The organism is Streptomyces sp. TLI_185 (assembly GCF_003814765.1).
Classification (GTDB): domain Bacteria; phylum Actinomycetota; class Actinomycetes; order Streptomycetales; family Streptomycetaceae; genus Streptomyces.
The window spans coordinates 9,358,762-9,414,194 of sequence record NZ_RKRB01000001.1 but is presented as its reverse complement, the minus strand read 5'-3'; the positions used below and the strand labels follow the sequence as shown (position 1 = coordinate 9,414,194).

At 71.0% G+C, this 55,433-nt stretch carries 55 protein-coding genes and 5 pseudogenes (2 of these 60 only partly in view); 29 read left to right on the top strand and 31 right to left on the bottom strand.

All coding sequences use genetic code 11. The annotated features are described in order from the left end of the window. The 5 genes and pseudogenes from EDD92_RS43260 to EDD92_RS43240 all read left to right on the top strand — a co-directional run. On the top strand, positions 1–882 hold the 3' portion of the coding sequence (locus EDD92_RS43260) for a CaiB/BaiF CoA-transferase family protein (protein ID WP_123969324.1). Its footprint begins 309 nt before the window's first position; 882 of the gene's 1,191 nt are visible here — the last part of the coding sequence; its start codon lies beyond the left edge, outside the window; its stop codon occupies positions 880–882. Between the two features lie 26 nt (positions 883–908). Continuing rightward, positions 909–2,075, top strand: coding sequence for an acyl-CoA dehydrogenase family protein (locus EDD92_RS43255; RefSeq protein ID WP_123969323.1), 1,167 nt, complete (start codon positions 909–911; stop codon positions 2,073–2,075). Beyond that, positions 2,068–2,814, top strand: coding sequence for a GntR family transcriptional regulator (locus EDD92_RS43250; protein ID WP_123969322.1), 747 nt, complete (start codon positions 2,068–2,070; stop codon positions 2,812–2,814). Before EDD92_RS43255 ends, EDD92_RS43250 begins: the two co-directional genes overlap by 8 nt. Positions 2,815–2,972: 158 nt before the next feature. Beyond that, positions 2,973–3,163, top strand: a pseudogene (locus EDD92_RS51710) (allantoin permease); the annotation flags it as partial. Continuing rightward, positions 3,162–3,588 (top strand): annotated as a pseudogene (locus EDD92_RS43240) (aldehyde oxidase); the annotation flags it as partial. The pseudogenes EDD92_RS51710 and EDD92_RS43240, both read left to right, overlap by 2 nt. 414 nt (positions 3,589–4,002) lie before the next feature. On the opposite strand, the gene EDD92_RS43230 reads toward EDD92_RS43240, so the two are convergent. Continuing rightward, entirely contained in the window at positions 4,003–4,485 is a 483-nt protein-coding gene (locus EDD92_RS43230; RefSeq protein WP_123969321.1) for a molybdopterin-dependent oxidoreductase, read from the bottom strand. A gap of 138 nt (positions 4,486–4,623) precedes the next feature. Here EDD92_RS43230 and EDD92_RS43225 point away from each other — a divergent pair, with 138 nt between their 5' ends. From EDD92_RS43225 to EDD92_RS43210, 4 genes are read left to right on the top strand one after another with little or no spacing between them, the layout of a single operon-like run. Then, entirely contained in the window at positions 4,624–5,034 is a 411-nt protein-coding gene (locus EDD92_RS43225; RefSeq protein WP_185124317.1) for a molybdopterin-binding protein, read from the top strand. A 31-nt stretch (positions 5,035–5,065) separates the two neighbouring features. Then, positions 5,066–5,890 carry a molybdate ABC transporter substrate-binding protein gene (modA, locus tag EDD92_RS43220; protein WP_123969320.1) on the top strand — a complete coding sequence of 275 codons (825 nt, stop codon included), beginning with the start codon at positions 5,066–5,068 and terminating at the stop codon, positions 5,888–5,890. Further along, a complete protein-coding gene (gene modB / locus EDD92_RS43215) occupies positions 5,887–6,750 on the top strand; it encodes a molybdate ABC transporter permease subunit (protein ID WP_123969319.1) in 864 nt (287 codons plus the stop codon). Before modA ends, modB begins: the two co-directional genes overlap by 4 nt. Next, positions 6,747–7,832, top strand: a complete 1,086-nt coding sequence (locus EDD92_RS43210) for an ABC transporter ATP-binding protein (protein WP_123969318.1) — start codon at positions 6,747–6,749, stop codon at positions 7,830–7,832. Before modB ends, EDD92_RS43210 begins: the two co-directional genes overlap by 4 nt. On the opposite strand, the gene EDD92_RS43205 is transcribed toward EDD92_RS43210, so the two are convergent. The 3 genes from EDD92_RS43205 to EDD92_RS43195 all read right to left on the bottom strand — a co-directional run bounded on the left by EDD92_RS43205 (position 7,808) and on the right by EDD92_RS43195 (position 9,969). Next, positions 7,808–8,416: an ABC transporter ATP-binding protein gene (locus tag EDD92_RS43205; RefSeq protein WP_399185146.1), complete on the bottom strand. Its 609-nt coding sequence runs from the start codon at positions 8,414–8,416 to the stop codon at positions 7,808–7,810. The genes EDD92_RS43210 and EDD92_RS43205 overlap by 25 nt on opposite strands. A gap of 166 nt (positions 8,417–8,582) precedes the next feature. Then, positions 8,583–9,200, bottom strand: coding sequence for a sigma-70 family RNA polymerase sigma factor (locus tag EDD92_RS43200; protein WP_123969317.1), 618 nt, complete (start codon positions 9,198–9,200; stop codon positions 8,583–8,585). Between the two features lie 166 nt (positions 9,201–9,366). Next, the gene (locus EDD92_RS43195; protein WP_311736800.1) at positions 9,367–9,969 is read right to left on the bottom strand and encodes a hypothetical protein; all 603 of its coding nucleotides are present in this window, start codon (positions 9,967–9,969) and stop codon (positions 9,367–9,369) included. A 273-nt stretch (positions 9,970–10,242) separates the two neighbouring features. On the opposite strand from EDD92_RS43195, the pseudogene EDD92_RS43190 reads away from it, so the two are divergent. Continuing rightward, positions 10,243–10,474: pseudogene (locus EDD92_RS43190) on the top strand (epoxide hydrolase); the annotation flags it as partial. A gap of 82 nt (positions 10,475–10,556) precedes the next feature. Here the strand turns inward: EDD92_RS43190 and EDD92_RS43185 are convergent. Continuing rightward, a complete protein-coding gene (locus EDD92_RS43185; protein WP_123969316.1) occupies positions 10,557–11,510 on the bottom strand; it encodes an aminoglycoside phosphotransferase family protein in 954 nt (317 codons plus the stop codon). Positions 11,511–11,647: 137 nt separating this feature from the next. After that, a complete protein-coding gene (locus EDD92_RS43180) occupies positions 11,648–12,355 on the bottom strand; it encodes an SDR family oxidoreductase (RefSeq protein WP_123969315.1) in 708 nt (235 codons plus the stop codon). A gap of 101 nt (positions 12,356–12,456) precedes the next feature. On the opposite strand from EDD92_RS43180, the gene EDD92_RS43175 reads away from it, so the two are divergent. Further along, positions 12,457–13,302, top strand: coding sequence for a helix-turn-helix transcriptional regulator (locus EDD92_RS43175; protein WP_123969314.1), 846 nt, complete (start codon positions 12,457–12,459; stop codon positions 13,300–13,302). Positions 13,303–13,740: 438 nt separating this feature from the next. Here EDD92_RS43175 and EDD92_RS43170 read toward each other — a convergent pair whose 3' ends face one another. The 3 genes from EDD92_RS43170 to EDD92_RS43160 all read right to left on the bottom strand — a co-directional run bounded on the left by EDD92_RS43170 (position 13,741) and on the right by EDD92_RS43160 (position 16,642). Beyond that, positions 13,741–14,700, bottom strand: a complete 960-nt coding sequence (locus EDD92_RS43170; RefSeq protein ID WP_123969313.1) for a class I SAM-dependent methyltransferase — start codon at positions 14,698–14,700, stop codon at positions 13,741–13,743. A 76-nt stretch (positions 14,701–14,776) separates the two neighbouring features. After that, positions 14,777–15,565, bottom strand: coding sequence for a hypothetical protein (locus EDD92_RS43165; RefSeq protein ID WP_260327165.1), 789 nt, complete (start codon positions 15,563–15,565; stop codon positions 14,777–14,779). Positions 15,566–15,619: 54 nt separating this feature from the next. Beyond that, positions 15,620–16,642, bottom strand: a complete 1,023-nt coding sequence (locus EDD92_RS43160) for a LacI family DNA-binding transcriptional regulator (protein WP_123969311.1) — start codon at positions 16,640–16,642, stop codon at positions 15,620–15,622. Positions 16,643–16,885: 243 nt separating this feature from the next. Here EDD92_RS43160 and EDD92_RS43155 point away from each other — a divergent pair, with 243 nt between their 5' ends. From EDD92_RS43155 to EDD92_RS43135, 5 genes are all read left to right on the top strand, one after another. Beyond that, the gene (locus EDD92_RS43155) at positions 16,886–18,838 is read left to right on the top strand and encodes a glycoside hydrolase family 127 protein (RefSeq protein ID WP_123969310.1); all 1,953 of its coding nucleotides are present in this window, start codon (positions 16,886–16,888) and stop codon (positions 18,836–18,838) included. A 39-nt stretch (positions 18,839–18,877) separates the two neighbouring features. Continuing rightward, positions 18,878–20,125, top strand: a complete 1,248-nt coding sequence (locus EDD92_RS43150) for an extracellular solute-binding protein (protein WP_123969309.1) — start codon at positions 18,878–18,880, stop codon at positions 20,123–20,125. 7 nt (positions 20,126–20,132) lie between these two features. Next, the gene (locus EDD92_RS43145) at positions 20,133–21,104 is read left to right on the top strand and encodes a carbohydrate ABC transporter permease (RefSeq protein WP_123969308.1); all 972 of its coding nucleotides are present in this window, start codon (positions 20,133–20,135) and stop codon (positions 21,102–21,104) included. A 56-nt stretch (positions 21,105–21,160) separates the two neighbouring features. Next, positions 21,161–21,922 (top strand): carbohydrate ABC transporter permease, encoded by a 762-nt coding sequence (locus EDD92_RS43140; RefSeq protein ID WP_399185544.1) that lies wholly within the window; start codon positions 21,161–21,163, stop codon positions 21,920–21,922. Between the two features lie 192 nt (positions 21,923–22,114). Beyond that, positions 22,115–23,866 carry an RICIN domain-containing protein gene (locus EDD92_RS43135; RefSeq protein WP_123969306.1) on the top strand — a complete coding sequence of 584 codons (1,752 nt, stop codon included), beginning with the start codon at positions 22,115–22,117 and terminating at the stop codon, positions 23,864–23,866. A gap of 264 nt (positions 23,867–24,130) precedes the next feature. Here the strand turns inward: EDD92_RS43135 and EDD92_RS43125 are convergent, their stop codons facing one another. Together EDD92_RS43125 and EDD92_RS43120 are read right to left on the bottom strand one after the other, a co-directional pair. Beyond that, the gene (locus EDD92_RS43125; RefSeq protein WP_123969305.1) at positions 24,131–24,532 is read right to left on the bottom strand and encodes an SseB family protein; all 402 of its coding nucleotides are present in this window, start codon (positions 24,530–24,532) and stop codon (positions 24,131–24,133) included. Positions 24,533–24,632: 100 nt separating this feature from the next. Beyond that, positions 24,633–25,325 (bottom strand): type 1 glutamine amidotransferase domain-containing protein, encoded by a 693-nt coding sequence (locus EDD92_RS43120; RefSeq protein WP_123969304.1) that lies wholly within the window; start codon positions 25,323–25,325, stop codon positions 24,633–24,635. 83 nt (positions 25,326–25,408) lie between these two features. Here EDD92_RS43120 and EDD92_RS43115 point away from each other — a divergent pair, with 83 nt between their 5' ends. Further along, positions 25,409–26,362: a LysR family transcriptional regulator gene (locus EDD92_RS43115; RefSeq protein WP_123969303.1), complete on the top strand. Its 954-nt coding sequence runs from the start codon at positions 25,409–25,411 to the stop codon at positions 26,360–26,362. Between the two features lie 111 nt (positions 26,363–26,473). Here EDD92_RS43115 and EDD92_RS43110 read toward each other — a convergent pair whose 3' ends face one another. The 4 genes from EDD92_RS43110 to EDD92_RS43095 form a co-directional block, all read right to left on the bottom strand. After that, positions 26,474–26,950 (bottom strand): (2Fe-2S)-binding protein, encoded by a 477-nt coding sequence (locus tag EDD92_RS43110; protein ID WP_099933195.1) that lies wholly within the window; start codon positions 26,948–26,950, stop codon positions 26,474–26,476. 18 nt (positions 26,951–26,968) lie between these two features. Then, complete coding sequence (locus EDD92_RS43105) at positions 26,969–29,305, bottom strand: molybdopterin cofactor-binding domain-containing protein (RefSeq protein ID WP_123969302.1); 2,337 nt, start codon at positions 29,303–29,305, stop codon at positions 26,969–26,971. Between the two features lie 303 nt (positions 29,306–29,608). Further along, a complete protein-coding gene (locus tag EDD92_RS43100) occupies positions 29,609–30,499 on the bottom strand; it encodes a fructosamine kinase family protein (RefSeq protein WP_123970809.1) in 891 nt (296 codons plus the stop codon). Between the two features lie 57 nt (positions 30,500–30,556). After that, entirely contained in the window at positions 30,557–31,648 is a 1,092-nt protein-coding gene (locus EDD92_RS43095; RefSeq protein WP_123969301.1) for a hypothetical protein, read from the bottom strand. A gap of 130 nt (positions 31,649–31,778) precedes the next feature. Between EDD92_RS43095 and argG the strand changes: the two genes are divergently transcribed. Continuing rightward, positions 31,779–33,233 (top strand): argininosuccinate synthase, encoded by a 1,455-nt coding sequence (gene argG / locus EDD92_RS43090; RefSeq protein WP_030937256.1) that lies wholly within the window; start codon positions 31,779–31,781, stop codon positions 33,231–33,233. 102 nt (positions 33,234–33,335) lie between these two features. Here argG and EDD92_RS43085 read toward each other — a convergent pair whose 3' ends face one another. Both EDD92_RS43085 and EDD92_RS43080 read right to left on the bottom strand, forming a co-directional pair. Beyond that, positions 33,336–33,983 (bottom strand): phosphoribosyltransferase, encoded by a 648-nt coding sequence (locus tag EDD92_RS43085; RefSeq protein WP_123969300.1) that lies wholly within the window; start codon positions 33,981–33,983, stop codon positions 33,336–33,338. Positions 33,984–34,106: 123 nt separating this feature from the next. Further along, the gene (locus tag EDD92_RS43080) at positions 34,107–34,778 is read right to left on the bottom strand and encodes a dienelactone hydrolase family protein (protein WP_123969299.1); all 672 of its coding nucleotides are present in this window, start codon (positions 34,776–34,778) and stop codon (positions 34,107–34,109) included. A 105-nt stretch (positions 34,779–34,883) separates the two neighbouring features. On the opposite strand from EDD92_RS43080, the gene EDD92_RS43075 reads away from it, so the two are divergent. After that, complete coding sequence (locus tag EDD92_RS43075; protein ID WP_123969298.1) at positions 34,884–35,192, top strand: hypothetical protein; 309 nt, start codon at positions 34,884–34,886, stop codon at positions 35,190–35,192. 6 nt (positions 35,193–35,198) lie between these two features. On the opposite strand, the gene EDD92_RS43070 is transcribed toward EDD92_RS43075, so the two are convergent. Then, positions 35,199–35,960: a hypothetical protein gene (locus EDD92_RS43070; protein ID WP_123969297.1), complete on the bottom strand. Its 762-nt coding sequence runs from the start codon at positions 35,958–35,960 to the stop codon at positions 35,199–35,201. Between the two features lie 105 nt (positions 35,961–36,065). On the opposite strand from EDD92_RS43070, the gene EDD92_RS43065 reads away from it, so the two are divergent. Further along, a complete protein-coding gene (locus EDD92_RS43065) occupies positions 36,066–37,184 on the top strand; it encodes a CapA family protein (RefSeq protein WP_123969296.1) in 1,119 nt (372 codons plus the stop codon). Beyond that, entirely contained in the window at positions 37,181–37,645 is a 465-nt protein-coding gene (locus tag EDD92_RS43060) for a hypothetical protein (protein ID WP_123969295.1), read from the top strand. Before EDD92_RS43065 ends, EDD92_RS43060 begins: the two co-directional genes overlap by 4 nt. 180 nt (positions 37,646–37,825) lie before the next feature. Here the strand turns inward: EDD92_RS43060 and EDD92_RS43055 are convergent, their stop codons facing one another. Both EDD92_RS43055 and murJ read right to left on the bottom strand, forming a co-directional pair. After that, a complete protein-coding gene (locus EDD92_RS43055; RefSeq protein WP_123969294.1) occupies positions 37,826–38,251 on the bottom strand; it encodes a CBS domain-containing protein in 426 nt (141 codons plus the stop codon). Between the two features lie 103 nt (positions 38,252–38,354). Beyond that, positions 38,355–40,043 carry a murein biosynthesis integral membrane protein MurJ gene (gene murJ, locus EDD92_RS43050; protein ID WP_123969293.1) on the bottom strand — a complete coding sequence of 563 codons (1,689 nt, stop codon included), beginning with the start codon at positions 40,041–40,043 and terminating at the stop codon, positions 38,355–38,357. A 222-nt stretch (positions 40,044–40,265) separates the two neighbouring features. Between murJ and EDD92_RS43045 the strand changes: the two genes are divergently transcribed. Next, the gene (locus EDD92_RS43045) at positions 40,266–41,927 is read left to right on the top strand and encodes a DapH/DapD/GlmU-related protein (RefSeq protein WP_123969292.1); all 1,662 of its coding nucleotides are present in this window, start codon (positions 40,266–40,268) and stop codon (positions 41,925–41,927) included. A 44-nt stretch (positions 41,928–41,971) separates the two neighbouring features. Here the strand turns inward: EDD92_RS43045 and EDD92_RS52585 are convergent. From EDD92_RS52585 to EDD92_RS43035, 3 genes and pseudogenes are all read right to left on the bottom strand, one after another. Continuing rightward, positions 41,972–42,271: pseudogene (locus tag EDD92_RS52585) on the bottom strand (AMP-binding protein); the annotation flags it as partial. Next, positions 42,260–42,795, bottom strand: a pseudogene (locus tag EDD92_RS43040) (fumarylacetoacetate hydrolase family protein); the annotation flags it as partial. The pseudogenes EDD92_RS43040 and EDD92_RS52585, both read right to left, overlap by 12 nt. Positions 42,796–42,819: 24 nt before the next feature. Further along, positions 42,820–43,938 carry a VOC family protein gene (locus EDD92_RS43035; RefSeq protein WP_123969291.1) on the bottom strand — a complete coding sequence of 373 codons (1,119 nt, stop codon included), beginning with the start codon at positions 43,936–43,938 and terminating at the stop codon, positions 42,820–42,822. A gap of 136 nt (positions 43,939–44,074) precedes the next feature. On the opposite strand from EDD92_RS43035, the gene EDD92_RS43030 reads away from it, so the two are divergent. Next, the gene (locus EDD92_RS43030; RefSeq protein ID WP_123969290.1) at positions 44,075–44,710 is read left to right on the top strand and encodes a TetR/AcrR family transcriptional regulator; all 636 of its coding nucleotides are present in this window, start codon (positions 44,075–44,077) and stop codon (positions 44,708–44,710) included. Between the two features lie 18 nt (positions 44,711–44,728). Here EDD92_RS43030 and EDD92_RS43025 read toward each other — a convergent pair whose 3' ends face one another. Further along, positions 44,729–46,339, bottom strand: coding sequence for an MFS transporter (locus EDD92_RS43025; RefSeq protein WP_123969289.1), 1,611 nt, complete (start codon positions 46,337–46,339; stop codon positions 44,729–44,731). Between the two features lie 122 nt (positions 46,340–46,461). Between EDD92_RS43025 and EDD92_RS43020 the strand changes: the two genes are divergently transcribed. After that, a complete protein-coding gene (locus EDD92_RS43020; protein ID WP_260327164.1) occupies positions 46,462–47,106 on the top strand; it encodes a TetR/AcrR family transcriptional regulator in 645 nt (214 codons plus the stop codon). A gap of 10 nt (positions 47,107–47,116) precedes the next feature. Continuing rightward, complete coding sequence (locus EDD92_RS43015; RefSeq protein ID WP_123969287.1) at positions 47,117–47,932, top strand: DUF2993 domain-containing protein; 816 nt, start codon at positions 47,117–47,119, stop codon at positions 47,930–47,932. Between the two features lie 64 nt (positions 47,933–47,996). Here the strand turns inward: EDD92_RS43015 and EDD92_RS43010 are convergent, their stop codons facing one another. Next, positions 47,997–49,331: an acyltransferase gene (locus tag EDD92_RS43010; RefSeq protein ID WP_123969286.1), complete on the bottom strand. Its 1,335-nt coding sequence runs from the start codon at positions 49,329–49,331 to the stop codon at positions 47,997–47,999. A gap of 95 nt (positions 49,332–49,426) precedes the next feature. After that, positions 49,427–50,077: a TetR/AcrR family transcriptional regulator gene (locus EDD92_RS43005; protein WP_123969285.1), complete on the bottom strand. Its 651-nt coding sequence runs from the start codon at positions 50,075–50,077 to the stop codon at positions 49,427–49,429. Between the two features lie 225 nt (positions 50,078–50,302). Here EDD92_RS43005 and EDD92_RS43000 point away from each other — a divergent pair, with 225 nt between their 5' ends. Next, the gene (locus EDD92_RS43000; protein ID WP_123969284.1) at positions 50,303–50,743 is read left to right on the top strand and encodes an ATP-binding protein; all 441 of its coding nucleotides are present in this window, start codon (positions 50,303–50,305) and stop codon (positions 50,741–50,743) included. Positions 50,744–50,756: 13 nt separating this feature from the next. On the opposite strand, the gene EDD92_RS42995 is transcribed toward EDD92_RS43000, so the two are convergent. Continuing rightward, on the bottom strand, positions 50,757–51,347 hold the full coding sequence (locus EDD92_RS42995) for a PadR family transcriptional regulator (RefSeq protein ID WP_123969283.1): 591 nt from the start codon (positions 51,345–51,347) through the stop codon (positions 50,757–50,759). Between the two features lie 43 nt (positions 51,348–51,390). Beyond that, positions 51,391–52,035 (bottom strand): TetR/AcrR family transcriptional regulator, encoded by a 645-nt coding sequence (locus EDD92_RS42990; RefSeq protein ID WP_123969282.1) that lies wholly within the window; start codon positions 52,033–52,035, stop codon positions 51,391–51,393. A gap of 71 nt (positions 52,036–52,106) precedes the next feature. On the opposite strand from EDD92_RS42990, the gene EDD92_RS42985 reads away from it, so the two are divergent. Next, entirely contained in the window at positions 52,107–52,343 is a 237-nt protein-coding gene (locus EDD92_RS42985) for a hypothetical protein (protein ID WP_123969281.1), read from the top strand. After that, positions 52,340–52,501: a hypothetical protein gene (locus tag EDD92_RS50220; RefSeq protein ID WP_185124316.1), complete on the top strand. Its 162-nt coding sequence runs from the start codon at positions 52,340–52,342 to the stop codon at positions 52,499–52,501. The genes EDD92_RS42985 and EDD92_RS50220 overlap by 4 nt, the downstream gene beginning before the upstream one ends. Positions 52,502–52,534: 33 nt before the next feature. Here EDD92_RS50220 and EDD92_RS42980 read toward each other — a convergent pair whose 3' ends face one another. After that, the gene (locus EDD92_RS42980; protein WP_123969280.1) at positions 52,535–53,332 is read right to left on the bottom strand and encodes an SGNH/GDSL hydrolase family protein; all 798 of its coding nucleotides are present in this window, start codon (positions 53,330–53,332) and stop codon (positions 52,535–52,537) included. Between the two features lie 118 nt (positions 53,333–53,450). Here EDD92_RS42980 and EDD92_RS42975 point away from each other — a divergent pair, with 118 nt between their 5' ends. Further along, complete coding sequence (locus EDD92_RS42975) at positions 53,451–54,413, top strand: alpha/beta fold hydrolase (protein ID WP_123969279.1); 963 nt, start codon at positions 53,451–53,453, stop codon at positions 54,411–54,413. Between the two features lie 12 nt (positions 54,414–54,425). On the opposite strand, the gene EDD92_RS42970 is transcribed toward EDD92_RS42975, so the two are convergent. Together EDD92_RS42970 and EDD92_RS42965 are read right to left on the bottom strand one after the other, a co-directional pair. After that, positions 54,426–55,205, bottom strand: a complete 780-nt coding sequence (locus EDD92_RS42970; protein ID WP_123969278.1) for an SDR family NAD(P)-dependent oxidoreductase — start codon at positions 55,203–55,205, stop codon at positions 54,426–54,428. A gap of 136 nt (positions 55,206–55,341) precedes the next feature. Further along, positions 55,342–55,433, bottom strand: partial view of an NAD(P)/FAD-dependent oxidoreductase gene (locus EDD92_RS42965; RefSeq protein ID WP_123969277.1) — the 3' portion only. The gene runs 1,015 nt beyond the window's last position; the window shows 92 of its 1,107 coding nt (coding positions 1,016–1,107); the start codon falls outside the window, past its right edge; the stop codon is at positions 55,342–55,344.

The following is a 55,433-nucleotide window of genomic DNA, read 5'->3' as shown; positions in this document are numbered from 1 at the left end:
ACCGACCGCCTGGGCCTCGGCGTCGATGCGCTCGCCGACCGCTACCCGCGGCTGATCCCGTGCACGATCTCCGGCTACGGCACGAGCGGGCCGTGGGCCGACCGCAAGTCGTACGACCTGCTGGTGCAGTGCCAGACGGGCCTGGTCTCGCTCACCGGAACCGCGGACGAGACGGCGCGCGTCGGGATCTCCGTCGCCGACATCGCCGCCGGGATGTACGCCTACACGGGCGTCCTCACCGCCCTGTACACACGGGCCACCACCGGCCGGACGCACCCGGTGGAGGTGTCCCTGTTCGAGGCGCTGGCGGAGTGGATGGGCCAGCCCGCGAACTACACGCGGTACGGCGGCAGTCAGCCCGCCCGGCTCGGCACCCAGCACGCCACCATCGCACCGTACGGCGCCTTCACGACGGCCGACGGCAAGCAGGTGCTGTTCTCCATCCAGAACGAGCGCGAGTGGGCCGCCCTGTGCTCGGACTTCCTCGGAGAGCCGGCGTTGACGAACGATCCGCGCTTCGTGACGGGCTCCGACCGCGTCGCGCACCGCGACGAGCTCAACGCGATCGTCGCCGAGCGCTGCGCCCGCTCCGACGCCGAGGAGATCCTGAAGAACCTGGAGGAGATCGGCATCGCCGGCGCCGGGGTCAACGACGTCGCCGCGTTCCTGGACCATCCGGTGCTGGCCGCGCGCGAGCGCTGGCGCGAGGTGGCCGTGCCCGGCGCGACGGTGCAGGCGCTGCTCCCACCGGCCGACCTCGCGGGCATCCCCGCACGCATGGATCCCGTGCCGGCGGTGGGCGAGCACACGGACGCGATCCTCACCGGCCTCGGCCTCGCCCCCGACGACATCCGGGCGCTGCGCGCCGACGCCGTCATCTGACCCCCGACGATGTGGAGTTGCGCCCCATGAGCGTCCTGGACATCCTCACCGACGACGAACGCCTCGTCGTCCGGACCGTGCGGGAGTTCGTCGACAGGGACGTCAAGCCCGTCGTCCAGCAGCTGGAGCACACCGACACCTATCCCGAGAACCTCATCGAGCGGATGAAGGAACTCGGCATCTACGGCCTGGCAATCCCGGAGGAGTACGGCGGCAACCCGGTTTCCACACCGTGCTTCGTACTCGTCACCGAGGAACTCGCACGCGGCTGGATGAGCCTGGCCGGAGCGATGGGCGGGCACACCGTCGTCTCCAGGCTCCTGCTGCTGTACGGCACACAGGAGCAGAAGCAGCGGTATCTGCCGAGGCTGGCAACCGGAGCGGTGCGCGCCACGATGGCGCTCACCGAGCCGGGCGGCGGTTCGGACCTGCAGGCGATGACCACCGTCGCGCGCCGCGAGGGCGGAGAGTACGTCGTCAACGGGGCGAAGACCTGGATCACCAACTCCCGCCGCGCCGGCCTGATCGCGCTGCTGTGCAAGACCGACCCGGCCGCCACTCCCCGCCATGCGGGCATCTCGGTCCTGCTCGCCGAGCATGGACCGGGCCTCGTCGTCTCCCGCGACCTGCCCAAACTCGGCTACAAGGGCGTCGAGAGCTGCGAGTTGTCCTTCGAGGACCACCGCGTACCGGCCGACGCGCTGCTGGGCGGCGAGGAGGGCCACGGCTTCACCCAGATGATGAAGGGGCTGGAGACCGGGCGGCTGCAGGTCGCCGCCCGGGCCCTCGGCGTGGGGCGGGCGGCCCTGGAGGACTCGCTGCGCTACGCCCAGGAACGGGAGTCGTTCGGCAAGCCGATCTGGCGCCACCAGTCCATCGGCAACTACCTCGCCGACATGGCGACCAAGCTCATGGCCGCCCGCCAGCTGACGCTGTACGCGGCCCGGGAGGCCGACGCCGGGCGCCGGGTCGACATGGAGGCGGGCATGGCGAAGCTGTTCGCGTCGGAGACAGCGATGGAGATCGCGCTCAACGCCGTGCGGATCCACGGCGGTTACGGCTACTCCACGGAGTTCGACGTGGAGCGGTACTTCCGCGACGCGCCCCTGATGATCGTCGGCGAGGGCACGAACGAGATCCAACGGAACGTGATCGCCGCGCAGTTGGTGGCAAGGGGCGGTCTCGATGGCTGAGCAACCGCAGCGGGAGAGCACGTACTCGCGGCTCGGGAGAGAGTTGCGGGCGGCGATCCTGCGGCACGACTACCCCGACGGGGTCCGGCTGCCCACCGAGGCGGAGCTGGCCGAGACCTACGGGGTGAGTCGGCAGACCGTGCGCCGCGCGTTCCAGGACCTCGTGGCCGAGGGACTGGTCTACCGGGTGCCGGGGCGCGGGACGTTCGCCACGTCTCGCGAGGAGCAGTACCTGCGGCAGTTCGACTCGGTGGACGACCTGATGGGGCTGTCCATCGACACCCGTATGGACGTCGTCACACCCCTGCACCGACGGGTCGACGTCGACGCGGCCGGACGACTGGGCCTGAACACGGACCGGGTGCACAAGCTGGCCTTTCTACGGCTGCACGAGGACGCCGCGTTCTGCCACACGTCGGTCTGGCTGCCGCCCGCCGTCGGCCAACTGCTGGAGTCCGTTGATGAGTTGACGCTGCCGGGCAGGCCGAACGCCTTCACCGTCATCGGCCTGCTCGACCAGCGGCTGCCCGAACCGATCGCGGAGGCCGAGCAGAGCATCACCATCGCCGAAGCCACGCCGGAGATCGCCGAACACCTGGGCTGCGAACCGGGCCGCGCCCTGCTGCGCATCGACCGCGTCTACCAGACGGTCGCCGGTCAGCTCGTCGAACTGGCCATCAGCCACTTCCTGCCCGAGCACTACTCGTACCGGGTGCGGCTGCGGCGCAGCGGTCAGTGATGTCCACGGACACCCACCGACGGCTCTCGCCGCCCTCCCGATCCAAGAGGCCCGGACCTGCGGAAACATCGTGTCCACGTCAACGGAACCGTCGGCAACAAGCGCTTTCTGGCGTGATCGGCCGTGGGGTCGATGTCGTATACAGGTCCGCCGCAACGACTCATGACGGCATCAACGAGCCGCTGCTCGACGCCGAAGGCAACCCGAGCGCGACGACGTACGACTGCCATGTCTGCCACCAGCCGAGCGCCCCGAACTCACCGCCTGCGCCACCCACGACGCGGTCGTCTGCTCCCTGTGCCTGAGCACGGACAAGGTCGGCGACCACGCACTGCCGGCCACCGCGTAGACCCTCCCGCGCCCTCGCCGACATGCTCTTCGACTTCGCCACCGCCCACCTGCGCGTCCCGTGCGCCGACTGCCGACTCGCGGAAGAGGCGGTACTGCACCCCGGCGGCCGTCTCACGTTGAAGGATCTGTACGCCGCCGCCCGCGCCGTCGGCGTCGAGTTCAGCGCCGACGGCCACTTCAGCGGCACCCCGCGCACGGTCGCCTTCAACGCCCAGTGGTTCAGGAACCACGGACGCCATCGGCCCCGTCGGCGCGAAGTCGATGAGCGAGAGCCCCTTCAACCCGGTCGCTCCCGCCTTCGTCAACGCCCTGTGCGACGCGTCCGGCGTCCGCCTGACCGAAGTGCCGCTGACACGCGACCGGGTATGGCTGAGGTTGCGTGATGCGGGTGTGACGGAAGGGAGCGTGAGCAGGGCCTCGTGATCAGAGGGTGGGCAGCTCCTCGTAGAACCCGCCGAACTCCCGTCCCCGGTCGACGAGTTGGACCTCCAGGATCAAGTGGAAGGTGCGCCCGGCCTTGTCGGTGGTTGCGCGCCCAGGCACACGGCTGTACTGCGGGCCGCCTTGGAGGCCGAGGTGCCGGTGCTCGGGGGTTTCTCCGCACGGCCGGAGAAGGGCTCATGAGCGGCAGAGGCCCCGCCCCTCACCACCAGGGCGGCGATGCGGTCCAGGGTGTCGGGGACTGGGTCGCCCGCCCAGATGCGGCACGTGCGCAGGCGCAGGCCGGCCGCCTTCAGCGCCGTACCGATGGCGTACGGGCCCTCGTGCGGCGCGTGTTCCAGGGCCAGGACGTCGTTCGCCGCTGGATCGGGCTTGACCGTGCTCCTCTGGTCGCCGTCAGGCCCATGCGGTGTATCCGCCGTCCACGCGTATGGCGTCGATGCCGCTGACATAGCGGGCGCCGCAGCGGTCCTGGGGCAGGACGAGCTGGGCGCCGGCACGGTCGAGCGGGGTGTCGTCGAGGGTGACCGCGAGGAGTACGGGGGCGCGGCCGAAGTCGGGGTCGATCTCGGCCCAGGAGAGCAGCGTGTGGTGGCCGTCCATGCCGTGCACGGCGATGAGGAAGCGGAGGCGGTCCTTGCGGCGGGCGGGATCGAAGACAGGGCCCGCGTCCATGAGGACGTCGTGCAGAAGCGGGCCGGTGAAGGTGTGGTGCTGGACGCCGCTGGTGGCGCACTCGAAGGCGACGTCGGCACGGTGCTGGGACCAGGCGCGCAGCTCGGGCACCGTCAGCCGGGCCGGTCGGTCCAGGTCGCCGGTGAGGACGAGTTCCGCCGCGGGTCCGGCGGCCGTACGGGCAGCTGCGAGGGTTTGACTCACGGGCTACCACCTCCCGCATGACCGTACCCGGCCCACCCTCCCGTAGAAACGCACATGCCATGTCATCAGATCACAGGCCCGGCTCATGCGATGTGACAGCAGACTTTCGCCTTGCATCTGCGGCAGTATGATCGGCGCATGCACACCTACCGGATCGGGGACGCGGCCGCCTTACTCGGCGTGAGCCCCGACACCGTGCGGCGTCTGGTCGACGCAGGGAAGCTGACCGCCGAACGCGACGAGCTCGGCCACCGGATCATCCCCGGGCCGGCTCTTGCGGCCCACGCCCGCGAGACACATCGGGCGGAACGGGAGTCCACCGGCTCCTCGGCACGCAACCGGTTGTCCGGCATCGTCACCGACGTGATTCTCGGGGACGTCTCCGCGCAGGTGGAGATCCAGGCCGGACCGTTCCGGGTGGTGGCCATGGTCAGCCGAGTGTCGGCTGAGGAGCTGAAGCTGGAGCCCGGTGTTCCGGCGGTAGCCGTGATCAAGTCGACCAACGTGGTCGTCGAGAGACCGTGGAAAAGGTCGCAAGACCGTGGCTGAGTCCGTCAGGACCAGAGGGAGTGGACCCGTGATGACCCGTTCCGTGCGTCGGAACCGCCGGATGCTGCAGGTGACCGGCGTGAGCACCGCCGCGCTGCTGGCCCTGAGCGCCTGTTCGTCCTCCGACTCGAACTCCACCAAGTCCGGCCCTTCGGCGTCGGCGTCCTCGTCGCCGAAGCTGTCGGGCACGGTGACCGTCTTCGCCGCCGCCTCGCTCAAGGAGAGCTTCACAACACTGGGCCAGGAGTTCGAGAAGGCCCACCCGGGCACCAAGGTGACCTTCAGCTTCGGTGGCAGTGACACCCTCGCCGCACAGATCACCGGCGGCGCCCCGGCCGACGTGTTCGCCGCCGCGAGCCCCAAGACGATGAAGATCGTGACGGACAAGAAGGACGCGGTCGGCACGCCCGCCACCTTCGTCCGCAACCAGCTGGAGATCGCCACCCTGCCGGGCAACCCGGACAAGGTCGCCTCCCTCAAGGACCTCACCAAGTCCTCGCTGAAGGTCGTGCTGTGCGACAAGACGGTGCCCTGCGGCGCCGCCGCGCAGAAGGCGCTGGACGCGAGCAAGCTCAAGCTGACCCCGGTCTCCTACGAGGAGGACGTCAAGTCCGCCTTGAACAAGGTGGTGTTGAAGGAGGCCGACGCCGCGGTCGTCTACAAGACCGATGTGAAGGCGGCGGGCAGCAAGGTGCGGGGCGTGGAGTTCCCCGAGTCCGCCCACGCCGTCAACGACTATCCGATCACCCTCCTCAAGGACGCGCCCAACGCGGAGGCCGCCAAGGCGTTCATCGCCCTGGTGCAGTCCGCCGAGGGCCAGAAGGTCCTGACCGAGGCCGGATTCCTCAAGCCGTGACCTCTTCCTCCCCGGACAGGACCGACGCCGCGGACACCGTCACGGGTGGCCCGCGGCGCCGGCGTGTCCTCAAGGGTGTGCACGGGGGCGCCCCGTTGCCTCTCCTGCTGCCCGCGCTGATCGGCCTGGCCTTCCTGATCCTGCCGCTCGTCGCCCTGCTGATCCGGGCCCCGTGGCGGAGCATGCCCGACCTGCTCACCAGTACCGAGGTGTGGCAGGCGCTACAGCTGTCCCTGGTCTGCGCGACGGCGGCGACCGCGGTGAGCCTGGTGATCGGGGTGCCGCTGGCCTGGCTACTGGCCCGGGTCGAGTTCCCGGGACGGGGTGTCGTACGGGCCCTGGTCACCCTGCCGCTCGTCCTGCCGCCCGTGGTGGGCGGCGTGGCGCTGCTCATGGCGCTCGGGCGCAATGGGGTCGTCGGGAAGTGGCTGGACTCCTGGTTCGGCGTCACCCTGCCGTTCACCACTGCGGGAGTCGTGGTCGCCGAAGCATTCGTGGCAATGCCGTTCCTGGTCATCAGCGTCGAGGGCACCCTGCGGGCGGCCGACCCGCGCTACGAGGAGGCGGCCACCACGCTCGGCGCCTCCCGCTTCACCGCCTTCCGCCGGGTCACCCTGCCGCTGATCGCCCCCGGTGTCGCGGCGGGCGCCGTGCTGGCCTGGGCGCGGGCGCTGGGCGAGTTCGGTGCGACGATCACCTTCGCCGGCAACTTCCCCGGCCGTACCCAGACCATGCCCCTCGCCGTCTACCTCGCCCTCCAGAACGACCCGGAGGCGGCGATCGCCCTCAGCCTGGTCCTGCTCGCCGTGTCGATCGCGGTGCTGGCAGGGCTGCGAGACCGCTGGATGACCGCCTCATGACCGACATCGACAAGGCCGCCGTGGGCGCTCCCACCCTCACCGGCGAGGGGCTTGATGCGCGGCTGCTGGTCGAGCGCGGCTCCTTCCGCCTCGACGTGACACTGAGCGCGGCGCCCGGTGACGTCGTCGCCCTCCTGGGCCCCAACGGCGCCGGCAAGACCACCGCCCTGCGCGCCCTGGCCGGACTCGTCCCGCTCACCGGCGGCCATCTGCGGCTGGACGGCGTCGAGTTGGACCGTACGCCGCCCGAGTCCCGCCCGGTCGGCGTCGTGTTCCAGGACTACCTGCTCTTCCCGCACCTCACCGCACTGGACAACGTGGCCTTCGGGCCGCGCTGCCACGGCGCCACCAAGGCCGAGGCCCGCGCCGGGGCTGCCGTATGGCTGGAGCGCATGGGCCTCACCGGCCACGCCGGGGCAAAACCCCGCCACCTCTCCGGCGGCCAGGCCCAGCGCGTCGCCCTCGCCCGGGCCCTCGCCACCAACCCGCGCCTGCTGCTCCTCGACGAACCGCTCGCCGCCCTCGACGCCCGCACCCGCCTCGACATCCGGGCCCAGCTCCGCCACCACCTGGCCGACTTCGAGGCCGTCGCCGTACTCGTCACGCACGACCCACTGGACGCGATGGTCCTGGCCGACCACCTGGTCGTCATCGAGGACGGCCGTATCGTCCAGGAGGGCACCCCCGCACACATCGCCCGCCACCCCCGCACCGACTACATCGCCCACCTGGTCGGCCTGAACCTCTACCGGGGGGAGGCCGAAGGCCACATGGTGCGCCTCGAAGGCGGACCCGGCATCACGACCGAGGAGGACCTCACCGGCCCGGTCTTCGTGGCCTTCCCGCCCAGCGCGGTCACCCTGTACCGGGACCGTCCCACCGGCGCCAGCGCCCGCAACCTCTGGCAGTGCGAGGTGGCCGGCCTGGAGACCCACGGCGACCAGATCCGCGCCGCTCTCACCGGCGAACTCCCCCTCGCCGCCGACCTCACCACGGTCGCCGCCGCGGAACTCGACCTGCACCCCGGCGCCACGGTCTGGGCGGCGGTGAAGGCGGCTCAGACGCACGCGTACCCCGCCTGAGGTGACCCGCCGAACCCGTCGGGCGGGATCTGTGAGCTGTGGCTCGGCCTCTGCCTCGCCGTTGCGACGACGCGCGCGAGGCGCGCCTCCGCAGGGCTACGGTGGGCGCACAGCACCCCCAAAGGTGAACAAATCACCCGACGCCTGCCATGCTGTTCGGTTCTCGCGCGGACGCCGAAGACGGCGGCGAGGAGGTCGGGGGTGAGCACCTCCAGGACCGGGCCCGCCGCCGCGACGCCTCCGTCCCGCAGGACAACCAGGTGGTCGCAGAGGCGGGCGGCGAGGTCGAGGTCGTGGAGCACGGCGAGGGTGGTGACGCCGGTGGCGCGGATCAGGTCCAGGAGTTCGAACCAGGCCCGGATGTCGAGGTGGTTGGTGAGCTCGTCCAGCACGAGGAGCTCTGGCTCCTGCGCCAACGCCCGTGCGTGCAGCACGCGTTGGCGTTCGCCGCCGGTGGGGGAGGCGTAGTCGCGGTCCGCGAAGGGCCGTACGCCGCAGCGGTCGATGGCGTCCGACAAGGCTCCGTGATCCTCGGGTCCGTCACGGCCGAGCAGCCCGTGGTGAGGTGCGCGGCCGAGGGCCACGATCTCGGCGACGTCTGGCCGGTGGTGTCGCCGCCGCGTCCTGAAGGACGGCCGCTGTACGGCGCGTCGCGGCGCGCGGCTGGTCTGACGTGCGTGGTCGGGCTTCTGAATGAGTGCCGCCGAGGGTGCCGGGGCGACCGCCCCGACACCCTCCTGCGAGCGCGGCTCAGCCCGCCGTCAGCCCGGCGGGCTCCTCCGATTCCTCCAGCAGATCCATCAGGCTCGCCCGGGCGCGGGCCACGCGGGAGCGGACCGTGCCGATCGGGCAGTCGCTGACCTCGGCGGCCTCCGCGTACGGGAGACCGACCAGCTGGGTGAGGACGAACGCCTCTCGGCGCTCCTCGGGCAGGGCAGCCAGCAGGTCCAGCAGGGCGATGCCGTCGTCGAAGCCGGGCAGGTCGCGCGGCTGGGACAGTTCGACGGCCAGCTGCCAGTCCGGCACGTCGGACAGGCGGGGCCGGGCGGCGGCGTAGCGGTAGCTGTCGATGACGGCCCGGCGGGCGATGGACAGCAGCCACGCACGCGCCGAGGAGCGGCCCTCGAAGCGGTGCAGGCTGCCGAGTGCGCGCAGGAACGTGTCCTGCGCGAGGTCGTCCACGGCCTGCGGGTCGGCGCACAAGTGCGCGACGTAGCGCTGGACATCGCGCTGCAGGGCGCGCACGAACTGCTCGACGGCGTCCGCATCGCCGCCCCGGGCGGCGAGCGCCCAGGCCGTGATCGACTCGTCGAGCGCCGCCGCTCTGTCCTGTGTGGCGCGCGAGGTCGGCGAGGCAGAGGTGATCACCTGGTGTCCTTCTCGGGTCGACCGTGATCCGGACCGGGGCGCGCGAGGGCGCGAGCGGTCCGGTGAGTGGGGGTTCGGCCTACGGCACAAGGGCGCTACGGCGCCGGTGCGGCCGTACGGCCGTGGCCCGAGGCGCGCACGGGCAGCCTCGGGAAGCCAGCTGTCGTCAGGCGACAGCCGTCCCCATGGGAGGCCCCCGAGAGGTGATCGCGTGGACGAGCAGGAGAAGACGCGGCGCTCGGTGCGAGCGGCGGCGCCGCAGGTCCGGGCGTGGGCGCTCCGGGGTGTCCGGCAGGGCGAGCAGCAGCCGTAGCGGTGCGGCCAGCCATCCGGCGACGGCCCGGAGGATACGGAAGGCGGCCTTCTCGCCGTACGCCAACCACAGCCCGCACAGCAGCGCGGCCACAAGATGGGCGAGGAGCATCCCGGCCGACGGCGAAGTGCCGGTCGCTGCATGACCCATGTGATCCATGTGGGTCATGTCCATGGAGTCCATGTGCATCGAGCCCAAGCCGCTCATGTCCATGGAGGCCGACGAGCCGACTGCCTCGGTCGTCGACTGGGCGAACGAGAACGCTTCGTGCAGCACCGTCTGCGCGGCGACCACGACCGCCACGATCAACGGCAGCCCGCGCTCACGGCCCGCCAGACACCAACCCACGCCGCTGGTTCCGGCCGCTCCGGCGGCCAGCGTCCAGGCAGGCACATCGCTGCCGGACATCAGGGTGTGGCCCAGGGCGGCGAGCAGCACACAGACGGCCGCGAACACCGCGGCCCGTATCGTGCGAGAACATCACCCTGCTGTCATGGCGCCTCATCCTTGCATCCGGGCGTCACACGTCATGCAGGGGTACGGAATCCCACAGGTGCCCCCGCTCAATTCACAGGGTGTGATCCAGACCACGGAAATCGGCGGGAACTCGGCGGGACTTCGGCCCGACATCTCCCCAGGAAGGCGCATGTGCAGGAGCCGATGCGCTCCGGGTGGATGGTCTCGCGCGGCCACAGCGTCAGGGCGAACAGCGCGAGGGGAGGGCCAGTGACGATTTCCATGGACCGCGTTCTGGACGACGTCGCCCTGTACTGGCTGACGCGAACCGGCGCATCGGGGGCCCGCATCCACTACGAAAGTCACACACTCGCTCGATCCAGAACTTCGGGTCGGCGTCCCGTCAGCCAACAGTATGTATCCCCCGCGACATCGAGAAGTGTCCGCGCCCCTGGGCACGGAGCGGTACCGGCGGATCGACCGATGGAAATCGCCCGAAGCCGGGGACATTTCCCGTGGCGCGCGGGGCATCGTTTGCAGCGCTGCGAGGTGCCGGCCCAGTGGAGCAATCGTCCGGGACGTTCGCTTCAGGCGTTGAACACAGCGTTGCGCCGTAGCTGTTCTGCGCACCACCGGAAGTGCCCGTCGCTGTCGTCCATGCCGAAAAGGTCGTATGTGGTCAGAGCGTATGCGGCCTGATACGTGGTGAGGGTTTCTGGCGCGTACCCGAGCTCGTCGGCGAAGAGCCGGGTGAGTTCCGCGGTGTGCTCCTCGGCGTGCGGCCCGTACATGTCCCAGATGGCAGCGGTGACGGCGGCCTCGAAGGACGGGTCGCCTGCGGTTGTGTAGAAGCCGAAGTCCAGCACCGCCACGGGCCGGCCGGCCGCGTCGACGTGGATGTTGGGCGGGACGAGGTCGCCGTGGATCGCTGTCACCGGGGCGTCAGGGAGTGAGCGCAGTGCCTTTTGCGTGCGTTCAACTCCTGCGTAGAAATCGGACACGTAGGCAGTCAGGGCAGTACCGTGCCGGGCTGTGGCCCGGGCGACCAGAGCCGCGAGCGCGTTGCGGAAGCAGTCGTGACCGCGCCACAGTGGACGATCGTCACCCTGGACAGTCAACTGGCGCATGGCCTCGGTGCCGGGCACGGAGGCCAGACCACGCAGAACGGCAAGTAGCGCATCGGTGTGCTGGGTGGACAGCTCGCGCTCATAGTCCGCGTGTGCGGAGTCGACCCGCATCGCGAGCCCGGGCAGCTCACGCTCGTACGTCACCAGGACGCCCTCGTGGTCCTCAACGTCCAGGATCTCCGGGGTGGAGAACGGCAACGGGTGCCGCGCAATCTCCGCGTACACCTGGCGGGCGAGCTCGAAGTCGGCCGGCGGCCTGCCGCTCCACACCTTGGCGACTCGGCCCTCGCCCAGTCCGTAGACGACGCCCTCAACACCAGCGCCGATACGGCGGACGCCCATGTGCCCGCACTCGGCGAAGTACGCGAGCCATCGGTCGGAGAGTGAGGTTTCCGCGTTCGGAATGTTCTCCATCCGCGTATTGGACCAGCAGCCACACCGGCCTCACTGGGCATTTTCGGGCTGTACCTCGCCCGCACGCACCGGGAGCGGGCGCGCCTCACCGTTCAGGCCGTCGTCGCCCGACTGCCCGGCGTCCGCGGTCCGACAGGTCACCAGGGCAGCGGGCCGTTGACGTCGAAGAAGCCGCCGGTGGGTCCGTCGGGCGCGACCTGCGCCATGCGCACGATGACCCGGGCGGCCTGCTCGACGGTCTGGGTGCCGGTGTTGCCGTTGAGGTCCGTCTTGGTGAAACCGGGCTCGACGGAGTTGATCCGCATGTTCGGGAACGCCTTCGCGAACTGCACGGTGAGCATGTTGACCGCCGTCTTGGACGTCGGGTAGGCGACGCCCGGGTAGAAGTGCGCGGGGTGGTCGGGGTCGGAGAGATAGGTCAGCGAGGCCAGGCCGCTGCTGACGTTGACCACGACCGGCGCGGCCGAGCGCTGCAGCAGGGGCAGGAAGGCGTGGGTGACGCGGACGACGCCGAAGACGTTCGTCTCGAAGGTGTTCCGCATCTGGTCGGCGGTCACGGTCTCGGCGGTGGGCACGCTGTTTCCCTCGCCGCGGGTCTCGATCCCGGCGTTGTTGATCAGTACATCGAGTCCGCCGTCGGCCGCGATGGTCTTGGCCGCGGCCTCGACCGTGGCGTCGTCGGTGACGTCGAGCAGGACGAAGCGTGCGCCCAGCTGTTCGGCGGCCCGGCGTCCGCGCTCGGCATCGCGGGCCCCCACGTACACGGTGTGACCTGCGGCGATGAGCTGGCGGGCGGCCTCGTGGCCGATGCCCTTGTTGGCTCCGGTGATCAGTGTTGTCGTCATGCGTCCAGACTGCGGCGCGCCACCCCGATCAGCCAGGAGACCCTTCTTCCTGGGACTCGGAGTACCAGGCACATGTGCGGCCCGCGGTGTTCACTGGGGGCATGACGGCGACGGAACTCGGACGGGCGCTGCGGCGCTGGCGCGACCGGGTCGCCCCGGAGGCGGCGGGGCTGCCCTCCGGCGGCCACCGGCGGGCGGCCGGTCTGCGGCGCGAGGAGCTGGCCCTGCTCGCCGGGATCTCGGCCGACTACATCACGCGTCTCGAGCAGGGGCGGGCGGCCAATCCCTCCGGGCAGGTCGTCGAGGCGCTGGCCCGGGCGCTGCGGCTGTCCGGGGACGAGCGCGCGTATCTGTACGGCCTTGCCGAGCTGGTGCCGCCGGGTCCCGACATGGTGCCCGGGTTCATCACGCCCAGCGTCCAGCGGCTGCTGGACCGGCTGGTGGACACGCCTGTCGCGGTCTCCGACGCGGCCATGACGCTGCTGCTGGCCAACCCGATGTACGCGGCGCTGATGGGCGACCCGTCGGGCCTGCGCGGGTTCGAACGCAACGGCGTGTGGCGCAACTTCCTCGGCTTGCCGAGCCGAGTGCGGCACACGCCGGAGGAGTGGAATGCCTTCCAGGTCGGCATGGTCTCCGAGCTGCGGACGACCGCCGCGCGTTATCCGACCGACCGTCAACTGCGGCGTCTGATAGCGGAGTTGCGCGTGAAGAGCGAGCGGTTCGCCCAGCTGTGGGACGCGGGTGTCGTCGGCCGGCTGGCGGCCTCGCGCAAGACGGTCGAGCATCCGCAGGTGGGCGTGCTCACGCTGGACTGCGACCTGCTCCGGGTGGAGGAGAACGACCTGCACATCCTCGTCTACTCCGCCGAACCGGGCACCGAGGCCGCCGAGAAGCTGGATCTCATCTCCGTGATCGGCACGCAGAACCTGGCCGGGAAGGTCTAGCGGAGCTTCGGCCAGGGGGTTCCCCGGACGGGCCAGGACGCGAGCTCTCGACGCTTGGCGGCCCGGGTGGAACGCTCGACCGCACGCAGCGTCCGCTGTGCACGGACTTCGCGCTGCGCCTGCCGGTCTCGCGCCCGGCCGAGACGCGGGTCGCGAACGCGCCGCTGCTCGCACTGTTCACCGAGCTGATGGAGGAGCTCGAGGACGTCCATCTGCTGCGTTCGGGCTTCACGGCGCGCCGGATGGCCGCCATCACCCTGCAGACGGTCACGTTCAAACGCCCGGTCGAGCGGGCAGGAGGGGACCCACCCGCTCACCGCGGACGAGATCTGGGACTACTGCACCAACGGCCTCACGCGCGGCTGACAGCCTGCGAACCGGCGCCACAACGCAGGCGGGGCTTGTTCGCAGGCCGCGACGCCCACCGCGCGCCGCCGCTCAACGTGCCACACGCCGCGGGGCGCCCTGAGCTCCGGGCGCGAGAGCCCTGCGTATCGCCCGGGTGACGATCGGGGGCAGCAGGTCCACGCCGATGCGACGGACCCGGGAGCGGGGGCGGCGGGTCGCGGAAGCCGGAGGGGCGGCGGGAGCGGGGGCAGCGGCCCGCGCCGGGGATTTGGGCGACTCGGGCGCCGTGTAGTGCCGGGAGCGCGGGAAGGGCGGCGGCTGCATTCCCTTCTGGGCGCGGGTGCGGACCAGACAGTGCCCCGCGGCCTCCTGGACGCTCAGTCCGACGTCCGTACGGTCCCTGAGCATCGCCAGCAGCTCCTCCTGCACCGGTTCGGGATCACCCCAAGTGCCGTACAGCTTCTGGGTGCTGAGACAGATGGGGCGCAGTCCGCGGTTGAGCACGGCCTCCCAGGTGGCGACCGAGACGCCGGGGGTGTGCTCGGAGCGGAAGTCGTCGAGGACGACGATGCCGTCGGGCACCAGGAGGTCGCGGGCGGCGCCGATGTCGTCGTGGACGTGCTCGTACAGGTGCGAGGCGTCGATGTGGACGAAGCGGCAGCTGCCCGGGGCCACTTCCTTCGAGATCACGGAGGTGGGGGCCTCGATCACCCTGGGCAGGGTGTCGTGGAAGGAGAGGTAGTTGCGCTCGAAGGCCTGTCGGGTGAGTGAGGAGTACGACTTCGCCGTCTCGGCTCGGTTGGCTCCGTCCGGGGCGTCGCCGCCGAAGAGGTCGCAGACGGTGAACTCCTCGCCGTCCTGGCGGTGTTGGCCGAGCAGGATCGCGCTCTTGCCCATGTAGGCGCCGAGTTCGAGCAAGTCGCCCCGGAAACCACGCGTCTCCTGCCGCTCGAGGAACCAGGTGAACAGGGCCTGGTCCAAGGGCGGAAACCAGCCCGGGACGTCTTTGAGCTCGCCGGGATTGTTGTCAGTTGCTTGTGCAGTCGCCATGAAAGGGAACCTACTCACTGGGGACCGAACAAACTGTCGCCCGCCTGAACGTCCAGTGAACAGCTCGCCGCCCCCGTCACCCGGCGCCGGGAAAGCCGTCCCCGGCACCGGCCGGGCGGCCGGATTCCCACACGCGCTCGAACTCGGCCTGGAAGTGTTCGTACCAGTGGCCGTCGCGCCCCGGCTTCACCGTGAAGACGGCGTCGCCGCTGGCTGAGCTGTGGGAGTAGACGTCGACGTGGATGATTCCGTTCGACCGTCCGGGATCGAGGAGCATCAGCCCGTGGGCGGGCACGAAGGGCAGGAACCTGACCTCGACCCTGCCGTCCACGCCCGGTCTCTCCACGAGTTCCTTGAGGAGGTCGATCGAGGGGCGCAACCGGTTCTCGTAGACCTCGGGCCGGTTGGCGATGATGCTGCGCCGGGCGGCCTCCGCGGGTGCCGTGGACGTGGGGTCGATGAGTGCCACCTTGACGACTGCGCCGGCTGTGGCGCGGTGCTCCAGTTCGTCGACGAGGTTGCGCAGGGTGCGGGCGAGGGTGATGCCGACGATCCTGATGTCCCGTGCGGCGCGGACCTGTTCGACGGCCTCGGGCTTGTCGCTGGTGAAGAAGTCCACCGCGGAGACCTCACCGGAACGGCCGGCCCGGACCTCCGCGGCCAGGTCGGCGATCTGGCGTCGGCTGCCCAGCAGACTCCCGGCCAGCAGGGCGAGCGTCGCCAGGGTGGCGGCGGCGAGGACCTTGCCGCCGGCCACGTCGAACACGCCGAGTACGGCGAGGGTCAGGGAGAGGAGCGCCGTGACGTAGAGCTCAAGGTTCTCTCCTGCGGAGAGGTCGCCGCGCAGTCGCCGTAGGAAACGCATGCCGATCATCGTCCGGACCCCGGCGGGCATCCGTCAACGCCGCGACAGGTGCCCTCAGGTGGACTCGCGCACCACCAGGCGGCACGGCACGGTGTGCACCCCGGGGACCGCCTCGGAGTCGATGGCCTCCAGCAGTTTCAGGGCGGCGATGCGGCCGATCTCGGTGAGGTCCATGTCGATCGTGGTCAGCGGCGGGCGGCAGGCCAGGGCCATGGTGTCCCAGTTGTCGTAGCCGACGACGGCGATCTGGCCGGGTACGTCCACGCCCCGCTCGCGCAGTGCGTCGGCCACGCCTCGCGCGATCTGGTCGTTGCCGCAGAAGACGGCGTCCGTGTCGGGGGCCGTGCGCAGGACGGCGTCGGCGGCCCGGCGGCCCCAGGCCTCGCTCCACTCCCCGAAGTGGACGCGTCCGGTGGCGAGTTGGAGGGAGGAGCGGGCGAGCAGGTCGACTGCGTGGCGGGCGCGGTCGCGGGCGGCCGCGTGGTGTTCGGGGCCGGTGACGTGGGCGATTTTCGTGCGTCCGGTGGCGAGCAGGTGCTCGACGGCGAGGTGGGCGCCGCCCCGGTCGTCCGAGACCACCGAGGTGTCGCAGGGGTCGGTGGACGGGGAGAGCGCGTAGACGACCGGGATGCCGTCGAGGCCCTTCAGGGGCGGGCGGGGATCCGTGCGGCGGCCGGTGACGATGATGCCGTCGACCCGGCGGTCCATGAGGTTGCGCAGATGGTGCTGCTCGCGGATGGTGTCGCCCCGGGTGTCGCACAGCAGCACCGAGATCTTCCCGGCGCCCAGCGCGTCTTCTGCGCCCAGCAGCACGGGGGTGCTGAAGCGGCCGATGCCGTCCGTCGTCATCAGCCCGACCGTCCAGCTGCGCCCGGTGTGCAGGCTCTGCGCATGCTGGTTGGGGCGGAAGCCGAGCGTCTCCACGGCGTCCAGCACCCGCTGCCGGGTCTCCGGGCGCATCCGGCCGCTGCCGCTCAGCGCCTTGGAGGCCGTGCCGACGCTGACGCCGGCGAGGGCGGCGACGTCGGCGAGCTTCGCCCGGCCGGCGAAGGTGGATCGCGGAGCGGCTTCGGTCACGGGCAATCCTTTTCTCAGCGGTCGTTCTTCGTCGATCAATGGTCGTTCATCGTCAGGTGGGGCGCGGCCCATGGTGCCAGGCGGCCAGATGGCGTACCAGTCCTTGAGCAACAAGAGAAAACTCGTGCAGAAGTATTGACCGCGAATCCCTCGCTCCACTCTACTCGTCGGCGAGGAAAACGGTTGCTCACAGTTTTGTTCAGCTGCTGCCCCACCGCCCCGCCCTTCACCTCCCGGAGAGCCATGCCCCGCGCCCGCTCCACCCAGCCCTCCCGCACCGGACCGGTCCGCCTCGGCCCCGAGGCCCGTGCCGTCCTGCGCCCGGCCGCCGCCGAGGTGGCCGACGGCTTCTGGCACACCCGCCGCCAGGTCAACGCACACACCTCCGTCCCACAGGGCCCCGGCCTGCTGGAGTCCGCGGGCAACCTGCACAACCTGCGGCTGGCGGCGGGCGCGGCCGAGGGCGAGTTCGAGGGCGCGTACCCGTTCGTGGACACGGATGTCTACAAGTGGCTGGAGGCCGCGGCCTGGCAACTGGCCCAACAGCCGCCTGCGGAGCCGCAATCCGCGTCCCCTTCGGAGCTCGAATCCGAGGTGGAGCGGATCATCTCGCTGGTCGCCGCCGCCCAGCAGCCGGACGGCTATCTCAACACCTGGTTCCAGCTGGTCAAGGGCGGCGAGCGGTACCAGGACCTGCGCTGGGGCCACGAGCTGTACTGCGCGGGCCATCTCATCCAGGCGGCGGTCGCCCACCACCGGGCCACCGGACGCGGTGAACTCCTCGACGTGGCCCGCAGGTTCGCCGACCACATCGACTCGGTGTTCGGCCCGCCCGGCAGCGGCAAGGAGATCGACGGCATCGACGGCCACCCCGAAGTCGAGACGGCCCTGGTCGAGCTGTACCGGGAGACCGGCGAGCGCCGCTACCTGGACCTCGCCGGCTACTTCGTCGACCGGCACGGCCACGGTCTGCTCGGCGGCGAGGCCTACTGCCAGGACCGTGTGCCGCTGCGCGAGGCGACGAACGTCGAGGGCCACGCCGTACGGCAGTTGTACCTGCTGGCCGCCGCCACCGACCTCGCCACCGAGACCGGGGACGGCGAACTCCGCGCCGCCGCCGAGCGGTTGTGGCACGCCATGACCACCACCAAGACCCACCTCACCGGCGGTCTCGGCGCCCACCACGACTGGGAGGACTTCGGCGACCCGTACGAACTGCCCAACGAGCGCGCCTACTGCGAGACCTGCGCCGCCATCGCCTCCGTCCAGTGGAGCTGGCGCATGGCCCTGCTCACCGGTGAGGCCCGCTACGGCGACCTGATCGAGCGCACCCTCTTCAACGGCTTCCTCGCCGGGGTGTCGCTGGACGGCGAACGCTGGCTGTACGTCAACCCGCTGCAGGTCCGCGACGGCCACACCGACCCCGGCGGCGACCAGTCGGCCCGTCGCACCCGCTGGTTCCGCTGTGCCTGCTGCCCGCCGAACGTGATGCGGCTGCTGGCCGGCCTTGAGCACTACCTCGCCACCGGCGACGACGACGGTCTGCAGATCCACCAGTACGTCACCGGCCGCTACGGCGCCGGACCGATCGCCGTGCGCGCCGAGACCGACTACCCCTGGCACGGCACGGTCGCCCTCACCGTCGAGGACACCCCGGCCGACCGGCTCTGGTCGCTGTCGCTGCGCATCCCGCAGTGGTGCCGAGAGTTCCGGGTGCGGTGCGGCGAGGTGACGTACGACCAGACCGACGCTCCGGTCGACGAGGGCTGGCTGCGCATCGAGCGCACCTGGGCGCCGGGCGACCAGGTCGTCCTCGAGCTCGGTCTGGAGCCGCGGCTGACGGCGGGTGACCCGCGCGTGGACGCCGTGCGCGGCTGCGCGGCGATCGAACGCGGGCCGCTCGTGTACTGCCTGGAGCAGGTCGACCACCCGGGCGGCGGGCTCGACGACCTCGTCCTCGACCCGAGCCGTCCGCTCGCCGTCAAGCACCGCCCGGACCTGCTCGGCGGGGTCACCACGATCGTGGCGGCCGGGCGGCGGCGCGACATCCCCGATGCGGGCTGGTGGCCGTACCGGCCGGCCGGCACCGATGAAGCCCCCACGGACGGCGAGTCCGTCGAGCTCACGGCGATCCCCTACTACGCCTGGGCCAACCGGCAGGACGGCGCCATGCGCGTCTGGCTGCCCACGTCCTGACACACCCTCAACTTCGCTCTACGACAACGAGGTCACCCCGTGATACCCACCCGCCGCACTCTTCTCGCCGCGCTCGCCGCCGTCGGCACGCTCGCCTTGCTGACCGCCTGCTCAGGCGGCTCCGGCTCCTCGGACTCCTCCTCCGGCAAGGCCGGCGGGACGTACACCTTCTGGGACCCCTACCCGCAGTTCGACGCCTCCTCGGCCTGGGGCAAGCTGGTGACCGGGTGCGGGACGAAGGCCGGGGTGAAGCTCAAGCGCACCCCGTACGACACCACCGACCTCGGCAACAAGGCGCTGCTGGCGGCCCAGCAGGGCAACGCGCCCGATGTGATGCTGGTGGACAACCCGGTCGTCTCCACGCTGGTGGAGGCCGGAATCCTCAACAAGACCAGCGATCTCGGCCTGGACACGAAGTCGATCCAGAAGAACATCATCGGCGCGGGCACCATCGACAACGCCCCGTACGGCGTGCCCATCGGCGCCAACACACTCGCGCTCTACTACAACAAGAAGGTGCTTTCCGCCGCCGGTGTCGACGCGGCCTCCATCAAGGACTGGAACTCCCTCACGGCCGCCCTCAAGAAGGTCAAGTCGGCCGGGAAGAAGGGAATCACGTTCTCTGCGATCAACACGGAGGAGGGCAGCTTCCAGTTCCTGCCGTGGTTCTGGGGCGCGGGCGGCGATCTGACAAAGCTCAACTCCACCAAGGGAGTTGCGGCTCTCTCCCTGTGGAAGCAGTGGGTGGACGCCGGATACGCCCCCAAGGACGTCCTGCAGAACACGCAGACGACCAGCTGGCAGGAGTTCGCGACCGGCGACTACGCGTTCAGTGAGAACGGCACCTGGCAGCTGGGCAACGCGGCCAAGGCCGGCTTCGACTACGGGATCGTCAACATCCCTGGCCAGAACGGCGGTTCGGCGCCCGTGCCGACGGGCGGCGAGTTCGTGACCGTGCCCGTACAGAAGGACACCGGGCGCTACGACGTCAGCAAGAAGATCGTCACCTGTCTGACCAGCGACACGAACCTGCTGCCCACCGACACGACACTGCAGTACGTCGCACCGACGGCCGTGGTCCAGGCCGAGCAGGTGAAGCAGAACCCGAAGCTGAAGCCGTGGGTGGACGCGGTGGCCGCGGCCCGCGGCCGTACCAGCGGCGGTCTGGGCACGAAGTACCCGACCATCTCCCAGCCGATGTGGACCGCCGTCCAGGCCGCGCTGTCGGGCAGCAAGAGCCCGCAGGACGCGCTGGACACGGCCCAGTCGAGCGCGCAGAAGGGCTAGGGCCGGCATGACCATCGCCCGGGTCGACCGTCCGCGGCGGGCTGCGTCCGCCGCGGCGGGGGCGAGCGGCACCGACACGCTGTCCCTGCGCCGCCGTCACCGGCGCAGGAGCCGACTCACCGCGCTCGCTTTCGTGACACCCCTCCTCGCCTACCTCGCCGCCTTCTACGTCTATCCGCTCTACCGCAACCTCGACCTGAGCCTGCGCGACTACACCGTCCGGTCGTTCGTGGCGGGGGATGCGCCGTTCTCCGGCTGGGACAACTTCCAGAAGGTCCTGGACGACCCGACGTTCGGGCCGGCGATGCGGCACACGATGATCTTCACCTTCGTGTCGATCGCCTTCCAGTACGTCATCGGGCTCGCCCTCGCGGTCTTCTTCAACCGGCACTTCCGGCTCGCGCCCACCCTGCGCGCGCTGTTCCTGATCCCGTGGCTGCTGCCGCTGATCGTGTCGGCGTCGACGTGGTCGTGGATGTTCAACAGCGAGTCGGGGGTGGTGAACTACTTCCTGCACTTCTTCGGCGTGGACCCGGTCGGCTGGCTCACCTCGCCGGACTGGGCGCTGTCGTCGGTGATCGTCGCGAACATCTGGATCGGCATCCCGTTCAACCTGGTCATCCTCTACAGCGGCCTGCAGAACATCCCCGCCGACCTGTACGAGGCGGCGGCACTGGACGGGGCGAGCGCCTGGCAGCAGTTCCGCCGGATCACCTTCCCGCTGCTGCGCCCGGTCTCCGCGATCACCCTGCTGCTCGGGCTCGTCTACACCCTCAAGGTGTTCGACCTGATCTGGATCATGACCAAGGGCGGTCCGGGCGACGCCTCGTCCACCCTGGCGACCTGGTCGTACCAGCTGGGTTTCGGCACGCTGCTGCCCAAGTTCGGGCCCGGCGCGGCGGTCGGCAACATCCTCATCCTCATCGCGCTCGTCTTCGGGCTGCTGTACATCCGCGTCCAGAGGAGGCAGGAAGCGTGAAGTCCACCTCCAAGGGCCGTCGTTACACGGTCATCGGGCTTGTCCTCACCGCGCTGATGCTGTTCCCGGTGTACTGGATGCTGAACGTGTCCCTCACCCCGCAGCAGGACATGCGCAAGGACCCGCCCGACCTGTTCCCGCTGCACCCCACCTTCGAGGGCTACAAGGCCGTCCTCGACGACCAGTTGCCGTATCTCGGCACGAGCCTGCTGATCGGCCTGGGCACGGTCGGCCTCACCCTGCTGCTCGCCGCCCCGGCCGGCTACTCGCTGGCGAAACTCCGACCGCGCGGGGGCGGGGCGCTCGGCCTGGGGCTGCTGATCGCGCAGATGATCCCCGGGATCGTCATGGCGATGGGCTTCTACGGCATGTTCCTGGACTTCGGTCTGCTCAACTCCTGGTGGGGCCTGATCATCGCGGACTCCACCATCGCCGTGCCGTTCGGCGTCATGATCTTCACGGCGTTCATGTCGGGCATCCCCGGCGAGCTCATCGCCGCCTCCCGCATCGACGGCGCGGGCACCTTCCGCACGTTCTGGTCGGTGGTGCTGCCGGTGAGCCGCAACGCCCTGGTCACCGTCTCGCTGTTCAGCTTCCTGTGGGCCTGGTCCGACTTCGTCTTCGCCAACACCCTCGACGGCGGCGGCGATCTGAGGCCGATCACCCTCGGCATCTACAAGTACATCGGCAACAACAATCAGGAGTGGAACGCGATCATGGCGACCGCCGTCGTCGCGTCCGTCCCGGCTGCCGTACTGCTGGTGCTCGCGCAGCGCTATGTGGCTGCGGGTGTGACCGCGGGTGCGGTGAAGGACTGAGCGCTCCGCGCCCCGCTGGTCGTGCCGCTATGGGTCGTCTTGTGTCTGCGGCCTCGTCGTGGCTGGTCGCGCCCGCGCGGCGGAGCCGCATATCGGCACAGCCCCGCGCCCCTGAAGGGGCGCTGCCGAACCGCAGGCCGGAATCGTCCGGCCTGCTTACCCCCCGTCCCCTCTCCGTGAGGAGAACCTGTCATGAGCCGCACAAGACCCCCCGTCCCCCTACGCCTGACAGCCGTCCTCGGCGCCGGCGCTCTCACCGCTGCCGCGCTCGCCGTGGCCACCCCGGCCCAGGCTGCCCCCACCGCGTCGACCACCCTGGTCGTCGACGCCGACCAGACCCTGCGGTCCGTCACCCATGTGGCGACCGGCAGTCTCTACGGTCTCGCCGACGCGAGCACCCCGGCCGACAGCCTCGTCACCGCGCTCAAGCCGAACACCTTCGTCCAGATGGCGCCGGGCGGCTCCCAGCTGCCCAACGGTGAGCCGAAGCCGGCGGGCGACGCGCTCGTCGTGGCGTCCAAGGCGGCGCGGGCGGGCGCCAAGGTGGTCGTACGCATGCCGGACTGGTATCCGAACTTCCCGTACAAGTGGGTGAGTTGGAGCGACTGGCTGTCCGCCGTGGACAAGCAGGTCGCGTCCGTGCAGTCGTCGGGCGCCACCAACATCGCCGCGTACGAGCTGTGGAACGAGCCCGACTGGACGTGGGACACCACCAACGCGGGCGCGTTCGACGCGGGGTGGGCGCGCACTTACAGGGAAGTGCGGTCCAAGGACACCAAGACGCCTATCCAGGGCCCGAGTTACTCGGCGTGGAACCAGTCCTGGATGAGCACGTTCCTCACCGACGCCAAAGCCTCCGGCACCGTGCCGGACATCATCGCCTGGCACGAGCTCCAGGGCAGCAAGGACATCGCCGCGCATGTCTCCGCGTACCGCGCGCTGGAGAGCAGCCTCGGGATCAGCCCGCGGCCGATCTCCATCGAGGAGTACGGCACCCCCGGCGAGGTCGGTGTGCCCGGACCGCTGGTCAGCTACGCGGCCAAGTTCGAGCGGGCCGGCGTGCATGACGCCGAGATGGCCTTCTGGAACCACTACGGCACCCTCGGCGACACCCTCACCGACACCGGTGCCTCGCCGAACGGCGCGTACTGGCTCTACAAGTGGTACGGCGACATGTCCGGGAACATGCTGGTCACCACTCCCCCGGCGCAGACGGGCCTCGACGGCGCGGCCTCGCTCAACAGCGCCGGCAACCAGGTGAGCGTCATCTTCGGCGGCGGGGCCGGTTCGAGCGCGGTCACGGTCAAGGGGCTCGGCTCGCTGTCGGCGTTCGGCAGCAAGGTGCACGCGAGGCTGGAGTACACGCCCTCCAAGGGCCGCACGACGGCCGTGTCCGGCCCGATCACCGTCTCGGACGCCGACTACACCGTCAGCAACGGCCAGATCACCGTCCCCGTGACCACGAACGCGAACGACGGCTACCACCTGGTGATCACTCCGAGCGGCGCCTCGACCTCGCTGGCCGGGACGTACCAGATCACCAACAGGAACAGCGCTCTCGCCCTCGACACCTCGGGTGCAGGAACCGCGCAGGGCACCTCGGTCGTCCAGGCGACGTCGAGCACGGGCAGCAGCCAGTCGTGGACGCTGACGGCCGCGGGCTCCGGCCTCTACAAGATCGCCAACAAGGCGAGCGGGCTGCTGCTGGGCATCGACTCCATGAGCACGTCGGACGGCGGCAAGGCCCTGATCTGGGGTGACAACGGGACCGCCGACCACCTCTGGCAGCTCATCCCGTCCGGCGACGGCTACTACAAGATCGCCAACTACAACAGCGGGCTGCTGCTGGGCGTGAACAACATGAGTACGTCGTCCGGGGCGCAGGTCCTGCAGTGGGACGACAACGGCACGGCCGACCACCTGTGGAAGCTGACGTCCCGGTGACGTGAGTGTGGGCGCTCCCGTAGCTGCGGGAACGCCCACGCTCAGTCCGGGTCGCTCAGTCTTGGTCAGACCGGACAGCGGATGTCGGACGTCGTTCGGCCGTCGCTGCGGTGAGGCAGCAGAGCGCGAGGACGATCGCCGCCGTCCGTACGGCATGCGCGATCTGCCAACGATCGCGTACGCGGGCCCAGTCAGCAGGGGGATTCTGCGGATTCCAGCCCAGTTCCTCGACGTTGATGGGGCCGTTGACGGCGAAGTGTCACGTCAGGCGGCGCCGCGGTCGAGCAGTTGCCTGACCCCCTCAGCCGTCAGCGCCACTTCCTCCGGTGTACCGGCGTCGATGACCAGCGCCAGCTTCTCGGACGGCCAGCGGTGGGCGAGGGTGCCCAGCGCCATCCGGCGGTGCTGGGTGACCTGTGGAAGCGCCCGCTGCATGCGTGCTTCGGTGGTGAACACAGGCACCAGTTCGGTGCCGTCCTCCTGCGCGTAGACGGGCAGGGTCACCTCCGCGGGATCCTGCTCCTGCGCGGCAGCGGCACCGGTCGGCACCAGTATCTCGCTGGCGGCCAGGGTGTCCAGCTCGGTCTCGTCCGCGTCGCCCCCGACCACGGCACGCAGGGCCAGATGTACGGCGGGGTCGGAGCCGTCGGGAGAGTAGTCGGTCACGGTTGTTCCAATCACCGGGTCGAACAGCGGGCACGGCACTGTGCCCGCCAGTGGTCCGACGGGCGGCTACCCGGAGTCCCGGGGGTCATGTGCCCTGCTTTCAGCCCAGCGTCTTGATCAGCTCCGCGGCGAGCGGGGCGGAGGAGGCCGGGTTCTGGCCGGTGACGAGGTTGCGGTCGACGATGATGTGCGGCGCCCACGGCTCACCGACCTGGACCTGCACCCCGGCCTCGGTCAGCCGGTCCTGCAGCAGCCACTTGGCCTTGTCGGCGAAGCCGGACTGGGTCTCCTCGTCGTTGGTGAACGCGGCCACCCGGTACCCGGCGAAGGCGTTGACGCCGTCGTGTTCGGCCGCCAGCAGCGCGGCGGGGCCGTGGCAGACGACGCCGAGCGGCTTGCCGGACTCCAGGGCGAGGGTGAGCAGCTTGCCGGAGTCGGCGTCGACGGCGAGGTCCTCCATCGGGCCGTGGCCGCCGGGGTAGTACACGGCTGCGTACTCGTCGAGGTTCACGTCCTGCAGGCTGATGGGGTGCTGCAGCTCGGTGGCCGCGGCGAGCACGCCGGCGACGCGGTCGGCGTTCTCCTGCCCGCCGTTGTACTCGGCGGCGAGGCTGCCCTTGTCCACGGTCGGCACGACACCGCCCGGGGTGGCGACGACGATCTCGTGACCGGCGGCCTTGAACGCCTCATAGGGGGCGACGGCCTCCTCCGCCCAGAAGCCGGTGGGGTGGCGGGTGCCGTCGGCCAGCGTCCAGTAGTCGACGCCGGTCATCACGAAAAGGATCTTCGACATGCTCTGTCTCCGAGGGGTCGTCAGCGTGGTGGTGATCCCACCGTAAGTTCCGCCTGCCATTGGAATCCAATAGGCTCATCGATATGAGGAATAGGGAGACCAATGGCCGGGAGGGGAGAGCGCAGGTCGGCAGCTCGGCGGCGCTCGATCTGAATCTGCTGCGCACCTTCCTCGCCGTCTACCGCACCGGCTCCTTCACGGCCGCGGCGCGTCTGCTCGGGCTGTCGCAGCCCACGGTCACGACGCAGGTGCGCGCACTGGAGCGGCAACTGGACCGGGAACTCTTCCAGCGCCAGGCCCGCGGGGTCTCCCCCGCACCGTACGCGGACGAGCTCGCCTCCCGGATCGTGCAGCCGCTGGATTCCCTCGCCACGCTCACGGGTCGGGGCGGGCCGACCGACGACCAGCCGCCGGAGCCGGTGCACCTGGCGGGTCCGCACGAGTTCCTCACCCGTTCCGTCATGCCTGGCCTGGCGCCGCTGGTGGACCGAGGCGTGCGGCTGCGCATCACCCCCGGACTGACCGAGCCGCTCCTGGACGACCTGCGGGCGGGCCGCCACGACCTGGTGGTCGCGACGTTCCGGCCACGCGGCCGGGCCCTGGCCGCCGTGCCCCTCGCGGACGAGGAGTTCGTGCTGGTCGCCGCCCCCGCGTGGGCCGAACGCATCGGCGGGCCGGGCGGGATCGCCGCCGCCGGGCCCGCCGCCCTCCACGGCGTGCCCCTGGTCGCCTACGCCGAGGACCTGCCGATCGTGCGCCGCTACTGGCGTCATGTCTTCGGCAGACGTCTCGTCTGTCAGCCGGCGGTCACCATGCCCGACCTCAATGCGGTCAAGGCGGCGGTCGTCGGCGGTACGGGATTCACGGTCCTTCCCCGCTACCTGTGCACGGCCGAACTGGCCTCGGGCGCCCTGGTGTTGCTGCACGACCCGGACGACCCGCCCATCAACACCGCCTTCCTCGTCCAGCGCCCGGGCGCCTCCGCCAACCCGCACGTCGCCCTGGTCCGAGACCACCTGCTTCAGGCCGCGCCCTGAAGGGGCGCGGGGCTGTATCGATGTGCGGCTCCGCCGCGCGGCGCGACCAGCCACGACGGCGCCGCGGACGATCGACCACCCGTCGCGGCACATCCTGCGGAGCGCTCAGCGTCAGTACTTCTTCGCCCCCGCCACTATCGCCTCACGGATCCGGTGATACGTACCGCACCGGCAGACGTTGCGGATCTCGTCGAGGTCGGCCTCGCTGATGTCGCGGCCCTCCTCGCGGGCCTGGCGGACCTTGGCGACCGCGGTCATGATCTGGCCGGGCTGGCAGTAGCCGCACTGTGCGACGTCGTACTCCAGCCAGGCCTCCTGCATCGGGTGGAGTTCTCTGCCGACGGTGGCGGGCAGACCTTCGATGGTCGTCACCTCGTCGGTCGGGGTGAGGTCCTTCACCGGGACGCTGCACGGGTTGAACGCCTTGCCGTTGATGTGGCTCGTACAGGCCTGGCACACGCCGAGCCCGCACCCGTACTTCGGTCCGGTGACGCCGAGGACGTCCCGCAGCACCCACAGCAGCCGTACGTCGTCCTCGATGTCCACGGTCACCGGTTTGCCGTTGAGGATGAAGGTGTGTTCGGGCACGAAGAACCTCCTGGGCTCCTAGTAGGCGCGGCTCAGGCCGTCGGTGGGGGACGCCGGGATCGGCGGGGTGGTGGGCAGCGGCTCGAAGCCGAGGGGGCCGTCGTGGTTGATCGGGAACGTGGTCGGCATGGTGCCGGTCGCACGCCCGTACGCGCAGGCCACGGCCGCCATCGCGCCCGCAACGGCCAGCTCGCCCGCGCCGCCGGGCTTGCCGGTGGTCGGCGGCATGACGACGATCTCCAGTTCCGGTGGGGTGTTCCACTGGCGGGTGTAGAAGTAGTTGTCCCAACTGCCTTCCAGGAAGTGCCCGCCCGCCAGGTGCAGTCCGGAGCTGAGGGTGATCGCGATGCCGTCCATGATGCCGCCCATCATCTGGGCCTGGAGGCCGCGCGGGTTGACGGCGAGCCCGGCGTCGACCGCGCAGACGACCTTGGTGACCCGTGGTCCGGTGTAGGCGTCGGGGACCTTGCGGCCGGTGGTCTGCGGGCGGCAGTCGATCTCGGCGAGGACGGCGACGTAGGCGTGGTACTCGGGGTGCAGGGCGATGCCCTGGGCCGTGCCGGCCGGCATGCTGCGTCCCCAACCGCCCACCTCTGCGGCCTTGTCGAGGACGGCCCGGGCCCGCTCGTCCTTCAGGAACGTACGGCGGAACTGATAGGGGTCCTTGCCCATCCGCTTCGCCAGCTCGTCCACGATCAGCTCCTGCGCGCAGCGCACGTTGGGCGAGTAGATGTTGCGCATGGAGCCGGTGTGGAAGCCCTTGTCGGTCTCGCTGAGGAGCTGGGTGACGACGCCGAAGTTGTACGGGGTCTGCTGGGTGAGCGTGAAGATCGTCTCTGAGAAGGTGAGGTCACCGACGGGCAGTTGTGCGGCTTCGGAGGTGATGATCTCGCCGACGCCGTGGCCGAAGTCGGTGGCCACGGAGGTGTGGCGCTGGTCGTAGGTGAGCACCTGGCCCAGCGCATAGGTGGCGCGCACCCGTGAGGTGGACATGGGGTGGGTGCGGCCCTGGCGGAAGTCGTCGGTGCGGTGCCACATCAGCCGGACCGGTTTGCCCGTCGCCTGGGAGATCTCGGCGGCCTCGGCGGCGCCGTCGTGGAAGAGCTTGCGTCCGAAGGAGCCGCCGCCCTCGGTGACATGCACCTTGACGGCGCTCGTGGGCAGTCCCAGGCTGAGCGCGATCTGTTCCTGGGCCGTGATCGGGGACTTCAGGCTGGCCCAGATCTCGGCCGAGTCCTCGCGTACGTCGGCGACGGCGCAGTTGGTCTCCAGGGCGCTGTTGCTCGCGAAGTGGAAGGTGAAACGGGCGTCGACCGCTTTGGTCAGCAGGTCGAGGGCGGGCAGCGGGAGTTCGGCCTTGCGCAGTTCGGCGCGGATGGTGTCGTCGGAGGCGTCGTCCACGGTGCCGGGGCCCCAGGTGACCTTCAGGGCACGCACGGCGTCGATGCACTGCCCGAAGGTGCGGCCGCGGACGGCGACGCCGGTGGAGATCCGTACGACGTCGGTGATGCCGGGCATGGCCCGCACCTCGTCGAGGTTGTCGACCGAGCGGACCGTGCCGTTGATCGTGGGCGGACGGCACACCATGGCCGGCAGGGCGCCCGGCACGTGCAGGTCCATCGCGAACTTCTTGCGCCCGGTGACCGCCTCCAGCGCGTCAACGCGTCGCTGCGCGGTCCCGATGACCTTGAACTCGGACGACTTCTTCAGCGTGACCGGCACCTGACTGGTCGTCACTGCCGCTGCCTTCTCGGCGAGTTCACCGTAAGTGAGGCTCTTGCCGCTCACGGAGGAGGTGATGACGCCGAGCTTCGCGGCGAGGGTGCCGACGGCCTCGCCCAGTTCGAGGGCTGCGGCCTCGAGGAGCCGGCCGCGGGCGACTGCGGCGGCCACCCGGATCGGGGTGAAGGTGGAGATGGTGGTGTTGGATCCGCCAGTGAGCTGGTTGAACAGAAGCTCGGGGCGGGCCTCGGCGAGGGTGACGCGGACCTTGTCCAGCGGCAGGTCCAGTTCCTCGGCGACGAGCATCGCGCTGGAGGTGGTGATGCCCTGCCCGACCTCGGCCCGGGGCAGGGCGAAGGAGGCGGTGCCGTCGGTGTCGACCCGGATGGTGATCAGGTTCGCGGTGGGCAGGGTGGCATGGGTGAGCATGTCGTTGAGGTCGTAGATCTCGGCCGGTCCGGGCGCGGAGGGGACGACCGCGGCGGCCCGGCTGGGCGCGAGGACGGCCTCGCCGAGCTCGGCGGCGACGGTCAGCGTCGAGGCGGCCAGGACGTATCCCAGGAAGCGTCTGCGCCCGATGCCGCCCGGAGCGGGATCGGCGTCCTGCGGCTGCGGGTGTTCGTGGGCTCCCATCAGCGGTCCTCCAAGCGCGCGGCACTCGCCTTGATGGCGGCTCCTGACTGTGCACGTCAGGCGCGTTGCGCGAAAGATCTCCGAGCCGCTTCCACACGGAAAAGCCATAAGTCGCGGGGGATGTGAAGCGGGGGGGGCGGGGTCGGGCTTCACCCGGAAAATCTGCGCGACCTGATCCCCGACCGACTGTTGGGGTGGGCCGCAGGCGAGGCCCTGAACGGGACTTCCTTCTCAAAACACCTTCTGATGCCAGTCTCTTCGCTTTCCTCGCCGCTCACTTCGCACGAGGGACCTCGCGTCTCGTCACGCGAGGGCCCTTCCTGCTGCCGCGAGGGCCCGTTCGGCGTATCCGCGGCCGAACAGCACGGCATGCACCAGCAGCGGGAAGAGCTGATGCAGCCCCACCCGCTCCGGCCACCCGTCGGCCAACGGGGCCGCCTGCTGGTAGCCGTCGAGTACGTGCTCCAGGTGCGGGCAGCCGAACAGTTGCAGCATCGCCAGGTCGGTCTCCCGGTGGCCGCCGTGTGCGGCCGGGTCGATCAGCCAGGCGTGCCCGTCGGCTCCCCACAGCACGTTGCCGTTCCACAGGTCGCCGTGCAGCCGGGCGGGCGGCTCGGCGGGCCCTGCCAGTTCGGGCAGCCGCTCGCAGACGCGCTCGATCAGGGCCGTCTCGGCTGGGCGGATCGTGCCCCGCTCGACGGCCTCGCGCAGGTAGGGCAGCACGCGATGCTCCGCGTACCAGCGGGGCCAGTCGGTACCGGGGACGTTCCGCATCGGGGCGAGCCCGATGTACGCGTCCACGGGACCGCCGGGCGGTGCCGCGCCGAACGCGGGGGCGCCCGCGGCATGCAGGGCGGCCAGCCCACGCCCGAACTGCACCGCCGCCCGGGCGGTCGGCGGGCCCTGCTCCACGACGTCGGTCACCAGCCAGCGCCGGTCGTGCCCCTGCACGTCCGGAACGCGGACCGTGCCGGCGTCGGCCAGCCAGCGCAGCCCCGCCGCCTCGGCCTGCATCGCGCCCGGATCGTCACTGCGCTTGACCATCACCGACTGCCCGCTGTCGAGGCCGACTTCGGCGAGGGACGCGGACAGTCGTCGCGCGCCGCGCACGGTACGCCCGGTGATCCTGGCCGCAGCCGCGCCGGGCCCGTCGCTGTAGGCGCCGTCACTGTCGCCGTCGGAGGGGAGGCCGATGTGCACGGACACCAGCGTAGGACCGCCGCGAGCCGGCCGGTGCCGGTCCAGGACTGGTCAGTCCAGGGGCTCCTCGTCGTCATCGCCGTCGTCGTTGGCTGCATAGGGATGGACGTACCGCTCGTCTCCGAAGGGGATGAACCAGTCCTGCACGGCGCCCTTGGCGACACCGTCCGCGGTCGGGGCGTACAGCCACTCGTGGTCCGTGTCCTCGAACACGCCGTCGGCGAAGACCTGCAGGGCGGTTTCGACCTCGTCGCTCAGCAGCTCGTAGAGGTCGGCCGTCACCTCGGCCTGGGCGAGCAGGAACTTCAGCAGCAGTTCCTCGGCCACGCAGCTGGGCCGGCCGAAGTGCGGCTGGGTGAGGCGGCCGGTCATGGTCACGGCGGTGACGGTCAGGCGGCGGACGAACAGGACCGTGTACTGCAGAGCGAACTGCGGGGGCAGATCGTCGAGGACCATGAACGGCGCTTCGGTCTCCGCGACGGTGGGCCCGTCCTCCTCCAGACCGGCCAGGTCCGTGAAGAGTTCGTCGACCAGCAGGTCGATGGCGTACACGACGGCACCGGCCGCGACCTCCGCCGCCTCACGGCTGACGATCCGCTCCTCCTCGTCCTCGCGGTGGCCGAAGGCCTCGAGCGGGAAGGCTCGCAGCGTCGGGGCGAGAGCACGGAGTGTGCGGCGCATGGCGTCGACCTCGTCGCGGTCGAGACGGCCGGACCCGGTGGCGGGCTCGGCCGCCGCGTGCCGGCGTGCGCGTTCGGCGGGGTCCGCGGGCGGTGCGTCCGGGCCGTCGGCCGCGTCGAGGCTCTCCTGCAGCAGGTCGGGGTGCAGCTCCACCCCGCAGCGGGTGATCTCCCAGTCGGACAGGGGTTCGCTGCGCTCCAGCAGCTCTGCGACGACCTCACGGGCGGCGTCCTCGGCGAACTCCAGTGCCGGTGCGTCGACGAAGAGCTTCAGCAGGACCCCGGTGGGATGGACGGCGATGACGTCGTCCACCAGGTCGACTTCCATTCCGTCGGGTCCCTCGATCGCCGCGATCGAATCGAGCCCCTTGCGCAGCATGAAGCCGACGCCTTCCCGCTGAAGAACGTCGAGCTCCGGGGCACCCTTGGGGAGGTCCACGTCCACAGTCACCGCGTATGTCACACGATCATGGTGCCTGAGCGGCGGCTTGCCGGGGGCAGGAACCGGCAGGAACCCGGAGCCCAGGGGCAGTGCATCAGCACCCTTCGGGCAAGGCTTTGCATGATCATGCGAGATCATGCATACTCTTCCTATGTCCAAGGTCCTCACCTCCCTGCCCGCCGGCGAGCGCGTCGGCATCGCCTTCTCGGGCGGCCTCGACACCTCCGTCGCGGTCGCGTGGATGCGCGACAAGGGTGCCGTCCCGTGCACCTACACCGCCGACATCGGTCAGTACGACGAGCCCGACATCGCCTCGGTGCCCGGCCGTGCGAAGACGTACGGTGCCGAGATCGCGCGTCTCGTCGACTGCCGTGCGGCGCTGGTCGAGGAGGGCCTGGCCGCGCTGACCTGCGGAGCGTTCCACATCCGCTCGGGCGGGCGTGCCTACTTCAACACCACCCCGCTGGGCCGGGCCGTCACCGGCACCCTCCTGGTGCGGGCGATGCTCGAGGACAACGTCCAGATCTGGGGCGACGGCTCGACCTTCAAGGGCAACGACATCGAGCGGTTCTACCGCTACGGCCTGCTCGCCAACCCGCACCTGCGGATCTACAAGCCCTGGCTCGACGCCAACTTCGTGACCGAGCTCGGCGGCCGCAAGGAGATGTCGGAGTGGCTGGTCGCCCACGGCCTGCCGTACCGGGACAGCACCGAGAAGGCGTACTCCACCGACGCCAACATCTGGGGCGCCACCCACGAGGCCAAGACCCTGGAGCACCTGGACACGGGCGTGGAGACCGTCGAGCCGATCATGGGCGTGCGGTTCTGGGACCCCGAGGTGGAGATCGTCACCGAGGACGTGACGATCGGCTTCGACCAGGGCCGCCCGGTGACGATCAACGGCAAGGAGTTCGCCTGCCCCGTCGACCTGGTCATGGAGGCCAACGCCATCGGCGGCCGCCACGGCCTGGGCATGTCCGACCAGATCGAGAACCGGATCATCGAGGCCAAGAGCCGCGGCATCTACGAGGCGCCCGGCATGGCCCTGCTGCACGCCGCCTACGAGCGCCTGGTCAACGCGATCCACAACGAGGACACCCTCGCCCAGTACCACAACGAGGGCCGTCGCCTCGGCCGCCTCATGTACGAGGGCCGCTGGCTGGACCCGCAGGCGCTGATGATCCGCGAGTCGCTGCAGCGCTGGGTCGGCGCCGCCGTCACCGGCGAGGTGACGCTGCGGCTGCGCCGTGGTGAGGACTACTCGGTCCTCGACACCACGGGCCCGGCGTTCAGCTACCACCCGGACAAGCTGTCGATGGAGCGCACCGAGGACTCGGCGTTCGGCCCGGTGGACCGGATCGGCCAGCTCACCATGCGCAACCTGGACATCGCCGACTCGCGCGCCAAGCTGGAGCAGTACGTCGGCCTCGGCCTGATCGGCACCGGCAGCCCCACCATCGGCGCCTCCCAGGCGGCCGCGACCGGCCTGATCGGCACCATGCCGGAGCTGCCGGAGGGCGGCGCGGAGGCCATCGCCTCCCGTGGCGAGGTCTCGGAGGAGGACGCGCTGCTGGACCGCGCCGCGATGGAGTCCGGCACGGACTGACCGGCACATTCGTCTGCGAACGGAAGAAGGCCGGCCCGACGCCATTGGTGTCGGGCCGGCCTTTGCGTCGGTGCAGCGCCGGTCCCGCTGCAGGAAGCGGGTTCAGCCGGCCGCCGTGTGCAGGGCCCTCAGCACGTCCTCGTCAGTCAGCTGCTCGAACCTCTCGTAGCACAGGCCCACGGCCATGAAGGACGTCGGCCGCTGCAGACAGAGCACCTCGTCGGCCTCGGCGCGCATCTCGTCCGCCGCGTGCGGCGAGCCGACCGGCACGGCCAGCACGACCCGCTCGGGGCCCTGACGCCGTACGTAGCGCAGTGCGGCGCGGGCCGTCGATCCGGTGGCGAGCCCGTCGTCGACGACGACGGCGGTGCGGCCCGTCAGATCGGGGGCGGGACGGCCCTGCCGGTAGAGGCGTTCGCGGCGGTGGAGCTCCTTGCGTTCGCGTTCCACCACGGGGGCCAGCATGGTCTCGGTCAGGCCCAGTTGTACGAGGGCGTCCTCGTCGAAGAGGGGATCCTCGTCGCCGACGATCGCGCCGACACCGAGCTCCTCCTGGAAGGGGGCGCCTATCTTCCGTACGACCAGTACGTCGAGCGGGGCATCCAGCGCCTGCGCCACCTCCCGGGCCACAGCGACGCCGCCGCGTGGGAGCGCCAGGACGACCGGGTGCGGCAGGACACCCTTCTCCTGCTGGATCCGCAGCCGCTCGGCCAGTTCCCGCCCGGCCTGTGTGCGGTCATGGAACTGCATCGCGGTCGCCACTCCTTCCCGCGCGCGAACGCCCCCCTCGGTCCGGTTCCCCGCGTACCCCGCACGCGCCGGTCGAAGCACGCGCCCCGGCCGTCCCTCCGTTCCCGCGCGCCGCCGCGCCCGTCACTGCTCCGCTGTGGCCTCACCCGCGGTCCTGAGACGGTCGTCGCACCAGTTGCGCACCATCTCGGCGACCTGCTCCAGCGCTCCGGGCTCCTCGAACAGGTGCGTGGCGCCGGGCACGATGCGCAGCGAGTGCGGGCCGCTCAGCTGCCGGGCGGCCGCCTGGTTCAGCCGCAGCACTTCCGGGTCCCGGCCGCCGACGATCAGGAGCACCGGGGCCCGCACGCCGGGCAGCACATCGGCGGCCAGGTCGGGGCGCCCGCCCCGCGACACGACGGTCAGGGTCCGCCGTGGCCGCTCGGCGGCGGCCACCAGCGCCGCTGCCGCCCCGGTGCTGGCACCGAACAGGACGACCGGCAGCTTCCCGGTGTCCGGCTGTGTTTCCAGCCAGTCGACCACGGCGACCACGCGGCGGCCCAGAAGGGGGATGTCGAAGCGGTACTCCGCCGTCGATGCGTCCCGGCGGTCCTCCTCCTCGGTGAGCAGGTCCATCAGTGCGGTGCCCAGTCCGGCGGTGCGCAGTTCCGCGGCGACCGCCCGGTTGCGGGGGCTGTGCCGGGAGCTGCCGCTGCCGTGCGCGAACACCACGACCGCCCGGGCCGAGTCGGGCAGGACCAGATCGCCCGGGAGCGCCACGCCGCCGGCGGGAACCGAGATCAGCTGGGAGATCATCGCCATCATCTTCTTCCTCGTGGCCGGCCCGGCAGGGCGTCGTATGGCCTGCTGGGTGACGGGTACCCGTACCGGTGAAGTACCTCTTTCGAGGAGATGACTCGGATGCTGCTCATCGGACTGCTTCTCCTCGGGGCGACAGGCGCCTTCACCGCCCTGGCGATCGCCGGCAACCTGTCCGGGGGCCCCGAATACACCGTCTCGGTGCTCGATCACCAGATCGCCACCATGAACACACTGGCCGTCTTCAGCTCCGGCCTCGCACTGGCGCTCATCTTCTGCTTGGCGCTGGCCACCGCGGTGAGCGGGGCCTCCCATCGTCCGACGCATCGCCGCCACCGCAGGATGCGCACGCGCCACGCCGGTGAGACGACCCGTCTCGACGACATGATGGGACCGGACGAGCGGGCCTGAGGCGCCTCACCGGTCCCGCAGCCGCACCAGGTGATACAGCACCGGCATCACGGTCGTGCGGTTCTCCTTCAGGGTGGGCTGCAGGAAGCGGTAGAAACTCGGTTTGGTGAACTGGCGCAGGGCGACGGCGGCCAGGCTCAGGTTCCAGTGGGCGTGGCCGACGAAGCAGTAGTCGGAGGTCGTGCCGTCGAGCGGCTGCAGCAACAGCGAGTTGTCGAGACCGGTTTCGGCGGCATACCAGCCCGCGAGGTGCTCCCAGAGTTCCGCGGTGAGCTCGGGGTCGTCACCGACGAAGTAGCTGAACTGGAACAGGCCTTCCTGGCTGCGGCCCACATCCGCGAAGCACTTGCCGCAGCGGGCCGCCATCACATGGACGTCGCCGGCGGCCTGCGCCAGCCGCCCGCGCAGGTGACGGTAGGCAGCGCTGTCCTGCACCTGGTCGATGTCCTGCGGTGTCCTGGTCTCCACGAGGACGACCACGTCGTAGCGGGCCGGGTGCACGGTGTCCGACGGGTGCAGGCCGACGGTCGGCGCCACGGCGGCGGCCCGGTACACGCTCGCTCGTTTCACCTCGCCCAGGCTGGCCAGGTCCTCCGCCTCGGCCCGCAGCAGATCGAGCAGGTGGGTCTTGTCGCGGCTGTGCCCGGGCCTGCCGATCCCGCCCGGAGGTTCCACCGCGGCGGCGATATGGAGGTAGCCGGACGGCGGCGGCTCGGTGAGGAGCGCCGGAGCGAACTTGGGGCGTTGGTGAACGAGGGTGACACTCATGGGATTCTCCCGCGGTGCGGTGCGTTCCCTGGTCGTCGTTGCACCTACCCGAAGTGCCCGGGCTCACGCTCGCCCCGGCCGTGCGGCCGCCACTACCGTGGAGGCATGGGCGGCGGCGCGACGCTGTTCCTGTGCGGCGATGTGATGCTCGGGCGCGGCGTCGACCAGATCCTGGCGCATCCCGGCAGCCCGGAACTGCGGGAGGGGTACGTCGAGGACGCCCGCTCCTATGTCCGGCTGGCGGAGTCGGTGAGCGGTCCGATCCCTGCCCCTGTCGCCCCGTCCTGGCCGTGGGGCGAGGCGCTCCGCCTGCTGGAACAGGCCGCCCCGGACGTCCGGATCGTGAATCTGGAGACGTCCGTGACGTGCAGCGACGCCTTCGCACCCGACAAGCTGATCCACTACCGCATGCACCCGGCCAACCTGCCCGCCCTCACCGTGGCCGCCCCGGACGTCTGCGTCCTCGCCAACAATCATGTGCTGGACTTCGGCCGCGAGGGCCTGGCGGAGACACTGGACGCGCTCGCCCGCGCGGGCCTGCGGACGGCGGGAGCGGGACGCAGCGCCGAGGAGGCGTACGCGCCCGTCGCGGTGCCGGTCCCGGGCGGGGGCCGCGTGCTGGTGTTCGCCCTCGGGGCATCCTCCAGCGGCATTCCGCCGGGCTGGGCGGCCGCCTCCGCCCTCTCCGGGGTCGCCTGCCTGCCCGAGGTGTCGGCGGCCGCGGCCGCGGAGGTGGTCCGGCGGGTGCGGGAGGAAAAGCGTGCGGGCGACGTCGTGGTCGTGTCCGTGCACTGGGGCTCGAACTGGGGGTACCGGGTGCCCCGGGAACATGTCCGCTTCGCCCGCGCACTGGTGGACGGCGGCGTCGACGTGGTCCACGGTCACTCCTCGCACCACCCTCGCCCGGTCGAGGTGTACCGCGACCGGCTGATCCTGTACGGCTGCGGTGACTTCGTCGACGACTACGAGGGCATCGGCGGCTACGAGGAGTTCCGCGACGACCTGCGGATCGCCTACCTCGTCACGGTCGCGGCGGACACCGGGCGCCTGACCGGCCTGCGCATGGTGCCCCTGCAGGCCCGCCGCATGCGGCTGGAGCCCGCATCGGACGCGGACCGCAGTTGGCTGGGGGCCACCCTGAACCGCATCAGCGACGCCGTGCACGTGACCCTGGATCGCGACGGCTCTCTCACGCTGACGCACCGAACCCGGGCGGGCTCGTGACCCGATGGCTGCGGCTGACGCTGCTGGGCGTGGGCGCGATGAACTCGCCCCGTTTCGCACCCGCCGGGCTGCTGCTGCGCTGCTGTGGCCATCGCGTCGTCTTCGACGGCGGTCCCGGCGCCGATCCACCGCCAAGGCCGCTGGATGCCTGGCTGGTCACCGACGAGCAGGCGGAACTGCGCTCGGCACTGCGCCGCGGCGCGATCGCCCGCGGCGTCCGGATCCGGGCCGGTGACCTGCAACTGGGCGGGATACGGCTGCGGTGCCTGCCGGTGGCGCACACCTCGCATCCCGCCCACGGCTACCGCATCGAGACGGGCGGGCGGGTGGTCGTGTGGGCGCCGGAGTTCTGGGAGTTCCCGGCCTGGGCCGCGGGCGCGGACCTGATGTTCGCCGAGGCGGCCGCCTGGGACCGCCCGATCCGGTTCCGCGGTGGCGTCGGCGGCCGTGCAACCGTGTAGCGCGTCGCCGAACAGTCCGTACGCCATGGGGTACGGCGGCTGGTCTACGCCCACATCGGCCGGCCGAGCATCCGGGCCATCGACGCCGGGCAAAGGCCGCCGGTGGGCGAGTGGGGCGTCGAGGGGCGCACGTACTCCTTGCGGTTCGGCGAGGAGTAGGAATTGAGGGATTCGGGGCCCTCAGCGGTTCGGGGCCGCCCTGCTGATGTCCGTCAGGGCCGCGTGCGGGTCCTCGGCGCCGGCGAGGTCACCGATGCTGACGATGCCCACCGGGCAGCCGCCGTGCTCGACGACCGGGAGGCGGCGGACGGCGTACTTGCGCATCAGATCGAGGGCGCGGTCGGTCGTGTCGTCCGGCGTCAGGGTCACCACGGGCGGTGGCGTGCACACCGAGCCGACGGTCGTGTCGGCCGGGTCGCGGCCCGCGGCGAGCGCCCGGACCACGATGTCCCGGTCGGTGAGCACACCGAACAGGTCGCAGTCGTAGGCCACCAGTACGTCGCCGACGTCCTGCTCCCGCATCAGGCGGGCCGCGCGCGCCACCGTGGTCATGGGCTCGACGGCGGCCGCGCCGGGTGACATCACGTCGCGTATCTTCCGGGTCATGGCAGCTCCCAGGTCCTCGGCGAGGTTGTGCTGTCGCCCGCGTAGCCCGCAGCGCAAGCGATAAACCGGCCATCGGCCATCGCTCGGAGCCCCGGCTCGGGCGTCAGCGCAGTCCGGGCAGGCTGCGCAGCTCTGTGATCTTCAGGAGCCGGGCCAGGGCGAGAAACGCCAGAGCCAGGGCGAGGGTTCCCGCGGCGAGGGCGTCGGCGGTGGCCCAGGTGCCGCTGCCCAGGAAGGCCGTGCAGGCGTGTGCGGCACCCCAGCCGGCGGCCGCGGCGAGGGCGGCGGCGCTCAGCAGTTTGAGGTAGGTGCGGCGCAGGGCGCCGTCGTCCAGGCGGCCGCCGGTTCTACGGCGCAGCAGCCGTGCCGTGAGCGCGAGGCCGACGAGGTAGGAGAGGGCGTAGGCGCCGGCCATGCCGGTCACGGACCGGCGGGCGGGCAGCAGGACATGGCAGGCGGTGGCCAGGGCGATGTTCACCGCGGAGATCCACACGGCCATGAAGAACGGGGTGCGGGTGTCCTCGAAGGCGTAGAAGCCGCGCAGCAGCAGGTACTGCGCGGAGAACGGGATCAGGCCGAGAGCGAACGCCTGCAGCATGTGCCCGCCCGGCTGCGCGATGGTGGAGCTCGACGCTCCGTGGGCGAACATCAGCGTGGCGATCTGGGGGCCCAGCGCGAGGAAGAGGAAGGCTGCGGGCACGACGACGACGCCGCTGACGCGCAGCGCCCGCGACAGGTCGGCACGCAGGTCCGCGACACGCCCCTCGGCGGCGGCCCTGCTCATCCGCGGCAGCAGCGCGGTCACCAGGGACACCGTCACGATCGACTGGGGCAGCATCCAGATGGTCTGCGCGTATGTGTAGGCGGAGTAGCCCACGCCGGCCTTCGGCCGTTGCGCGTCGGCGGAGTTGGCGTAGTTGGTGATCACCGCCAGGGAGACCTGGTTGGCCAGGACGAACAGCAGCGTCCACTTCGCCGCGTGGACACCGGCGCCCAGGCCGGTGCCGCGCCAGTCGAACCGGGGGCGGAAGCGGAATCCGGCGGCCCGCGCGAACGGGATCAGCGCCAGGGCCTGTACGGCGATGCCGGCGGTGGTCCCGATGCCCAGGTACCGCACCTGGGTCGCTGTGATGTCCTGGACCCGCCCCGGGACGGTCATCAGGCCGAGGTAGGCGCCGAACATGCCGATCAGGACGACGTTGTTGAGGACCGGGGTCCACATCATCGCGCCGAACCTCTCGCGGGCGTTGAGGACTTGGCCGTAGATGCCGAACAGGCCGTAGAAGAAGATCTGCGGCAGCAGGAACCGCCCGAAGGTCACTGTGAGTTGGAAGGCCTGGTGCCCGTCGGGGGTGTCCTGGATGTAGACGCCGACGATCTGCGGTGTGGCCCACACCGCGAGCGCGGTGCCCGCGCCGAGCACGCACACCACGAGGGTCACCAGGCGCTGCTCGTAGGCCCGGCCGCCGTCCGGATGGGTGGCGCGGGCCCGTACCAACTGGGGCACCAGTACGGCGTTCAGGGCGCCGCCGATCAGCAGTGTGTACAGGCTGGTCGGCACCGTGTTCGCGGTGTTGTACGTGCCGGCCAGCTGGCCCATGCCCAGTGCCGCCGCCTGCAGCACCTGCCGTATCAGCCCCGTGGCGCGGGACACGACGGTGGCCACCGCCATCAGCACCGATGACCGGGCCGGTCCGCCCGTCGCCGCTGTCCTCCGCCGGGCGGCATGCCGCCCTCGTGTTCCTTCGCCCGGCGACGTGGTCGGCGTCGCGGGCTGGTCCCCCTGCTTCATGCGGCCAACCTATGCCATCAAGATCCCCGCACTCGACGGCCGCGTTCACCGAACCACTCCGCGCACCGCTTCATCCGCAGCCGGTCCTCAAGTCCGTTCGCCGGTCCATGACTTGGAGGTACGTCCTTCCCCCCGCCCCGCGGACCGGCGCGCGGCCCTGGTCACCATCACGCCCACTCGCGTGCCTTTCCGTGCGGGCTCCCTGCTGCCTAGCGTGCGGGTATGGATCACCAACAGGAGCCGTCCGTACGGCATTTCGACCACTGTCCGTGGCTGTTCGCCCAGGAGGCGACCGAGGAGCAGCTGCGCGTCCAGCGGAAGCGGCAGCAGTCGATCGGCGGGGACAGCCACATCGGCGAACGGTGCTACGTCGCCGAGTCCGCGGCGGTCTTCCCGGATCTGCTGCGGCTGGGCGACGACTCGTACATCGCGGCGCAGGCGTATGTCACCGGGGAGTTGACGACGGGGACGGACTGCACGCTGAACCCGTTCACCACGGTGCGCGGCACGGTCGTGCTCGGCGACGGCGTGCGGATCGGCGCCCATACCTCGCTGCTCGGCTTCAACCACTCCTTCGCCCCCGACCGTCCGGTCTTCCGACAGCCCCACACCAGCGAAGGAATCAGGGTCGGGGACGACGTGTGGATCGGTTCGCACGTGATCGTGGTGGACGGGGTGACGATCGGCGACCACTGTGTGATCGGCGCCGGAGCGGTGGTCACCAAGGATCTGCCGGCCTGGACGGTGGCGGCCGGGAACCCGGCGCGGCCCTTGCGCGACCGGCGGGACACCCCCGTCACCCCGACTCCCCGAAGCGCTCTGGCGCGGTTCGCGGACACCGCCCGCGCGCAGGCCGGCGACCTCCTCGCGCGCTGCTGGGACGGTGAGCGGTACGTCGACCGCCCCGGTGCGGCGCCCACCGTGCGGGCGCACTGCGATGCCGTGGAGATCGCCGACCTGTTGCTGGGTTCGGCACCGGGGCAGCTGGCCGGCGACGAGCACGTACGGCGGCTGGCGGCGCTCCAGGACCCGGACACGGGACTGGTGCCGGAGTGGGGCGAGCCGCTGCCGTCCGCGGACGGCGACGGTTTCATCGGCGAGGGGGCCGCGCTCTACCACGTCCTCTCCGCCGGGTACGCCCTCGACCTGCTGGGCGCCTCCTTCCCTCATCCCGTGCGCGGTGTGCGGGAAATGACGGCTCGTCAACTTCTCGTACGCCTGGAGGGGCTGCCGTGGCACGACGGTGCGTGGGAGGCAGGTGCGTGGATCGACGCCTGGGCCACCGCCGCGCACTGGAACCTGCGGAACGGCGGGCAGCACGGCGGCGCGGTGGAGGCACTGTTCGGCTGGCTGCTGTCCCGGGCCGATCCGTGGACCGGCATGTGGGGCGACCCGTCGCCCGAGGACGGGCGGCTGCAGGTCGTCAACGGCTACTACCGGCTGACCCGCGGCTCGTTCGCCCAGTTCGGGCTGCCGGTGCCGCATCCGGAACGGGTCGTGGACGCCGTCCTGGACCACGCCCGCGACCCCCGCCACTTCGGCGGGGGCCGGGAGAACGCCTGCAATGTGCTGGACGTCGCCCACCCCTTGTGGCTGTGCACCCGGCAGCTCGGCAACGGCGCGGCCGGCGGCGGCTACCGTACGGCCGACATACGGGCCTGGGCGGAGCGGCAGCTGGCCGCCGCCCTGCCCCGCTGGCAGGACGGCAAGGGCTTCGGCTTCGGCCCTGGGGGACCCGGCCCGCAGCCCGGCCTCCAGGGCACCGAGATGTGGCTGGCCATCATCTGGTACCTGGCCGACCTGCTGGGCCGCTCCGACGAGCTCGGCTACCGCCCGCGAGGCGTCCACCGCCCGGAGCCGGCCCGCAGCGGTCTGCGGCGCTGAGTGCTACCTGCGCCGCCACGGCAGTACCGCCGGATCGGTCTCGGGCGGCGGTCGTGCGTGGTGCCGTTGAAGCGGTAGCCGTCGGCCGCGACCAGCACGGTGGGTTCGAGCTGGGCGAAGCGGTCCGCGGCAGCCTGGGGCGCATAGTCCTGGCCGCACACCGACCAGACGGCACCGAGGCTCGCGGCGGCGAGGAAGGCGGCGACGGCATGCGGGGTGTTGGGCAGACAGCCGACGACCCGGTCCCCCGTCCCGACGCCCAGCTCGCGCAAGGTGGCGGCGACGGAGGCGACTTGGGCCCGCAGCGCGTCCCCGGTCACCTCGCGCTCGGACCCGGTCTCGTCGAAGGTGGGGTAGGACTTGCTCTCGTAGAACTGGGTCCTGGTCAGCTGTATGTCGCGGGCGCTGACGTCGTTGCTGAGGACGAGCCCGGCGACGTAGGCGGGCAGGTCCCGCTCCTCGACCACGGTGCCCACGGGCAGGGGTGCGCCGATGACGAGGCCGAGTTCGACCTCGTAGTCGAGGAACTTCACATGCGGCGGGCGGACGATGGCCTCGCCCGGTCCGCTCACCGAGCCGGAGGCCTTGCGGAAGAAGGCGGGCGGGATGTCGCCGGTGAAACCGAAACGCGGGCGTGGCTGCGGTAGTTGACCATCTGGGCGACCACCCGGCAGGGGGTGGTGACCGGGGAGAGCGTCACCAGGTCGGCGACGGGTGTGCCGGGCGCCTCCGAGGCGGCGGCCTCGCGTACGGAGGCACGGTCGGCGAGCAGGTCGGCGGTGGTGAGGGCCTTGGTGTCGACCGGGACGGCGCGGTCGCCGCGGCTCACCCACCAGCCGTCGGCGGTGCGCAGGACGTTGATACTCATGTCATCGCCTTCGTGAGGAGGGGGTCAGGAGTTCGCGGCCTTCAGCAGGCCCAGCAGGCGCGCGAGGTCCATTTCGTTGTCGCCGCGCAGGGCCTGGACGACGTCGCGGACGCGTTGCGGGGAGGGACGGGCGCCGAGGAAGTCGCGGGTGGTCGGCGGGCCCCACTGGGCGAGCCCGCTGGTCGACATGGGCGCCCAGCCGGGGTCGACGTCGCAGGAGAACAGGTCGCCGTCGGCGAAGTGCTCCAGCATGAAGTGGTCGGGGTCGCGCCAGTAGTCGAAGAGCTGGCTGCCCAGGATGTGCCGTCCGATGCCCCAACTGCGCTTGTAGCCAAGCTCCTTGAGGTATTCGCCGCCGGCGGCGATCGAGTCGAGGTCGGTGACCTGGTAGGCGGAGTGGACGTAGCCGTTGCCCGGGCCCAGGTGTATGGCCAGGGTGTGGTGGTCCACCGCCCGGCTTCCCTGGTCACAGCGGATGAACGCCATGGTCGGGCCGCGGCCGCGCTGTCCGTCGAGGAAGAGGACGTCGGACACGATCATGCCGAGGGTGTCCAGGTACCAGTCCAGGGCGCGTGCGAACACCCTTGTCTCCAGCACGAGATGGCCCAGGCGCTGGATGCGGGACGGCTCGCGGGGCGCACGCTGCGTGGCGTTGACACGGCGGTGATCCGTGCCGAAGTTGAGGAGCAGCGGCTGCTGTCCGGGCAGTTCGGGCAGCTGCCCGGCGCAGTGGACGACCCGGACCGGGAAGCCTGAGGGGTCGAGGAGGTGCGCGGACTTGCCGCCGCCTGGAACGTCCGCGTCCCGCACCTCCGCCCCCGTCGCCCGGGCCAGCCGGTCCAGGTCGCCCCGCTCGGCGGCGCGGAAGGCGGGGCCGATGAAGCGGGAGATGCTCCCGCGCCGGATCACCATGCAGGGCGGGCCGGCGAAGGTGCCGCGCAACCACAGCTCGCGCTCGGTGCGGGCCGCGATCTGGAAGCCGAAGTCGCGGGCGAAGACCTCGGCGCAGTCCAGGTCGGGCTTCTCGAACTCCAGCCAGGCCAGGTCCATCACCTTGATGACGGGGTTCCGGGAGCGGCCGGAGTGTTCGCCGCGCAGGGCGCCCTGCTCGCTGTGGAGATCCTGATGGGCTGTGCGGGACATGGTGTCCTCCAAGCAACATTGCCGTAATGATGAAATCATCAAGTTTGATGTACTCCTGGTCAAGGGTTTGGGCCAGAAGAAATGATGGATTCATCAGAACTGTGATCACCCTGGTGGCCGCGGCTAGACTCGCCGCATGCCGACCTCAGCCCCGCCCAGCAACCGATTCGAGCGACGCCGAGCCGAGACCCGGCAGGCGCTGGTCCGTGCCGCCCGGCAGATCCTCGCCGAGACGGGCGACACCAGCGCGAGCATCCAGGCGATCGCGGAGCGCGCGGACGTCGGCTTCGGGTCCTTCTACAACCACTTCGAGTCGAAGACGGAGCTGTTCGACGCGGCGGTGGTCGATGCGCTGGAGGAGTTCGGCCGGACCTTCGACGAGCGCCTGCGGGACATCGACGATCCGGCGGAGCTCGTCGCGGCCGGTTTCCGGCTCAGTGCGCGGATGGCGGAGTCGCACCCCGAGCTGATGCAGGTCCTGCGCCACCGCGGGCTCGGCTATCTGCACTCCGAGCAGGGGCTTGCCCCTCGCGCGCTGCGCGACCTGGAGGTCGGCGTCGCCTCCGGCCGCTTCGCGCCCGTCGACCCCACCATCGCCCTGTCCGCGCTGGGCGGATCCCTGCTGGCGCTGGTGGAGCTGCGATTCGCCCGACCCGACCTGGACGGTGACGAGGCCGCGGCGAACCTCGTCGAGATGGTGCTGCGCATGCTGGGTGTGCCGCCGGACGACGCCCGCGAGGTCGTCCGGCGCCCGCTGCCCGACCTCGACTGAGGGGCCGGGCAGGGCTCTTTACAGGGAGTCGGTGAGCTCCCGCTCCTCTGCCGGCACCGGCTCTTCCGTCCGGTGCCTGCCCGCGCTCCGGCGGCCGGGCAGCACCGCGAGGACGATCATCGTCCCGGCGGCCATGATGATCCCGCCGACCAGGCTGGTCTGTGCGACACCGTGGGCGAAGGACTCGTGCACGGCGTCGACCAGGGCCTGCGCCTGCTGCGACCCGCCGGTGGGGTTCTTCGCGACCTGCTCGGCGACCGCCAGGCCGCCGCCCACCGAGTCCTTGGCCGTGTCCAGCGCGGCGGCCGGGAGATGGCCGCCGATCAGGCCGGTCAGCTTGTCGCGGTAGGCGGCGCCGAGCAGCGACCCGAGGATCGCGATGCCCAGGGAGCCGCCGAGTTCCAGCGCGGTGTCGTTGGCGCCGCCGCCGACGCCCAGCTCGCTCTCCGGGAAGGAGCCCATGATGGTGTCGGTGGCCGGGGAGACGCTCAGTCCGATCGCGAAGCCGAGCAGCAGCATCGTCGGCAGGAAGTCGGTGTACGTGGAGCTCTTGTCGACCTGCGTGAGCAGGAAGACGCCCACGGTGCCGATCACCATGCCGGCCGTCACCATCGGCTTCATGCCCAGCTTCGGGGTCAGACGGCCCGTGATCGCGGCGCCGAGAAAGACGGCACCGGCCAGCGGCAGCAGCCGTATGCCGGTCTCCAGGGCGTCGTAGCCGAGGACGAACTGCAGGAACTGGGTGGCGTAGTAGATCGCGCCGAAGGTGCCGAAGAAGAAGAACAGCACCGCGAGCATGGAGCCGCTGAAGGGGCGCAGCCGGAACTTGCGGACGTCCAGCATGGGGTGCGGGTGGCGCAGCTCCCAGGCGACGAAGGCCAGCAGGCCGACGCCGGCGACCACGGCCGCGGTGACCGGACCGGCGCCCCAGCCGAAGTGCGGGCCCTCGATGGTCGCGTAGACCAGGCTGCCGACCGAGACGATGGAGAGCAGACCGCCGACGTAGTCGATCCGGCCCATCTGCCCCGCCTTTGAGGGCGGGACCAGCGCCAGGGCACCGATGACGGCGACGACCGCGATGGGCACGTTGATCAGGAAGGTCGAGCCCCAGGCGTGGTCCCCCAACAGGTATCCGGCGACCAGGGGGCCGACGGCGATGGCGAGGCCCGAGGTGGCGGTCCAGGCTGTGATGGCCTTGGCGCGCTCGTGCCTGGGGAAGATCGCGACGAGCAGTGACAGCGTGGCCGGCATGACCACGGCGGCGCCGACGCCCATGATCGCGCGGGCCGCGATGACGAGGCCTGTCCGATCTACCTGACTGCCCATCACCGACCCACCGGCGAAGATCACCAGGCCCGTGACGAGCGCGCCGCGGCGGCTGTACTTGTCGCCGATCGAGCCCAGGACCAGCATCAGCGCGGCGTACGGGACGGTGTAGCCGTCGATGACCCACTGCAGGTCGCTGCTGCTCAGGCCGAGGTCCTTGGTCATGTCGGGCGCGGCCACGATCAGCGACGTGTTGGCCATGACGACGATCAGCAGGCTGAGACACAGGACCAGCAGGGCCCACCAGCGGCGTCCGTACGGGCCGGTCATCTTCTCGACGGGCGTGTTGGCAAGGAAGGGCATGGAGGCTCCTAGCGGGACGAGTTAATTGCCCATCAATGTGCAGAGTAGTTTATTGCCCACCCGTGTGCAAATATTTCAGAGGCCCCTCCCCCAGCCATCCCGCTTCCGACCGAGGTACCGATGTGACCGGCCGATCCGCCCCGCCCGCGCCCCGACGTCCTGGGGCACGCTCCACCCGCACCCGCATCCTGGAAGCGGCCCTGCACGAGCTGGCCCGCAGCCCCGACAGCACCCTCGCCGACATCGCCGAGGCGGCCGGGGTCGCACGTCGCACGGTCTACGTCCACTTCGCCGCCCGGTCCGCGCTGGTCGAGGGCATCACCGCGGACGCCGCAGAGGCCATACGCGGCGCCGTCGCCGCCACCGGCGCTCCGGGCGCCGACGCCGCGACCGCCCTGGCCCGCTTCGTCCTGACGCTGTGGCCGGTCGGCGACCGCTACCGCGTCCTGATCGGCCTCGCCCGCCAGGACCTCGGCCCCGACCGGGTCGACGAGGTCCTCTCCCCCGCCCGCGCCGCAGTCACCGCGATCCTCGCCCTCGGTCAGCAACAGGGCATCTTCCACACCCGCGTTCCGCCCGCTCCGCTCGGCCGAGCCCTCGAAGCGCTGCTGCTCGCGCTCCTGGACGGCGTCAATGCCGGGAGCTGGGCCGACGACGGCACCCGGGCCGCCACCGCGGCACTGATCGCCGCGGGAGTCGGCAGCGATGCCGCGGCCACCAAGGTTCACCGTCTGCACACCACCGGGCAGGCACACCCACCCCTGTGAAGGAGAGCTCATGTACCAGCCCGACCACGGCTACGAGGACGACGTCACCTCCGCGTCGTTCGAGCCGTTCCCGGCGCCGCCCCGCAGGAGGCGACGGCCGGCCTTCGTCGCCGGCGCCGCCCTGGCCGTGCTGATCCTCATACCCCTTGCCGTCGACCGGGCCGCGGCTGCCCACGCCGAGTCGCGCACGGCGAGGGCCTTCCAGCAGGGCATGGGCACATCCGAACGGCCGGAGGTCCACGTCCACGGCTTCCCCGTGCTGACCCAGCTGGCCTCCGGCACGCTGCGGCACGTGGACATCACCGCGCACGCCCTGCCGGCCGACGGGTCCGACCGCCCTCTGCCCGTGACCCGGCTCGACCTCGATCTGCACGGGCTGACGAAGTCCGCCGACGACATCGAGGCGCGGGCCCTCTCGGCCCAGGCGACCGCCTTCCTGTCCTACCCGGACCTTTCCAACGCCCTGGGCCTGGAGGTGTCCCAGGGAGCGGGCCCCGGCCGGATCGGCGCGAAGGTCCAGCTGCCCTTCGGCGACGAGGTCACCGTGACGACGACGGTCTCGGCGGCCTCAGGCAACCGCATCACGTTCGGGAAGTTCACCGTGGCGGGCGGCGCGCTGCCCTCTGCCGGGGAGGCCTTGCTCGACAAGGTCTTCGCTCGGCCCATCCAGCTGCGGAACATCCCCGACGGCCTGCACCTGCGTTCCGTCACCACCACGGCGACCGGCCTCAGCGTCCACTTCTCGGGCAAGTCGGTGACTTTCCACGCCGACGACGGCTCGCGGAGCAGCTTTGCGCAGGACAGCGCGTCGTACGGGAGTGCCTGAGATTTACGTTCGGATCGCGGGAGGGTGCCTGATACGAGCCTGCTCACGGGGCGACGACCGGCCGTCAGGCCGCCTCCTCCAGGGCATCGCCCTTGGTGGCCTCGGAGCGCTCGGTGCTGCCGGGCTCCGCAGGCCGCCGGTGGAGCAGTACCAGCACCGCGCCCAGAGCCAGCCCCAGTGCGGGCAGCACCGGGAAGCGGCCTTCGTCGGCGAAGCCGCGCGTGGCGAAGCGCGCGAGGGCGGTGACGCACGCGGCCAGGCCCGGCCAGAACAGCCATGGGCGATACGGGCCGACGTCCGGGCGGGTTCGCTCGTATCGCCGCACCAGGCCGCCTTCCAACGGCCGCAGCGCCGACACCAACGCGACCAGGATGACGCCGAGCACCAGCAGCCAGGGCACGCGCAGTGCCCACCAGGCGGCGGATCCCAGGGCGGGTTCGGGTGCGAGGCCGGTGAGGTAGAACGCGGCGGCGGCCACCAGCACCGGCAGCATGTGCCACAGATACAGCGTCATGCTGACGCCGCCCGCCGGACGCACCACCCGCCACACCCGCTCGCGCTCCAGGAGGCGCCGGAGCACCGGTGCGGCGAGGAGGCAGGCGCCCACCTGGGCGACCGCCCAGGACAGCATCGCCGCCGAAGGGGGGTTGGTGTTGCTGGGCGTCTGCCCGGTGACCAGGATCAGGCTGACCGGGAAGGGGCCGAGCGCGACCAGTGCCGCGAAGGCCAGTCCGCCGCCCGCGGCCAACGCCGTCGGCAGCAGCGGGCGGCGCTCGGTCAGCAGGCCGTCGCGCCAGCAGAAGCCGAGCTGGTAGGCGACGCCCCAGACCAGGACGTAGTTGAGCAGGCCGACGTGGGGGGCGTGCGCCGTGAGCACCACCGTGTCCGCGATCAGGGCGACCGCGCCCATGGCCACGGGGACGGCGAGGCCCCAGCGCCGGTGCGTCGCGTGCAGGACCGGCGTCAGGACGCTGAGCAGCAGATACACCGGCAGGAACCAGAACTGCATTGCCATGGCCCATCCGACGAGCGCGAGGGTGCCCGGGTCGACGCCGACCGTCGAGCAGACGCCGACGGCGAGCAGGACCAGGCCGCTGTAGAGGGCCGTCGGCAGCAGCAGGCGCACCGCCCGGCGCCCCACCCAGCCGGTGACCGTGCCGCCCGCCGACCGCGTCCGCGCCCAGGAGCCCGCCGCCGCATGGCCTCCGGCCAGGAAGAACAGCGGCATGATCTGGAAGAGCAGCGTCAGCCACTGGGTCCAGGGCACGCTCGCCAGCAGCTCGGGGGCGGTGAGCTCACCGTCGGACTCGTGCAGCAGGGCGGTGATCAGCCAGTGGCCGAGCACGACCAGGACGATCGCCCATGCCCGCAGGAAGTCGACGTACCGGTCTCGGCTCATGTCTCGTCATGCTGCCGCAGCCGCACCACCGCCACGGCGGGGCGTCCGGGCCGCAACCGATCCGTGCCCGGTACGAGATCACCCGGATCCGCAGCTCACTCGTCCGCGGGCGGCTCCTCGCGCGGGACGATCGCCGCGATCTCCTCGACCACCGCGCTCGCCTGCTTCTCCGGCACGCCGGCCGCGATCAGCGTGGCGACGGCCGTACGGGTCCCGTCGTCCTCCAGCGCCCCGGTGTTCACGTCCTCCAGCAGCGCGACCGTCATCCCCTCGAGTCCGGCGCTCAGCACGGCGGGCGGCAGATGGGAGTGGAAGACACCGTCCCGCTGTCCGCGCTCCAGGATGGCCGTGACCACCTCGCGGGCCGGGGCCAGGACCTCGGTCACCCGCTCCGCGCCCAGGTCCCGCCGGGCCAGGCCCAGCAGCATCCGGTAGCGGTCCCCCACCGGCCAGATGCGGAGTACGAAGTACGCGAGCGCCCGGTCGGCGGGCTCCTCGGGCCGCACCCCGTCCACCAGCACCTCCTTGAATGTCTCGGACGCCTCTTCGGCGAGTGCCTCCAGCAGGGCCGAGCGGCCGGGGAAGTGACCGAAGAGCGTGCGCCTCACGACACCTGCGGCGCGCGCGAGTTCCTCGAGGGTGATGTCGGGGTTGCGGCCGAGCTCCCGGCGGGCCGTGGCCAGGATGCGCGCCCGGTTGGACCGCGAGTTGCGGCGCAGCGGCACACGGGCGGCAGGCTTGGTCACGGATCAACCTCGGCGGTGTGTGGGCGGGCGGGCTGAGCAGGGGCAATGGCGTCCATTTTGGCACGGCGTCCGTCTGACCAGACCGGCTACGCAGCAGGCAGTAGGCGGCACTCGGCCAGATATGGCCAGATTCAACCGCCCCTCGTGTGCGCAGTGACATTCATCTGTCACTGTGCGCTTATTCGAGTGTCGAGATCTTTTCGATGTCATTCGGGAGGGATGCGTGTGCTGAGACGTGAGGCGTTCCGGCTTCCCCGGCATCCGGCTTCGGTCGGCTTCGCCCGGTACCGCGTACGGCAGCATCTGGCCAGCTGGGGGCACGCATCGAACGACGAGATGACGGAGAGAGTCGTCCTCCTGGCCTCCGAGCTGGCGGCGAACGTCGTGCGCCACGGGCCCATCCTGGAGCGCGAGTTCGAGATGGCGGTGACGGCGCGGGCGGACGGCTCCTGTTTCATAGCCGTCTCCGACGAGAGCCCTGCGCAGCCGGTCCTGCATGACGTGCCCTCCGGCGAGGACGAGAAGGGGCGCGGCCTGCACCTCGTCGACCAGCTCGCCCAGACCTGGGGTGTACGGCCCCGCGGACGCCACGGCAAGACGGTGTGGGCCTTGGTCCGCCACCCCCGCCCGCACACCATCGCCGGGCTGCAGAAGCCCCACAGGTAGCGCACCGCCCGCGTCAGCCGCCGGACGATTCGGCGAGTGCGGCGGCGCGCTGTTCGAGCCTCTTCAGGGCCGTCTCGCTCCACTGCAGGTTCGCCCGCTCGAGGGCGATCCCGCCCTGCAGGGTGAGGTAGGGGCCGATGCGCTCGGCGGTGGCGAGGTACTCGTCCTCGGTGCGTCCGTCGAGCATGCGTTCCTGCATGCGCCGGTAGCGGGCGAGCTTCGCGGTGGCCCGCTCGAAGCGCTCGGCGACCGAGGCCCGTACTGCCTCGAAGTCCCCGACGTCACCGATGTCGACGCACTGGACCTTGACCATCAGCTCGTCCCGCAGGGCGGGCGGCTTGGCCGGGGCCTCGCCGACGTAGTCGCGCAGGACCTCCAGGCCGGCGTCGGTGAGCGAGAAGAGCCGCTTGTTGGGCCGGCGTTCCTGCTGGACGACTCGGGCCGAGACGAGCCCCTCGCTCTCCATGCGCTCCAGTTCGCGGTAGAGCTGCTGCGGGGTGGCCATCCAGAAGTTGGCGACGGAGGCCTCGAAGCCCTTCGCGAGGTCGTATCCGGACGCCTCACCCTCCAGAAGCGCGGCCATCACCGCGTTGCGCAGAGCCATTGCCCCAATTTAACACCTTGTTGATTAGTCAATAGGACGACTACTACGGTGTGGGGCCAGGCGTCCCGGCGTCCCGCGAGAGATCGCCGAGGTGTGCGTGCAGCACGTGGGTGCAGGCCTGCGGGGTGACGATCCCGGGATGCAGGACGGCGTTGAGACCGAGTCCGTCCAGCAGCGCCGTCAGCCGCTCGGTCTCGAGGCCGAGGTCGAGACCCGGGCGCAGGGCGCCTGTTGTGTCGAGCCGGGTGAGCACACGCCGTACCAGCGCTCTCGTGCCTTCGGCGGTCCGGCGCGTCAGGTCGCCGAAGGCCGGGTCGGTGCGGGCGGCGGTGTTGAAGTCCAGGAAGACGGTGACCTCGGCGCGGCGCTGCTCGTCGAGGGGCAGCAGCTCGGCCAGGAGCCCGGCGGCGAGCCGGAGCTGTTCGGGGCGAGGGTGGCGGTCCAACTCCCCCATGGCCTCGACGCGTTCGAGCAGCCGGCCGCCGACCCGGTCGAGCATGGACTGCATCGCGAAGCGCATCAGCTCCTGCTGGCTGGCGAAGTAGTGGCGCAGGGAGCCGATGTTGAGCTGCGCCTCGTCGGCGACGGCCCGCAGCGAGGTGCGTTGCAGGCCTTCACGGACGACGACTCGGAAGAGGGCGTCGACGACGTGGCGACGGCGGGCGTCCGGGTCCACAACCTTGGGCATGGAGCTTTTTTATCACAGCCATGCTACAAAGGATTTATCACAGGCGTGATACCAACGGGTGGAGGATCTTCGTGGAGACATACCTCAATCTCATGCTCATCAGGTTCGGTGTGGTCGTGGGCGGTCTGGTGGTGCTGGCGCTGCTGGTCTTCGCCGTCGCCCTCAGGCTCAAGCGCAGGGGCAGGCTGGACGAGGTGCGCCGGTACGCGGATCCCGCGGTGCGGGCCGGACTGCGCGCCGCTGCCCGGCGGCTGGAAGGCGGCAGGCAGGGCGCGTCCTGGTCGCGCCGGCAGGACGGCCGGCGATGACGGGCCTGGCAGCGGGCTCCTCGGACGTCCTGCAGCACCTGTTGCTCGATCTCGTGCTCAAGGCCGTCATCGTGCTCGTGGCGCTGGGCGTCCTGGCGCTCGGGATGAGGGCGATCTGGCGGCGCACTCCCCGCCCGCCACGCCCCCCGCGCCGCTGACGGCGCGCCTGCAGACCCGGTTCCTCCTACGGCTCAGGAGGGTCCGTCGGCGAGTGCGGTCACCGGGAGCAGCGCGGGCCTCTTGGCCTGCCGACCGTCGCCGGAGGAGCGGCCCCGCACCCGCCGTACGATCCAGGGCCCCAAGAAGGCGCCGGCCCAGCGCAGTTCGGCTCCGACGACCCGCAGGCCGGTGCGGGCCACCGCTTCGGGAGGCAGCGGTCGCGTCCAGCTGTCGTCACTGCCCGGCAGGTCGAGGGCGTGGGCGACGGCGGCCGCGATGAGGGCGTGGCCACGCGGGCTCGCATGCAGCCGGTCGGCGCTCCACATCCGGGGATCGGTCACCGCCGAGTGGGGCCATGAGTCGGCCACGGCGACGCCGTGCCGTCGGGCCGCCTCCCGGATGCGGGCGTTGAGGGCGAGGACGCGGGGTGCGAGCGGCCGGGCCGAGGGGGCGAGCCGGCCGGGGTCGGGGAAGGTGACCGTCGCGACGCGGGCGCCCTGTCCGGTGAGCGCGGCGAACATGGCCTCCAGCTGGCCGGCGACCTCGTCCGCGTCGAACCGGGGCCGCAGCACGTCGTTGAGGCCGGCGACGACCGTGGCCAGGTCGGGCCGCAACTCCAGGGCGGGCGCCAGCTGTTCGGCACGCACCTGCCCGGCCAGCCGCCCGCGCACCGCGAGGTTGGCGTACAGCAGGCCCGGACTCTCCCGCGCGATCTGCTCGGCGAGCCGGTCCGCCCACCCGCGCAGGCCCCGGACGTCGTCGCCGTCGCCGACGCCTTCGGTCTGGCTGTCACCGACAGCCACATACCGCAGATATCCACTGCCGGCCACGGCCTACCGCCTTCCGTTGACACCGCACGACTGCCGACGACATAGGTAATTAATCTCATACTCGCATTGTTGACTATATCAGCCACCCGAAGATCACGACGCACGTAGGCTCGTGCACATGGTTGAGCATCGAATGGTTGACGTGAACGGGGTGCGGCTGCACATAGCGGAGGAAGGCGAGGGCCCCCTCGTCGTGCTGCTGCACGGCTTCCCCGAGTCCTGGCACTCCTGGCACCACCAGTTCGGCCCGCTGGCCGAGGCGGGCTTCCGCGTGGTCGCCCCCGACCAGCGTGGATACGGGCGCAGCGACCACCCCGCCGAGGTGAGCGCCTACAGCATCCTGCACCTGGTCGGCGACGTCGTCGGGCTGATCCATGCACTCGGCGAGGAGAAGGCGTTCGTCGTCGGGCACGACTGGGGCGCCCCGGTCGCCTGGCACACCGCGCTGCTGCGGCCGGACGTCGTGCGCGGCGTGGCCGGTCTGAGCGTGCCGCCGCCGTTCCGGGGCTCCCGGCCGCCGCTGGCCGTCATGGAGGAGAGGTTCGACGGCCGCTTCTACTGGAACTACTTCAACCAACCCGGCTTCGCCGACGCCGAGTTCGCGCAGGACACCCGCACCACGCTGCGGAAGTTCTTCTACATGGCCTCCGGCGACGCGCCCGGTGCCGGCGCGGGCGAACAGCCGCTGATCGAACCCGGCCAGGGCTGGCTGGCGACCATGCCGGACCCCGAGACCCTGCCCGAGTGGTTCACCGAGGAGGACCTCGACGCGCTGACCGAGAGTTTCTCCCAGGGCTTCACCGGGGCGCTCAACTGGTACCGCAACCTCGATCGCAACTGGGAACTGACCGCGCCCTGGCACGGCGCGGTCGTCGGCTCGCCCGCCCTGTACGTGTACGGCGACCGCGACCTGGTCCCCGCCTTCCCCGGCACGCCCGAACTCATCGCCGCTCTCCCGGACCTGATGCCCAACCTGCGCCGCAAGCCCGTCAAGTTGGCGGGCTGCGGTCACTGGACGCAGCAGGAGCGTCCCCGCGAGGTGAACGAGGCGCTCATCGACTTCCTCACCGAACTCGCGTGAACTGTGACGTGATCAGTGGACGGACAGTCCGCCGTCGACGAAGAGGGCCTGCCCGGTGACGTAGGCGGAGGCGCGGCTCGCCAGGAAGACCGCCGCACCCGCGAAGTCGTCGGCCAGGCCATTGCGCCCGACCATGGTGCGCGCGGCCAGCGCCGCCACCTTCTCGGGGTCCGAGGACAGCCGCTCGTTGAGCGGGGTCATCACGAAACCCGGCACGAGCGTGTTGCAGGTGACGCCGTACGGCGACCACGCCTCGGCCTGGGAACGGGCCAGGGACTCCAGCGCCCCCTTGGACACCCCGTAGGCACCGCTCTGCACGAACGCCCGGTGCGCCTGCTGGGAGGTGACGTGGATGATCCGTCCGAAGCCCCGTTCGGCCATGCCGGGGCCGAACCGCTGTCCCAGCAGGAAGGGCGCTTCCAGGTTCACCGCCATCGTGGTGTCCCAGACGTCCTCGCCCAACTCCCCCATCGGCGGCCGCAGGTTGATCCCGGCGCTGTTGACGAGGATGTCGGGCTCCCCGAACACCCCGGCCGCCTTTTCGGCCGCCGCGCGCACACCGCCGCGGCTGCCAAGGTCGGCGCTGACCCAGGCCGCCCGGCACCCGTCGGCCGTCAGCTCATCGACCGTGGCGGCCAGTTCGGCCTCCTTGCGCGCGACGACCACGACACTCGCCCCGGCCCGCGCGAGGGCCCCGGCGATGGCCCGTCCGATGCCGGAACTGCCGCCGGTCACCACGGCGTTGCGGCCGTCGAGCGAGAACAGTTCGGAGAGGTACGCCTGAGAGATCATGCCTGCACCCTAAACACAGCGGCCACCAGCCCGCCCCGGAAGGGGCGCGGGGAACTGCGCGACCAGCCACGACGGCGCCGCGGACGGAAGACGACAGTTCGAGGCACCCCCACTTCGCCGCACCCCCAGCGGAGCGCTACGCAGCGGTGTACCCGAGTTGGCGCCTCATGTACGGCGTCATAAGGGTCTTCGCCTTGGCCAGCACCGAGGTGCGGCCGCCGAGGACCG

Coding starts and splice junctions, on each gene's coding strand:
- EDD92_RS43255 (WP_123969323.1), top strand. CDS start 909: ATGAGCGTCCTGGACATCCTCACCGACGACGAACGCCTCGTCGTCCGG.
- EDD92_RS43250 (WP_123969322.1), top strand. CDS start 2,068: ATGGCTGAGCAACCGCAGCGGGAGAGCACGTACTCGCGGCTCGGGAGA.
- EDD92_RS43225 (WP_185124317.1), top strand. CDS start 4,624: ATGCACACCTACCGGATCGGGGACGCGGCCGCCTTACTCGGCGTGAGC.
- modA (WP_123969320.1), top strand. CDS start 5,066: ATGACCCGTTCCGTGCGTCGGAACCGCCGGATGCTGCAGGTGACCGGC.
- EDD92_RS43210 (WP_123969318.1), top strand. CDS start 6,747: ATGACCGACATCGACAAGGCCGCCGTGGGCGCTCCCACCCTCACCGGC.
- EDD92_RS43185 (WP_123969316.1), bottom strand. CDS start 11,510: ATGGAGAACATTCCGAACGCGGAAACCTCACTCTCCGACCGATGGCTC.
- EDD92_RS43180 (WP_123969315.1), bottom strand. CDS start 12,355: ATGACGACAACACTGATCACCGGAGCCAACAAGGGCATCGGCCACGAG.
- EDD92_RS43175 (WP_123969314.1), top strand. CDS start 12,457: ATGACGGCGACGGAACTCGGACGGGCGCTGCGGCGCTGGCGCGACCGG.
- EDD92_RS43170 (WP_123969313.1), bottom strand. CDS start 14,700: ATGGCGACTGCACAAGCAACTGACAACAATCCCGGCGAGCTCAAAGAC.
- EDD92_RS43165 (WP_260327165.1), bottom strand. CDS start 15,565: ATGCGTTTCCTACGGCGACTGCGCGGCGACCTCTCCGCAGGAGAGAAC.
- EDD92_RS43155 (WP_123969310.1), top strand. CDS start 16,886: ATGCCCCGCGCCCGCTCCACCCAGCCCTCCCGCACCGGACCGGTCCGC.
- EDD92_RS43145 (WP_123969308.1), top strand. CDS start 20,133: ATGACCATCGCCCGGGTCGACCGTCCGCGGCGGGCTGCGTCCGCCGCG.
- EDD92_RS43140 (WP_399185544.1), top strand. CDS start 21,161: ATGCTGTTCCCGGTGTACTGGATGCTGAACGTGTCCCTCACCCCGCAG.
- EDD92_RS43135 (WP_123969306.1), top strand. CDS start 22,115: ATGAGCCGCACAAGACCCCCCGTCCCCCTACGCCTGACAGCCGTCCTC.
- EDD92_RS43120 (WP_123969304.1), bottom strand. CDS start 25,325: ATGTCGAAGATCCTTTTCGTGATGACCGGCGTCGACTACTGGACGCTG.
- EDD92_RS43115 (WP_123969303.1), top strand. CDS start 25,409: ATGAGGAATAGGGAGACCAATGGCCGGGAGGGGAGAGCGCAGGTCGGC.
- EDD92_RS43105 (WP_123969302.1), bottom strand. CDS start 29,305: ATGGGAGCCCACGAACACCCGCAGCCGCAGGACGCCGATCCCGCTCCG.
- argG (WP_030937256.1), top strand. CDS start 31,779: ATGTCCAAGGTCCTCACCTCCCTGCCCGCCGGCGAGCGCGTCGGCATC.
- EDD92_RS43085 (WP_123969300.1), bottom strand. CDS start 33,983: ATGCAGTTCCATGACCGCACACAGGCCGGGCGGGAACTGGCCGAGCGG.
- EDD92_RS43080 (WP_123969299.1), bottom strand. CDS start 34,778: ATGATCTCCCAGCTGATCTCGGTTCCCGCCGGCGGCGTGGCGCTCCCG.
- EDD92_RS43075 (WP_123969298.1), top strand. CDS start 34,884: ATGCTGCTCATCGGACTGCTTCTCCTCGGGGCGACAGGCGCCTTCACC.
- EDD92_RS43070 (WP_123969297.1), bottom strand. CDS start 35,960: ATGAGTGTCACCCTCGTTCACCAACGCCCCAAGTTCGCTCCGGCGCTC.
- EDD92_RS43065 (WP_123969296.1), top strand. CDS start 36,066: ATGGGCGGCGGCGCGACGCTGTTCCTGTGCGGCGATGTGATGCTCGGG.
- EDD92_RS43055 (WP_123969294.1), bottom strand. CDS start 38,251: ATGACCCGGAAGATACGCGACGTGATGTCACCCGGCGCGGCCGCCGTC.
- murJ (WP_123969293.1), bottom strand. CDS start 40,043: ATGAAGCAGGGGGACCAGCCCGCGACGCCGACCACGTCGCCGGGCGAA.
- EDD92_RS43045 (WP_123969292.1), top strand. CDS start 40,266: ATGGATCACCAACAGGAGCCGTCCGTACGGCATTTCGACCACTGTCCG.
- EDD92_RS43035 (WP_123969291.1), bottom strand. CDS start 43,938: ATGTCCCGCACAGCCCATCAGGATCTCCACAGCGAGCAGGGCGCCCTG.
- EDD92_RS43030 (WP_123969290.1), top strand. CDS start 44,075: ATGCCGACCTCAGCCCCGCCCAGCAACCGATTCGAGCGACGCCGAGCC.
- EDD92_RS43025 (WP_123969289.1), bottom strand. CDS start 46,339: ATGCCCTTCCTTGCCAACACGCCCGTCGAGAAGATGACCGGCCCGTAC.
- EDD92_RS43015 (WP_123969287.1), top strand. CDS start 47,117: ATGTACCAGCCCGACCACGGCTACGAGGACGACGTCACCTCCGCGTCG.
- EDD92_RS43010 (WP_123969286.1), bottom strand. CDS start 49,331: ATGAGCCGAGACCGGTACGTCGACTTCCTGCGGGCATGGGCGATCGTC.
- EDD92_RS42995 (WP_123969283.1), bottom strand. CDS start 51,347: ATGGCTCTGCGCAACGCGGTGATGGCCGCGCTTCTGGAGGGTGAGGCG.
- EDD92_RS42990 (WP_123969282.1), bottom strand. CDS start 52,035: ATGCCCAAGGTTGTGGACCCGGACGCCCGCCGTCGCCACGTCGTCGAC.
- EDD92_RS50220 (WP_185124316.1), top strand. CDS start 52,340: ATGACGGGCCTGGCAGCGGGCTCCTCGGACGTCCTGCAGCACCTGTTG.
- EDD92_RS42975 (WP_123969279.1), top strand. CDS start 53,451: ATGGTTGAGCATCGAATGGTTGACGTGAACGGGGTGCGGCTGCACATA.
- EDD92_RS42970 (WP_123969278.1), bottom strand. CDS start 55,205: ATGATCTCTCAGGCGTACCTCTCCGAACTGTTCTCGCTCGACGGCCGC.